43 protein-coding genes (1 of these 43 running past the window's edge) are annotated in these 45,313 nt (G+C 57.7%); 20 read left to right on the top strand and 23 right to left on the bottom strand.

Annotated features, from left to right (window positions below):
* The first annotated feature begins 221 nt into the window (after nucleotides 1-221).
* A complete protein-coding gene (locus VH599_04345) occupies nucleotides 222-1,601 on the top strand; it encodes a S41 family peptidase (protein HEY7347525.1) in 1,380 nt (459 codons plus the stop codon).
* Between the two features lie 40 nt (nucleotides 1,602-1,641).
* On the opposite strand, the gene VH599_04340 is transcribed toward VH599_04345, so the two are convergent.
* On the bottom strand, nucleotides 1,642-2,379 hold the full coding sequence (locus tag VH599_04340) for an alpha/beta hydrolase (GenBank protein HEY7347524.1): 738 nt from the start codon (nucleotides 2,377-2,379) through the stop codon (nucleotides 1,642-1,644).
* Between the two features lie 232 nt (nucleotides 2,380-2,611).
* On the opposite strand from VH599_04340, the gene VH599_04335 reads away from it, so the two are divergent.
* Together VH599_04335 and VH599_04330 are read left to right on the top strand one after the other, a co-directional pair.
* Nucleotides 2,612-4,249, top strand: a complete 1,638-nt coding sequence (locus VH599_04335; GenBank protein ID HEY7347523.1) for a tetratricopeptide repeat protein — start codon at nucleotides 2,612-2,614, stop codon at nucleotides 4,247-4,249.
* A 193-nt stretch (nucleotides 4,250-4,442) separates the two neighbouring features.
* A complete protein-coding gene (locus tag VH599_04330; GenBank protein ID HEY7347522.1) occupies nucleotides 4,443-5,354 on the top strand; it encodes a proline dehydrogenase family protein in 912 nt (303 codons plus the stop codon).
* A 46-nt stretch (nucleotides 5,355-5,400) separates the two neighbouring features.
* On the opposite strand, the gene VH599_04325 is transcribed toward VH599_04330, so the two are convergent.
* The 4 genes from VH599_04325 to VH599_04310 form a co-directional block, all read right to left on the bottom strand.
* On the bottom strand, nucleotides 5,401-5,796 hold the full coding sequence (locus tag VH599_04325) for a DUF2203 domain-containing protein (GenBank protein HEY7347521.1): 396 nt from the start codon (nucleotides 5,794-5,796) through the stop codon (nucleotides 5,401-5,403).
* Between the two features lie 12 nt (nucleotides 5,797-5,808).
* Nucleotides 5,809-6,648 carry a DegV family protein gene (locus tag VH599_04320; GenBank protein ID HEY7347520.1) on the bottom strand — a complete coding sequence of 280 codons (840 nt, stop codon included), beginning with the start codon at nucleotides 6,646-6,648 and terminating at the stop codon, nucleotides 5,809-5,811.
* Nucleotides 6,649-6,683: 35 nt separating this feature from the next.
* Complete coding sequence (locus tag VH599_04315; GenBank protein HEY7347519.1) at nucleotides 6,684-8,384, bottom strand: DAK2 domain-containing protein; 1,701 nt, start codon at nucleotides 8,382-8,384, stop codon at nucleotides 6,684-6,686.
* A gap of 157 nt (nucleotides 8,385-8,541) precedes the next feature.
* Nucleotides 8,542-8,931 (bottom strand): Asp23/Gls24 family envelope stress response protein, encoded by a 390-nt coding sequence (locus VH599_04310; protein ID HEY7347518.1) that lies wholly within the window; start codon nucleotides 8,929-8,931, stop codon nucleotides 8,542-8,544.
* Nucleotides 8,932-9,125: 194 nt separating this feature from the next.
* Here VH599_04310 and rpmB point away from each other — a divergent pair, with 194 nt between their 5' ends.
* A complete protein-coding gene (rpmB, locus tag VH599_04305; protein ID HEY7347517.1) occupies nucleotides 9,126-9,323 on the top strand; it encodes a 50S ribosomal protein L28 in 198 nt (65 codons plus the stop codon).
* 57 nt (nucleotides 9,324-9,380) lie between these two features.
* Here the strand turns inward: rpmB and rlmN are convergent, their stop codons facing one another.
* Both rlmN and fmt read right to left on the bottom strand, forming a co-directional pair.
* Nucleotides 9,381-10,487, bottom strand: a complete 1,107-nt coding sequence (rlmN, locus tag VH599_04300) for a 23S rRNA (adenine(2503)-C(2))-methyltransferase RlmN (protein HEY7347516.1) — start codon at nucleotides 10,485-10,487, stop codon at nucleotides 9,381-9,383.
* Nucleotides 10,480-11,466 carry a methionyl-tRNA formyltransferase gene (gene fmt, locus VH599_04295; GenBank protein HEY7347515.1) on the bottom strand — a complete coding sequence of 329 codons (987 nt, stop codon included), beginning with the start codon at nucleotides 11,464-11,466 and terminating at the stop codon, nucleotides 10,480-10,482. The genes rlmN and fmt overlap by 8 nt, the downstream gene beginning before the upstream one ends.
* Nucleotides 11,467-11,592: 126 nt before the next feature.
* On the opposite strand from fmt, the gene VH599_04290 reads away from it, so the two are divergent.
* Complete coding sequence (locus VH599_04290; GenBank protein HEY7347514.1) at nucleotides 11,593-11,997, top strand: cytidine deaminase; 405 nt, start codon at nucleotides 11,593-11,595, stop codon at nucleotides 11,995-11,997.
* On the opposite strand, the gene VH599_04285 is transcribed toward VH599_04290, so the two are convergent.
* The 5 genes from VH599_04285 to VH599_04265 all read right to left on the bottom strand — a co-directional run bounded on the left by VH599_04285 (nucleotide 11,994) and on the right by VH599_04265 (nucleotide 17,158).
* A complete protein-coding gene (locus VH599_04285; GenBank protein HEY7347513.1) occupies nucleotides 11,994-12,518 on the bottom strand; it encodes a gamma carbonic anhydrase family protein in 525 nt (174 codons plus the stop codon). The genes VH599_04290 and VH599_04285 overlap by 4 nt on opposite strands.
* Nucleotides 12,519-12,526: 8 nt before the next feature.
* Nucleotides 12,527-13,357: a C40 family peptidase gene (locus tag VH599_04280; protein HEY7347512.1), complete on the bottom strand. Its 831-nt coding sequence runs from the start codon at nucleotides 13,355-13,357 to the stop codon at nucleotides 12,527-12,529.
* Nucleotides 13,358-13,396: 39 nt separating this feature from the next.
* Nucleotides 13,397-14,653 (bottom strand): hypothetical protein, encoded by a 1,257-nt coding sequence (locus VH599_04275; protein ID HEY7347511.1) that lies wholly within the window; start codon nucleotides 14,651-14,653, stop codon nucleotides 13,397-13,399.
* Between the two features lie 452 nt (nucleotides 14,654-15,105).
* Nucleotides 15,106-16,536, bottom strand: coding sequence for an RNA polymerase factor sigma-54 (rpoN, locus tag VH599_04270; protein ID HEY7347510.1), 1,431 nt, complete (start codon nucleotides 16,534-16,536; stop codon nucleotides 15,106-15,108).
* A gap of 271 nt (nucleotides 16,537-16,807) precedes the next feature.
* Entirely contained in the window at nucleotides 16,808-17,158 is a 351-nt protein-coding gene (locus tag VH599_04265) for a hypothetical protein (protein HEY7347509.1), read from the bottom strand.
* Between the two features lie 270 nt (nucleotides 17,159-17,428).
* Here VH599_04265 and VH599_04260 point away from each other — a divergent pair, with 270 nt between their 5' ends.
* From VH599_04260 to VH599_04225, 8 genes are all read left to right on the top strand, one after another.
* Nucleotides 17,429-18,274 (top strand): bifunctional 5,10-methylenetetrahydrofolate dehydrogenase/5,10-methenyltetrahydrofolate cyclohydrolase, encoded by an 846-nt coding sequence (locus VH599_04260; GenBank protein ID HEY7347508.1) that lies wholly within the window; start codon nucleotides 17,429-17,431, stop codon nucleotides 18,272-18,274.
* A gap of 59 nt (nucleotides 18,275-18,333) precedes the next feature.
* Nucleotides 18,334-19,464, top strand: coding sequence for a cupin domain-containing protein (locus VH599_04255; GenBank protein ID HEY7347507.1), 1,131 nt, complete (start codon nucleotides 18,334-18,336; stop codon nucleotides 19,462-19,464).
* Nucleotides 19,465-19,587: 123 nt separating this feature from the next.
* The gene (locus tag VH599_04250) at nucleotides 19,588-20,511 is read left to right on the top strand and encodes a M48 family metallopeptidase (GenBank protein HEY7347506.1); all 924 of its coding nucleotides are present in this window, start codon (nucleotides 19,588-19,590) and stop codon (nucleotides 20,509-20,511) included.
* 45 nt (nucleotides 20,512-20,556) lie between these two features.
* Complete coding sequence (locus VH599_04245; protein HEY7347505.1) at nucleotides 20,557-22,323, top strand: hypothetical protein; 1,767 nt, start codon at nucleotides 20,557-20,559, stop codon at nucleotides 22,321-22,323.
* Nucleotides 22,320-24,443 carry a dynamin family protein gene (locus VH599_04240; protein HEY7347504.1) on the top strand — a complete coding sequence of 708 codons (2,124 nt, stop codon included), beginning with the start codon at nucleotides 22,320-22,322 and terminating at the stop codon, nucleotides 24,441-24,443. The genes VH599_04245 and VH599_04240 overlap by 4 nt, the downstream gene beginning before the upstream one ends.
* Before the next feature lie 15 nt (nucleotides 24,444-24,458).
* On the top strand, nucleotides 24,459-26,129 hold the full coding sequence (locus VH599_04235) for a dynamin family protein (GenBank protein ID HEY7347503.1): 1,671 nt from the start codon (nucleotides 24,459-24,461) through the stop codon (nucleotides 26,127-26,129).
* Nucleotides 26,130-26,280: 151 nt separating this feature from the next.
* Nucleotides 26,281-27,426 carry a serine/threonine-protein kinase gene (locus VH599_04230; GenBank protein HEY7347502.1) on the top strand — a complete coding sequence of 382 codons (1,146 nt, stop codon included), beginning with the start codon at nucleotides 26,281-26,283 and terminating at the stop codon, nucleotides 27,424-27,426.
* 14 nt (nucleotides 27,427-27,440) lie between these two features.
* The gene (locus tag VH599_04225; protein HEY7347501.1) at nucleotides 27,441-28,385 is read left to right on the top strand and encodes a hypothetical protein; all 945 of its coding nucleotides are present in this window, start codon (nucleotides 27,441-27,443) and stop codon (nucleotides 28,383-28,385) included.
* Nucleotides 28,386-28,402: 17 nt separating this feature from the next.
* Here VH599_04225 and dinB read toward each other — a convergent pair whose 3' ends face one another.
* On the bottom strand, nucleotides 28,403-29,593 hold the full coding sequence (gene dinB / locus VH599_04220; GenBank protein ID HEY7347500.1) for a DNA polymerase IV: 1,191 nt from the start codon (nucleotides 29,591-29,593) through the stop codon (nucleotides 28,403-28,405).
* Between the two features lie 227 nt (nucleotides 29,594-29,820).
* Between dinB and VH599_04215 the strand changes: the two genes are divergently transcribed.
* Complete coding sequence (locus tag VH599_04215) at nucleotides 29,821-30,213, top strand: thioesterase family protein (GenBank protein HEY7347499.1); 393 nt, start codon at nucleotides 29,821-29,823, stop codon at nucleotides 30,211-30,213.
* 51 nt (nucleotides 30,214-30,264) lie between these two features.
* Here VH599_04215 and VH599_04210 read toward each other — a convergent pair whose 3' ends face one another.
* From VH599_04210 to VH599_04200, 3 genes are read right to left on the bottom strand one after another with little or no spacing between them, the layout of a single operon-like run.
* Nucleotides 30,265-31,185 (bottom strand): dihydrodipicolinate synthase family protein, encoded by a 921-nt coding sequence (locus VH599_04210; GenBank protein HEY7347498.1) that lies wholly within the window; start codon nucleotides 31,183-31,185, stop codon nucleotides 30,265-30,267.
* Nucleotides 31,178-31,537, bottom strand: coding sequence for a cupin (locus tag VH599_04205; GenBank protein ID HEY7347497.1), 360 nt, complete (start codon nucleotides 31,535-31,537; stop codon nucleotides 31,178-31,180). Before VH599_04205 ends, VH599_04210 begins: the two co-directional genes overlap by 8 nt.
* The gene (locus tag VH599_04200) at nucleotides 31,534-32,919 is read right to left on the bottom strand and encodes a dipeptidase (protein ID HEY7347496.1); all 1,386 of its coding nucleotides are present in this window, start codon (nucleotides 32,917-32,919) and stop codon (nucleotides 31,534-31,536) included. Before VH599_04200 ends, VH599_04205 begins: the two co-directional genes overlap by 4 nt.
* A gap of 217 nt (nucleotides 32,920-33,136) precedes the next feature.
* Between VH599_04200 and VH599_04195 the strand changes: the two genes are divergently transcribed.
* Nucleotides 33,137-34,468 (top strand): hypothetical protein, encoded by a 1,332-nt coding sequence (locus VH599_04195; protein HEY7347495.1) that lies wholly within the window; start codon nucleotides 33,137-33,139, stop codon nucleotides 34,466-34,468.
* An 8-nt stretch (nucleotides 34,469-34,476) separates the two neighbouring features.
* On the opposite strand, the gene VH599_04190 is transcribed toward VH599_04195, so the two are convergent.
* The 5 genes from VH599_04190 to VH599_04170 all read right to left on the bottom strand — a co-directional run bounded on the left by VH599_04190 (nucleotide 34,477) and on the right by VH599_04170 (nucleotide 40,506).
* Complete coding sequence (locus VH599_04190; protein ID HEY7347494.1) at nucleotides 34,477-36,009, bottom strand: serine/threonine-protein kinase; 1,533 nt, start codon at nucleotides 36,007-36,009, stop codon at nucleotides 34,477-34,479.
* A 29-nt stretch (nucleotides 36,010-36,038) separates the two neighbouring features.
* Nucleotides 36,039-36,746: a dual specificity protein phosphatase gene (locus VH599_04185; protein HEY7347493.1), complete on the bottom strand. Its 708-nt coding sequence runs from the start codon at nucleotides 36,744-36,746 to the stop codon at nucleotides 36,039-36,041.
* Nucleotides 36,743-37,657, bottom strand: coding sequence for a DUF1385 domain-containing protein (locus tag VH599_04180; protein ID HEY7347492.1), 915 nt, complete (start codon nucleotides 37,655-37,657; stop codon nucleotides 36,743-36,745). Before VH599_04180 ends, VH599_04185 begins: the two co-directional genes overlap by 4 nt.
* A gap of 110 nt (nucleotides 37,658-37,767) precedes the next feature.
* A complete protein-coding gene (gene rpmE / locus VH599_04175; protein ID HEY7347491.1) occupies nucleotides 37,768-37,974 on the bottom strand; it encodes a 50S ribosomal protein L31 in 207 nt (68 codons plus the stop codon).
* Nucleotides 37,975-38,418: 444 nt separating this feature from the next.
* The gene (locus VH599_04170; protein ID HEY7347490.1) at nucleotides 38,419-40,506 is read right to left on the bottom strand and encodes a chloride channel protein; all 2,088 of its coding nucleotides are present in this window, start codon (nucleotides 40,504-40,506) and stop codon (nucleotides 38,419-38,421) included.
* Nucleotides 40,507-40,820: 314 nt separating this feature from the next.
* Between VH599_04170 and VH599_04165 the strand changes: the two genes are divergently transcribed.
* Nucleotides 40,821-41,354: a MarR family transcriptional regulator gene (locus tag VH599_04165; protein ID HEY7347489.1), complete on the top strand. Its 534-nt coding sequence runs from the start codon at nucleotides 40,821-40,823 to the stop codon at nucleotides 41,352-41,354.
* A gap of 35 nt (nucleotides 41,355-41,389) precedes the next feature.
* Here the strand turns inward: VH599_04165 and VH599_04160 are convergent, their stop codons facing one another.
* Nucleotides 41,390-41,662, bottom strand: coding sequence for a hypothetical protein (locus VH599_04160; protein ID HEY7347488.1), 273 nt, complete (start codon nucleotides 41,660-41,662; stop codon nucleotides 41,390-41,392).
* Between the two features lie 52 nt (nucleotides 41,663-41,714).
* Nucleotides 41,715-42,419 carry a uracil phosphoribosyltransferase gene (gene upp / locus VH599_04155; protein ID HEY7347487.1) on the bottom strand — a complete coding sequence of 235 codons (705 nt, stop codon included), beginning with the start codon at nucleotides 42,417-42,419 and terminating at the stop codon, nucleotides 41,715-41,717.
* A gap of 234 nt (nucleotides 42,420-42,653) precedes the next feature.
* Between upp and VH599_04150 the strand changes: the two genes are divergently transcribed.
* The 4 genes from VH599_04150 to VH599_04135 form a co-directional block, all read left to right on the top strand.
* Nucleotides 42,654-43,616: a hypothetical protein gene (locus VH599_04150; GenBank protein ID HEY7347486.1), complete on the top strand. Its 963-nt coding sequence runs from the start codon at nucleotides 42,654-42,656 to the stop codon at nucleotides 43,614-43,616.
* A 223-nt stretch (nucleotides 43,617-43,839) separates the two neighbouring features.
* Nucleotides 43,840-44,094, top strand: a complete 255-nt coding sequence (locus VH599_04145) for a DUF433 domain-containing protein (GenBank protein ID HEY7347485.1) — start codon at nucleotides 43,840-43,842, stop codon at nucleotides 44,092-44,094.
* A 354-nt stretch (nucleotides 44,095-44,448) separates the two neighbouring features.
* Entirely contained in the window at nucleotides 44,449-44,634 is a 186-nt protein-coding gene (locus VH599_04140) for a hypothetical protein (protein HEY7347484.1), read from the top strand.
* A 241-nt stretch (nucleotides 44,635-44,875) separates the two neighbouring features.
* A protein-coding gene (locus VH599_04135) for an alpha/beta fold hydrolase (GenBank protein ID HEY7347483.1) crosses the window boundary here: on the top strand, nucleotides 44,876-45,313 show its 5' portion. Its footprint extends 282 nt past the window's final position; the window shows 438 of its 720 coding nt (coding positions 1-438); it begins with the start codon at nucleotides 44,876-44,878; its stop codon lies off the right edge, out of view.

The following is a 45,313-nucleotide window of genomic DNA, read 5'->3' as shown; positions in this document are numbered from 1 at the left end:
AACGCCTGCGTTCTACCGCTCCTCTGGCTTTTTCTCTCTGCTCCCGTCTTCCAACGCCATCCGGCGCCGATCATGAAGATCGGCATCTTGACTTCTTCAGTTGCCAGAGCTTACGATACGGCAATGATCGGAGGATTGAGGGAGAGGTCTTGCTGCCGCCGAAGGGCAGTCAGGCAAGACGCCTTGTTCGCTCTGTTTCTTTGGCTTACTAGGAGGATCATTTGTTTAACGATTTTGACCTGGCCGAGGTTCAACAGGCGAGCGCCCAGGATGGGGAATCAGCGGCGCCACATCCTGACGTTCCTGGTCCGGCAAGGGCTACCAATAACCGCATCCAGACTCGGCGCGCCGGTTCCAACCAGATCATTGGCCTGGTGCTAAGCGCCATCGTCATCTTCACACTTGGTTTTGCCGGGGGCTGGCTGGGACATACATCCCTAACCAGAGACCTGCTGCCACCCGCGAGCGCGCAGCAGTACGCGCCCCTGATCTGGCAGGCATGGAGCGACATTGACGCTTATTATGTCGACAAGAACGCTATCGATCACCAGAAAATGACGTATGCGGCCATTGAGGCGCTTGTCGCATCCCTTGGCGATACCGGCCATAGCCGCTTCCTGACGCCCGAAGAGGTGCAGCAAGAGCATCAGCAATTAAGCGGAAACTTTGTTGGCATCGGCGTATTTCTTCAGGCCGACCCTACCGGCCAATACTTCCAGATCAGCGCGACCATCCCTGACTCGCCTGCCGAGAAGGCTAGCCTGAAGCCGGGCGATGTGATTATCGCCGTCAATGGCAAGAGCGTGAAGGGTAATTCTCTAGATCAGCTACACGACCTGATTACCGGCCCCGAAGGTACTTCGCTGACTTTGACCATTCAGCGCCCAGGCCAGAACCAACCATTTGATGTCAAGCTAACGCGCGCGCAGATTCAAGAGCCGATTGTCACCTCCTATTATTTCCCTGAAAGCCATATCGCGCACATTATGATTATGCAGTTTGCCGATAACACGGACGCGCTGCTGCGCCAGGCTTTGACCAACCTCAAAAAACAGGGTATGCAGAAGATCATCCTTGATCTACGTGATAATCCCGGCGGTTATCTTGAACAGGCCATCGAAGTTGCCAGCGAGTTCATTCCAGCAGGCAATGGACGTAATGTGGTGCTGATCAAAAATAGCAATGGCAGCATCGAGCCAGAGCCTGTGCGGAGCGGCGGCCTTGCCACAGACCTTCCGCTCGTCGTGCTGGTCAATAACAATACCGCCAGCGCAGCCGAGATCGTCACCGGAGCCATCAAAGACAACCATCGAGGCATCATCATGGGTGAACACACCTTCGGCACCGGCACAGTCCTCAGAGAGATTCCCCTGCCCGGTGGATCGGCGTTATTGTTGGGCATTCAGGAGTTTCTTACCCCCAGCGGCAAGTTTATCCGTGAGGGCGGCATCCTGCCCGACACGCAGGTAGCTATGCCCAACGCCAGCACTCCCGAAAATACGCCGTTGATCGAAAAAGAGTCGAACCAGACAGCAGCGCAGGCGTTGCAAAGCAACGATACCCAGTTCATCGCCGCGTATCACTATCTGCAACAGCACTAGCCGTCAAGTCTGGCGGTCTTGATAAAAGAGGGTTCAGCCGTCACGCGCCGAACCCTCTTTTTAGCCAGTCGCCAATGACTTGATTCAATGTCTCCGGTTGATCGCGCATGATGTCATGACCAGCCCCAGGAACCATCCGCAGCGTCGCCTGGGGCAGATGCGCCCGCAGATACTCAGCGTATTTTGGCGGGGTCATCGTATCTTCTTCTCCACAGACAATCAAAGCGGGGAGGCTGATACGCCCCAATTCAGCCATCACATCAAAAGCATTGCACGCCGCCAGATCACGATAGAAGACGCCCTCAGCCAGCGGCGGCAGTATACCTTCAGGTGAAGTTGTTCGTTCCGGCGCACCCTCGGACTGACGCGCCAGGCCGCGCACCTGCAAAAGAGCGCCCATCTGGTCACGCCGAGCCGCCTCCAGCAGAGCAGGCAAGACCCGCAGCCGCGCGCCTGTGCCAATAAGCATCATCCCGGCCAATTCGTCGCCCCAGTCCAACGCCAGTTGCAGCGCAATGGCGCCACCCAGGGAATGCCCGGCCACGATGGGACGCTCCAGCCCCGCAGCCTGCATCTGCCTGCGCACGTCCAGCGCGTAATCACGAACGCTCATCTCACGCGGCCCCACGTCTCGCACCCGTGTCCCATGACCAGGCAAATCTATCGCCAGCGCCCGCTCTACGCCTATATAGGCTACTTGCCGCTGCCAGCAGCTAGCAGTATTACCTGAGCCATGTATAAAGACGATCCTGGGCGCCTCATCGGGAACGTTGCTCATGCTTTCTCCTCTCCAGTAGCAAACACTCGAATAGTGGCCTCAAAAAGCCTCTTCAGCTTATCCACTCACTTGCGAGGCAAATTATAGCATGGGCGCCTGGTTTGTTGTTTGGTTGACAAGCGCCCACCCATCTCCTATACTCAGCCTGTGGATAACTGATGCGTCGCTGAACCAACATTGATCTATCTGGCTGTTTAGATTGAATAGTACACCGTCCAAAAGGGCTTCTGACATGAACATGGCTTCTGACGCCCCGCAGATACCTTCTGGCCCCCTCTGCCCAGCATGCGGCGCATTCCTTGCTTCGCAGCGCGTGCGCTGCGAGCATTGTGGCGCGCTTATCCAGCAGGTTTCAGATGTCACAATAGAAGCAGCCGATGTCCCCCAGGAACTCCTTTTGCAGGAAACGTCGCCGTCCGCCAGCCGAAGCATCGGTTCGAGCAGGTCGGCCAGCCCTCATGACGGAGCCAGCGAAGTGGTTCCCCCTATTATCGAGACAGGCGCTGTCGCAACAACAGTAGCTGACGCTGATATAGTGCTGCCCGACGAGAGCGATACAGCGCCAATCGCCCCGGAGTGGCCGCTCTCGATTATCGAGGGGCCGGAGTCGCCATCCCCAGGGAAACGCCGCCCAGGATTCCAGAGCATTCCAGGCCCGACGCTGCTCAAATGGGGTCCACGAGTGATCGCCTTCGGAGGATCGGTTGCGCTGATCGTATTGTCTGCGACCACGCCCAGTTGGGGCAGCATCACCACACGCGATGGGATCACGCTGCTGGTCGCTGGCGCCTGCGCCGGTTGGCTCATCTGGCTCTTCCATCGGCTCTACCATCGTTGGACACGGCGGCGCTGGTCTATTCTTGCCGCCAGCCTTGCGCTGGTTGGTCTGCTGGGGGTGGCCCTTGCACCCGGCATCCACAGCATTCAGGGACACGCGCTGGAGAGTCAGGGGAACTATCAACGCGCGATTGAGGAGTATTCGGCCAGCGGCGAACACAGCCCAAACGGAGAGGATATTGCGCGGAGCTATCTGGAATGGGGACTGGGAGACTTAGCCAGCCAGAACTACGCGATGGCCGTCCAGCATCTGGGCACAGCCAGCGAAACCTACAGCGCCACGACGGCTGCCAGATCGGCTAGAGAACCGTTCGGCGCCGCGCTCTTGCAATGGGGCCGACAACTGGTCGCAGAACAACACTATCAGCAGGCGCTCCAGCAGTTCGAGCATCTGCGCACCCGCTATGCCGACACCAGGGCGGCGCAGCAAGCGCAAGATGAGCAGGACGAACCAGCCGCCTATTACTCCTGGGGGCAGCAGCTTCAAGCGACCCGGCAGTTTCAAGACGCGCTCACCCAATTCCAGACCATCAGCAAGCGTTTCCCCAATAGCTCCTACACAACGCTGGCCTATAATGCGGCAGCCAGCGATTTGTATGCCTGGGGGCAGGCGCTAACTCAGCAGGCCAGCTACGCCCAGGCCATCACTACGTATCAGCAGATCATTGACCAGTATGGCAACACGCCAGCGGCTCAGCAAGCGCAGGAGACTCTCAACGCGCCGCAGGCGGTGAAAGGGCGGCTGATCTTTGCCAGCGGCCCCCCCGACGCACGGGTGATTATCCGTCTCTCCAGTAGCTGGACCACCGGCCCGGATGGCTATACGCAAGGCGGCTTCGTTTACGAAGTGCGCACCGACGCCAACGGCTTGTTTACTTTCCCCAGCGTGGCCCTGGGCAGGTATCTGATTGACTGGCAGCAAGGCTCCTCATTCACCACACTGCTCCATGAGGGTACCTATAACCCTGTCTACATCGCTGACGTTGAGCCGCTGCGAGGGATTGACCTGGGCGACGTACAGGTAGAAGGGTAAACAGCCGCCAACGCGAGACGTGTAGCGAGAAGTAAGAGATGGCGCGGCCCTTGGCACATGGTCTGCTACAGGATATAATGCGATAAGAGCCATCTCGCCTGAGATCAGACATATCCAGGCAGAAATAGGCCGCAGCAATGGCGCTGCAAAAACACACCACTCCGAACTGGCGTAGAGTCGAGGAGGACACGCTATGTTAAGAGGTACGCTGCTGTATCTCGCCAACCGGGGCAGTATCCGCCACTTTGTCACCGACAACCATCTGGCCCGGCGCAGCGCCCGGCGCTTCGTCGCCGGGGAAACCCTGGAAGAAGCTCTCCAGGCAACCCGGTCACTCAACCAGCGCGGCTTCAGCGTCTCGCTCGATCACCTGGGAGAAAACGTCAGCGACGCTGGCGAGGCTTGCAGCGCCGCCAATGACTATATCGCAATTCTGGACGCCATCAAACAAGCCAGTCTGGATGCCAATATCTCGATTAAACTCACCGCCCTGGGCCTGGATATTGAGGCCGCCCTGTGTGAAGAGAACGTGCGTCGTATCCTTGATCGCGCCAAAAGCTATCATATCTTCGTTCGCGTTGATATGGAGGGCGCAGCCTACACCGCGCGCACCCTGGAACTGGTCGCCAAGCTGCGCCAGGATTACGAAGAGGTAGGCGCCGTCATTCAGAGCTACCTTTACCGCAGCGCGAAGGACATCGAGAACCTGATTGCCAGCCAGACGCGCGTGCGGCTGGTGAAGGGCGCCTATAAGGAGCCGCCAGAGATTGCCTATCCCCACAAGGCGGATGTAGACCGCAACTACGAGCACCTACTGCGCCTGCTGCTGGCGCATGGCAATTATCCGGCTATCGCCACACACGACCCGCGCATGATTCAGGCAGCCAGAGCGTTTGCCGCCGCCAATGACATCGCCAAAACACGCTTCGAGTTCCAAATGCTCTATGGCATCCGGCGCGACCTTCAGAAGCAATTAGTCAACGACGGCTACAACCTGCGCATCTACGTTCCCTACGGGACTCAATGGTACCCCTATCTCACACGCAGAATGGCCGAGCGCCCGGCCAATTTATTCTTCGTAATCAGCAATGCGATGCGCGGCTAAGAAGACGGTCTGCTGCGCTCAGTAGCCATTAGCCGATCTGGCATCTTCAATCGAGCGGCTGGCGGCCCTGAAAGCCAGTTGTGGTTTCATGCCACCAGTGAATCCCTTCTTCGCCAAGCCGCCAGCAGAGCAAGATTTCACGGCCATCGCGCAGCGTTGGAAAATCAATCAGCCCCATCGCCGGGTCTTTCAACTGGCAGCCGAAAGCGTAAATGCGGCGAATCAGGCGATTCACCTCCTCCAGCAGCGTCGCATACTGGCGATTGAGCTGCTCTAGCCGCTCATGCAGGCCATGCCCATTGCCCCGCATACGCTGCCGGAGGGTTTCCAAATCCTGCCGCAGCGGCAGCAGCGCGCCATGTCGCTGCTGTAAATCGAGCAACAGCGGCGTAATCTGTGGTAACAGAGCCTCTGCCTCTTCACGGGTGAAATGCTTCGCCATTGGCCCAATCCTCTACCCCCTGGCGACAGCACAAACCGCCGATGTACCAGGGCCGGTGTGCGTGCCAACCACAGGGCCAAGCCGATAATACTCTATTGGACCGGAATAGACTGTTCGGATCGCCGTTGTCAACTGCTGCCCAATCGCTTCATCCGATTCAGCAATACCCACAGTCTCAATCGGCCCCAGCTTTTCCAACAACTGAGCGATACGCTCATGCGCTCTGGAACGAGTGCGTACATTCTCCAGCGGCAGCACTGCCCCATCCTTGACGGTCAGCATCGGCTTAACGTTCAGGAGTGTGCCAAGCAACTGCCGCGCCTTGCCAATACGCCCGCCGCGCTGCAAAAACTCCAGCGTATCCAGTACCGCGTAAATGTGCATGCGTGAGAGCATATCCTCGGCAATCGCTTTGCACTCAGCCAGGCTTTTGCCTTCACGCGCCGCCCGCGCCGCCGCCCTGACAGGGATACCAATGCCTCCGCTGACCGAACGGGAATCCACCACCTCAATAGGCACAGGCTGGGCTTTAAGCGCCTCCGCCCCAAGGATCGCTGAATTATACGTGGCGCTGAGGGTTGATGAGAGCTGTACCGAAAGGATACCATCGGCGCCATCGCGTATCAACTGCCGGTATGTCTCTTCAAACAGGCCGGAGGGAGGGGCCGCCGTCGTTGGGGTCACTTTCGAGGTTGCCAGCTTCGAGAAAAACTCGGCGCTCTCCAGATCAACCCCATCACGATAGACTTCCTCACCAAATTGCACCGTGAGCGGAACCACACAAATGCCCAGTTCTTGTGCCTGATCTTTGGAAAGATCAGCCGTACTATCAGTCACAACACGGACGGCCACAGGTTGTACCTCCCAAATCAAAAGTTGAGCGGTCGTTATTCCGCTGAGAGAATATAGGCGTAGTAGGGCTGGCCTCCGCTGAGGACTTCGATCTCTTGAGCAGGATACCAGGATTTGATCTGCCGGGCGGTTGCATCTGCCTGTTCTGAGGTAATCTCCTCGCCATAATAGAGCGTGAAGATTTCGTACTGCTCGGCCTTCATGCGCTGGAGGGTATCTCGGATAACGGCCAGCATCTCGGTATCGGCTACAACCAGATGCCCATTGAGCAGGCCAATAATATCCCCTTCCTGCACATGCAGCCCATTGATCTGCACTGTGCGCACCGCCGTAGTGATCTCGGCTGTCTGCACACGCTTGGCAGCGCCGTCCATCGTCGCGCAGATGGTATTGAAATCTGCCTCGTAGTTAAACGCCAGCAGCGCCGAGACCCCTTCAGGCATCGTATCGGTGGGTACGACATGCACTTCTTTCTCTGTCAGGTCGGGTACCTGGCGCGCACTCAAGATCACATTGCCATTGTTGGGGAGCAAAATAACTTTTGGCGAAGCTACTTGCTCAACCGCTGCCAACAGTTCTTGAGTGCTGGGATTCATCGTCTGCCCGCCTGGAACAATCGCCCCAACCCCCAGGCTCTCAAAAAGCTTCACCCAGCCCTCGCCAGCCGCCACCACTACGGTGGCAATCTCTCCCAACTCACGCCCGACGCCCTCTGCATCGGCAGCGCCCGTCGCCTGCCCATCTTCCCCTGCATGCTCAGCCTTGCTCTCTGCCTCATAGCGCAAACTTTGTTCTTGAAGATTCTCGATATTAATATCCATCAGGCTGCCCAGGCCCACACCATAATCCAGAATCTTGCCAGGGGTCAGTGTATGAGTATGAACCTTGAGTAGTTTTGCATCGCCTGCCACGACGGTAGAGACGCCCCCCATCCTGGTAATGGTATTGCGGATGTCCTCGACGTTCAGGTTCTGACCGCGCAGCAGAAAGACCACCTCATAGCCAAACTCTTCTTCAACCGAGACACGCCCTTTTTTCACTTCTGTTTGCTGCTTTGGCGCTTCGGCCACGATGGCTTGAATCGCCTCGCCGCGCGTAGAACGCCACATGCCCTCCAGCAGCATAGCCAGTCCTTGCCCGCCAGCATCAACTACTCCCGCCTGCTTCAGTGTAGGCAGAAGATCAGGCGTTTTTGCCACCGCTTGGCGGGCAGCAGTTACAATCTCTTGCATCTGAACGACAATATCTTCTCCCTGTCCCGCGCCATGCTGCGCCGCCTCGGCCACCTCACGAATCACAGTCAAGATCGTTCCCTCCACGGGCCGAATGACGGCGCGATAGGCAAGTTTTGACGCTTCTTGAAACGCGCCAGCCAGATCATGCGCGGTAAAGGTGTTCTTTTTATCCAGCCCCTGCGCCAGCCCGCGCAGGATTTGCGACAGGATGACGCCAGAATTGCCGCGCGCGCCCATCAAGGCGCCACGCGCCAGTTTTTCAGCAATCACCGCTGCCGAGCTATCGTTTGCTTCGGCAATCTCTTTGACCGCTGCGCGCATCGTTGCCGACATATTAGTCCCTGTGTCCCCATCAGGGACCGGGAAGACATTCAGCGCGTTAATGATCTCACGATGCTGCTCCAGCCAGGACGCTCCAGCGAGCAATGCCTGCTTCAAGTCCTGACCATCAAAAACGCTGATCCGACGGGGACGGGAAATCCTGCGACTCGTATTCTCCATACCCAACTTCTGAAGAGAGGAGGCGAGCGTAAGGCTCGACCAGGATAGCGCCTGACCTCTCTCTTAACGCTCCTTTGATGATACTGGCAAATGCTGCTCTGGTGATACCACACCCAGGATACTGTCCCGGCGCGCACACCTGATGCCATACGAAGGGTCAGCGGGCATCGGGCGCGCTGACCCTCAACCCCTGCACGTTCACATTCACCTGGACAACGGGTACCCCAAGCATCTTTTCTACGGCAAACTTCACGTTGCCCATGATGTTATGAGCAATTTCCGAGATGCGCAGGCCATACTCCAGAACCACATAGAGATCAATAATGATTTGCTCGTTACTAAACTGGACTTCAATACCTTGATGATAGCGTTCCGCAGGCAACAATTCCGCCGCCCCATTGCGCAGCCGTTTACCAGCGATCCCCACAACGCCATAGCATTCGCTGACCGCGCGGCCAGCAATGGTTCCAATGGCCTGGGGAGAAACCTCTATTTTGCCGCGACGCTGGCGCTGCTCTGCTGTCTGCTCAGTTTGTGACATTTGCATAAATAGACAACCCTACCTTACCAGAAGGTGTTACAGGTATGGTGCAAGTAGGACAGGAGCATTGGTGAGATGGGGGGCGCACCTGAGTAATTCGCCCTGCCGCCAGATGCTCTTGCCTCACGAGCAGAGAGATGGTATACTCTCGAAGTGCATCATACAGGATAACAGCAATCAAAGTAAAGGGGGTGGAGAGTATGGCTGCCGGACGCTGCGATGTCTGTCTGCGAAAGCCGCAGTACGGAAGCAATGTCAGTCACTCGAAACGTCATACCAACCGGCGATTTGTGGTGAATGTTCAGCACCGCCGCCTGCCAATCAATGGCGTCACGCAGTATGTCAATATCTGCACACGCTGCCTGCGTACCATGAACAAAGTACCCAAGGCCCGTTAGCGACGTTTGCAGCAGAACCGCTTTATTGAGCAGTAGATTGAGCAACAAGGAGAGGACTCAAGAGCGCGCCAGTTCTTGAGTCCTCACTTTTTCTCTGGTCTTCAACTGGCCGCAGGCAGCGGCAATATCATCGCCGCGCTCAGCGCGCACACTGTTGCTGATGCCCGCCCCGCGCAGTTCATCACGAAAAGCGCGAATAGCTTCGCCCGTCGGCGGGCGATAGGCGGCGCCGGTCGCGTTAACCGGGATCAGATTAACGTGCGCCAGTTGCTTAAAGGCTGCCAGGCGCTGCCCAAGTTCACGGGCATGCTCTGGAGCATCATTCACTCCCGCCAGCAAGACATACTCAAACGTAAGCTGGCGATTGGTGCGCTGCACATAGGTTCGGCAGGCAGCGAGCAGTTCATCCATGATATACTTGCGCGCCACCGGCATCGTCTGGCTGCGCATCTCATTGTTGGGGGCGTGCAGTGAAATTGCCAGATTCACCTGCAATGGCTCCTCGCTTAAACGCAGAATCCCTGGAACCAGGCCCACCGTTGAGACGGTCATGTGTCGCGCGCCCATCCCAAAACCTTCAGGGCTGTTGAGAATCTTGAGGGCCAGCAACGTCTGGTCATAGTTATGCAGCGGCTCGCCCATACCCATCAGCACCAGATTGGTCAGCCGATCAATCGCCTGCCCGCCAGGCGCACTCCAGGGCTGACGGCGTAGCTCGCGGGCCACATAAAGAACCTGCCCCACAATCTCACCTGCGCTTAAATGACGCTCAAAGCCCATCTGCCCGGTAGCGCAAAAAGTGCAGCCAAGCGCGCAACCAACTTGCGTCGAGATGCAAGCCGTCGCGCGCGCCCGCCCCTCATGCGTTGCCGGAAAGAGCATCAGCACTGATTCGATCAAGCGGCCATCGCTGAGCGCCAGCAGCAGCTTGCGCGTGCGCCCATCCTTCGATACCTGTTCACGGCGCAGCGATAGCTGCCCTGCCGTCGCCTCGGTTGCCAGCGTTTCGCGCAGGCTCTCTGGCAGGGTGAGCATCTTATGAATATCGGTCTCTAACCGGCGATAGAGCCAATCATAAACCTGGCGGGCGCGGAAGCGAGGCTGGCCGCGCTCGCTGAGCCACGACTCTAGCTCCGGCAGAGAAAGGGAAAGTAGATCAAGCATGGGTTCCTAACGTTTCACCAACGATGGCCGGCTGGCCGCGTAAAAATTCTTCGGCGCTCAAGGCGCGCTTCCCCTCTAATTGTAGCACGTCTAGCCGTAAGAACCCCTCGCCACAGCGCGCCGCCAGCGCCTTTGCGCCATCTCCAGTCAGCAGGCTAACCTTGCCTGCTGGCTCATGTTGCTCTGTGAGCATCCCCGCTTCAAGGGCCGCAGCGCGCAGAATCTTGAGGGTTCTGCCGCGCCAGGTGGTAGACGTTCCCGGCCAGGGCGTAAAAGCCCGCACCTGACGCGCCAACACCTCAGCGGGAAGCTGCCAGTTGATGACGCCATCCTCTTTTTTCAGCAGGTGTGTATGGCTGGCCCGGGTTTCATCCTGGGGCTGCGGCTTCAGCTTGCCAGCAAACCATGCTGGCAGTGTTTCCAGCAGCAGGTCTGCGCCCAGATGGCTCAGCTTCTCGCTCAGTGTCCCGGTGGTGTCATCGGGCGCGATAGGAATTGAGCGACGCGCGAGCATCTGCCCGGTATCCAGCCCTTCATCCATCAGCATAATCGTCACGCCTGTTACCTGATCGCCCGCCAGAATCGCCCCAGCTATCGGAGCAGCCCCGCGCTGGCGCGGCAGCAGCGAGGCATGTACATTGATGCAGCCAAAGCGCGGCAGGTCCAACACCTCGCGCCGCAGAATCTGCCCGAAGGCAGCAACAACAATCACATCAGGCGACAGCCGCCGCAGCTCCTCAAGATTCTCCGGGCGGCGCAGTGGCCCCGGCTGCCAGACCGGCAGGCCCAGCTCCAGCGCCTTCTCCTTCACCCGCGACAGCACAACGCCTTGCCCGCGCCCCGCAGGCTTATCCGGGCGCGTCACAACGGCAACAATCTCCCCCCCCTTTGGAGCCAGATAGCCAGGGGTACGCGCTCCGGCCAGAGCTTCCAGGGCCGGGACAGCAAACTGCGGCGTTCCCATAAAGATCAATCGCATGGCGCTTTTCATCCTTAGCTTGCCAGGCTCGCTCTGCCTTGTTCTCTTTTGCCGACGTGGGCTATACTTACAGACCTGCACTGTCGTATACATGGGCAGGAGCAGCGCAGCAGAGGAGCAGATACCATGAGCGAGCGTGAGACGCTTTTACAGCAGGCGCGCGAAGTTGCCAGGCATGCCCACAGCGTCTATTCACACTTTCGTGTTGGCGCGGCGCTAAAAGCTGGTGATCGCATCTTCACAGGCGTCAATATCGAGATTTCCAGCTATGGACTGACGCTCTGCGCCGAGCGCGCGGCGCTGGCGGCTGCTATCTCCGCTGGCGCTGGCCCCATCACCCATATTGCTGTTGCCTGCATAGACGCTCGCCCGGAGGCTGGCGCGCAGGAGCGCGTACCCTGCGGCGCTTGCCGCCAGTGGATCGCTGATTTAGCGCCGCGCGCCACGATCTCCATAGATGGCATAGACCGCGACTTCCGTATCGAAGATCTGCTTCCCTTCGCCTTCAGCCTGGAGCGCCGTGATAATTAGCCTTTTTGCTCCCGCGATGCCTGGTGACTGGCTGCATAGCGCCAATAACGCGCGGCGCGGGCGGGCAGGTCGGCCCGCTCGGCATCGCTGAGCGCCCGCGTCATCCTTGCGGGAATACCGACATACAGCGATCCGCTAGGCAACTGCTTATGCTCCCCAACCAGCGCGCACGCGCCGATAATCGTTTCTGAGCCGATCTCAGCATGCGACAGGATAACGGCGTTCATCGCCACCAGCACCTGATCCCCCAGTACCGCTCCATGCACCACCGCGCCATGCCCGATGCTGCATTCATCGCCGATAACACAGGGAGCATCTTCATCTACATGCAGCGTGCAGTTATCCTGAATATTGGTGCGGCGGCCAATCCTGATGGGCGCGGTATCTCCGCGCACCACCGCGTTATACCACACGCTGGACCCCTCGCCAATGGTCACATCCCCAATAATCATGGCGCCCTCAGCAATAAAGACATCGGGCGCGATACTCGGCCATTTTCCTTGATAAGGCAAAATGGGCATACCATCCTCTATACTTCTGCGCTGACGCCCGCGCCAATCACCCGGCGCACGCCACAATACAATTCCACCAGCCGGTGATTGTAGCGGTCCGCGTGGCGCGGGTTCATACTCTGGTAAAGCACCTTATTCCAGGTGACACCTTCGGCATGGAGCAGTTTGCCCTGGCCCAGCGAGATGGCTACATGAACAATCCGACCCTCTTTCGCAAAGAACAGCAGATCGCCGAAATCTGGCTCGCCTTCAGGCACAGTGGAAAGCGCAGCAAACTGCTGCGCGGAATCGCGTGGCAGCCTATAACCTGCCATGCGAAAGCAAAGCTGGACAAAGCCGCTGCAATCGAGGCCCTGGCAGGTCGTGCCACCCCAGAGATAGGGCGTTCCCAGGAAGCGCCGCGCCGTCTCGACCACAAAGGCCATCTCTCGCTGGGGAAATGCCTGCATACCTGAGCGCACCGCGACATCTGAAACGCTTACCCAGCCAACCACGCCGCCAGGCAAAGATACCGCCAGCCGCTCAGTGCCAGTGGGCGCGTGCGCCAGTGGCAAAACCGTCGAGCAGAAGAGCGAATCGCGCTGTATATCACCCTCTTCAGCCCGATAAAGCGGCGTTGTCAGGGCCGTCACGACGATTACCTCATCAACCGTTCCAGCAGATGGAGGGGAGGCCAGATGCTCAGCATGCACCCAGCCCGCATAATCCACCAGTTGCACCTGCTGCCAATCGTCATGGATAGGGCCAGGCTCGGCTTTTGCGCCCAGCAGCGCCTGAGTCACCAACTCCGAGGCGGCATCTGGATCACGCCGGACATCAGCCACCCCCACACAAATTGCTGCTTGCATGTTGTCCTTACCCGGCCCTTCAGCATATCTAGAACATGGCTATAAGTAAAACGCGACCACGCCAACCATCAGATAGAACGACAGCAGCAAGAGTCCCTCCAGCCAGGTTGATTCACCATCCAGGCTAATCAAGGGGTAGAGGAAGGTCGCCAGACCAAAAACGACCAACTCCAACGGCTTGAAGAGCAGATCAAGCGGCTGGTTCGGGTTCAGGGGGAAGCTCACCAGCACCAGGACTGGCGCGACCAGCAAAGCGACCTGAATGGAGGAACCCGCGGTAATTGCCATGCTTACATCAATGCGATCCTTCACAGCCATCGTGATCGCGCTGGAGTGTTCGGCGGCGTTACCCACAATGGGTACAATGATCAGGCCGATAAAGACCTGAGACCAGCCAAAGGCTTCCGTGACCGGCTCAATCGCGCCAACCAACAGTTCGCTCACCAAAGCGGTAGCAACCGTTGCCCCGGCAAGCAAAACCACTGGACGCCAGATCTCCTTAAAAGAAATCCGCTTCCGAGTGTGGTGGCCTTTCGACGCAGATTTTGCTGTAGCTGGATGCGCCGCTGCATGCGTCTTTGCACGAGCAGCCCTGGCTTCCTCAACCAACTCTTTCTGTTGTTCATCAGCGAGAACGGCGCTGGGGGGGACCAGCGGCGGCCCCTCCTCTTCTGGGGCCGGAATCTCGCCTTCGCGCACATCCTCTGGCTCCCGGCGGGGCTTATCGCGCACATGAAAGACCGTATAGGCCAGGTAGGCGCCATAGCTAATCAGCAAGATGGCCGAGAACGCAATGCTAATAGCGTCAATATTAACCTTCGGGTGAAGAAGACCCTCCCCACTCTCAGAGAGGCCAACGGTATTCGCCAGCGCGGGCAAAACCAGGCCGATAACCGCCAGAGCCAGCATCGAGGCATACTGCCCGGCATTGCGCGCATCAAAATACTGGCGGCCATTGCGCCAACCACCAATTAAGAGCGCGGTCCCCAGGACCAGCAAGGTATTGCCAATAATCGAGCCAGTAATGGAGGCTCGCACCACATCCAGCAACCCCGAACTCAACGCCGCAATGCCGATAATCAACTCTGGAGCATTGCCAAACGTGGCATTGAGCAGCCCACCTACCAGCGGGCCGACCTGCTCGGCGAGTTCCTCAGTCGCCAGCCCAATTAACCCGGCCAGGGGAATCAGGCCAATAGCGGAAGCCACAAAAACCAGTATCTCCGACCAGTTGAAAATCCAGGCCAGAAAAGCTATGGGAACAGCCAGGAGAAGCCAATACAACCAGCGTGCCATAATGGGGTAATTCCACCTTCCCTGCGGGATTAATAGCAGCAGCTATCCTTAAAGCCACAATTGTGGCAGATAGCCTCATGACCACCCTTGAGATCACTCATCGGATACCCGCATTGTAGGCAGGGCTGCTCACGCTGAGACCCTGCGCGCGGCGGTTGGGTGCTTTTATGGATAGATTCAGATAGCACAGCCTCCTGGTGGGCAATCTGTGGCGAGGGTTTCTGCTGCATCCTGGTATTTCCCGCATCAATTTCATTCTTTCATCACAACACACCCCTGGCGCTCAAAGCGACATAGCGCCGATGAACCCGGGTGCTACGCGCTTCACGCCCATGATAGCATGCCCAGGGAACAAGAGGCAAGAAGGAAGCTCGCCCTCAAAAAAGAGCGCGTGGGAGCAGCTAGCTGCTCCCACGCCGATTTGCTTCTGGGATACGGGAACCCATGACCCTTCATCGCAGCGAGGAAGGCAGGATTCCCAGTTGCTCACGATACTTTGCCACCGTCCGCCGCGCGACCTGGATGCCGCGCTCGCAGAGCATATCGGCCAGTTCCTGATCGGTCAGAGGGGTCAACTCATGGCTAATCAGGTCTTTAATGACATCCTTCACGCTTAAATTGGCTACAAAGAAGTTGCTAAAAGGGATGACCTCGCGGCTTGGCAGCATCACGAACTTGGCAGCCGTAGCCCGGCTGACCGTTGATTCGTGCATACCCAATTCCGACGCGACCCGCGCGCGGGTCAGGGGACGTAAATGGCGAATGCCCTGATCCAGGAATTCTTTCTGAAGGTCCACCAGGCAGCGGGTAATCTTGTACAGCGTCTGGCGACGCTGGTTGATGTTGGCAATAAAAAGCTTGGCGCGCGACACGTACTGCTGGATATGGCGGCGTTCGTCTTCAGTCAGCAGCGAGTGACGGCCACTCACCTCACTATAGAGCTGCGAATAGGAGGAACTGACGTGCAGATAGAAACGCTTCGACTCAACCACCTCCACGTCATAGAGGTAGCCCACATGAAGGGGCCGACGGCTGATAATCACATCCGGCATCACATGGCCGGTATGTTCGCCACTATCTCCCAGATTTGAGCCAAGGTAGCCACGCGCAGGAAAGGGGTTGAGGTTGCGCTTGATAAACTCACTGACCTGATGAACCGTCTCGCTCGTGATCCCTAATTGGGCAGCGATCTGGCCGTACTTATGCTCACTCAGTTGAGTGAGATAGCGGTCAATGACCTCATAGGCATAGGGCTGATACAGCCCTTGCCCTTCAATATACTTTAACTGAATGAGCAGGCATTCGCGCACATCACGGGCGCCCACTCCAATGGGTTCCATCGCTTGCAGGTGTGCAATGGCACACTCAACGCGCTCCAGGGACACACCAAACAGCCCCATCACTTCATCAGCAGTGCAACGTAACAGACCATCATCATCGAGATTGCCAACCAGATACTCGATCATCTGAGCATCTTTGGAGGGTAACTGAGCCTGAAGTGAAAGTGTCAAATGCTCAGCAAGGCTCATCTGTGCAGGGACATGCGTCGTGGGGTCAAATTCCTCGTCATCACCACCGCCCGATGTTGCCTGGAATTGCCACAGCGCAGACTCATCAACGAATTCGTCGCGGTCCGAAATTTGCTGCGAAGAAGATGAAAGCGACAGGCAATTTGGGCAGACCGTACCCTGAAGAGTACGGCCACAGCTCGGACAGATCGGGTTCTCTTCCATTTCGAGCGCCGGATTCTCAGCCATCTCCTTGTTAATTAAGGACTGAAGTTCAGCTGAGGACAACGCCAGAATATGGTTAGCAGCGACGAGCTGCGGGGACGCACGTTGGACCTGCACCGGCGTATATGTCTGGTTCAAGTCCATAGACATGGGTGAGGCTCCTCCCTTGTTGGGTAGCGGAAATGTACCAACCTTCTGGCTGGACGCAAAATCCGTGCCAATCTCAACCATCGCTTCGGGCATCAACCATGTTCTCATCTGGCCTTCATCCAACCGTCCCAGCAGCTTCTATTCTTGGAACGAGGTGAGCGAAAAGGGGTGAATGGATCGAGGAGACAAGCAGCGAGAGCACCGCTCTTTGAGGTGGTGCTCTCGTTGTTATAGCGTGGTCGTTATAGAAAAGCGAAGATCACCGGGCAAGCTACAGATCAACCAGATGGCGGCGATCAGCCCGGCGGGGCGCCTCGCCACCTTTCTTGCCGATTCGGGAATAGTAGTCAGGACCGTGTTTAACCTTGACCGCTTCCCCACCCTTTTTACCAATCTCCGAGAAAAATAGCGAGCCATGCCGATCTCGTACCGCTTCCCCACCCTTTTTACCAATCTCCGAGTAGTATCCAGACCCGCGCTCCGTGGCAATCGTCTGGCCGCCCTTCTTGCCGATCTGCGCATAAAAGATGGGGCCATACTTTTCTTTGACCGTTCGCCCCCCTTTACGACCCGCCTCAACGACAGTCGTAACTGTATGGCCGTCCCGCATCTCCTTCGCCATATACCTTATTTCCTTCCTGCGCCTTTCCTGTGCGCATCCTTCCAACGGGCACTGGCAAAGCGCCCGTTGCCTTCACAATAGAATACAACTAAGGGACTGTGAAACCTCGCCTCGCCTGGTAGCAATAAGCGTGCCATCAAATAACCTGTCACACGATAGATTGCTCTCTCTTTGCTTAATCACCTGGCCTTGCGTGAGGCGGCCCCATGCGGCTATATTACAGATGTAGGTTTGCGGGCAAGTTGAAGACACAGCAGAGCAGGGGAGCCAATGCCAGCAACGTTACTTGATGGCCGCGCGCTCAGCGCGCAAATCAAAATCGAATTACAAGCGCGCGCGCGCGCGTATCACGCCGCACGCGGCCACCTTGCCCGGCTAGCCCTGGTCATTGCAGGCGCGCATCCGGCTGCGCGGCTCTACAGCGACCAGGTTGCACGCTCCTGCGCCGAGATTGGTCTGGAATGTATCAGCCATACCTTCCCGTTTCGTGTGGGAGAAGAGGAACTGCGCCAGGCTGTTGGCAATCTGAGCGCCGACCCGCTCTTGCAGGGCATCGTAGTTTTACTGCCCCTGCCAGCGCATATCCAACAGCGTAGGGTGACTGAAGTCATCGCGCCAGAGAAAGATGTAGATGGGCTGGGGCCGCGCAACGCAGGGAATATGATGCTCGGTTTCCCCAGCTTTGTCCCCAGCACCGCCTCTGCTGTGCGCGAACTCTTGCGCGCTAGCAACATTCCCCTGGCCGGGCAGCATGCAGTGATCGTCGGGCGCAGCAACGTCGGCGGTAAACCCATTGCCTTGTTGATGCTGCACCAGCATGCAACCATCACCATCTGCCATTCTCAGACCCCCAACCTGGCTGAGATCACACGCACAGCAGATATTCTTGTCGCCAGTGCCGGGCGCCCAAAGCTGATTACCGCCGAGATGGTGAAACCGGGCGCAGTAGTGCTTGATGCTGGTATCAATGATGTAGATGGTCGCATCGTCGGCGACGTAGAGTTTGCAGGCGTGAGCACCATAGCTGCTTCTATCACCCCTGTTCCTGGCGGACTCGGCCCGCTCACCAACTTGATGCTTATCCGCCACACCTTGATGGGGCCAGAGGTCGAATAGCCGGGCTTCCTAAGAGCGATAGAGCGGGGAGCCAGCGCCGATAATAAGGAGGAGCCATCATGGGCCTTGACATCAGCCACGCGCAGACCGTCGAAGTTGGCTATGATGAGTTTTGTGGGGCGCTCGCGGCGCGCGACCTGAAGCCGCTCTGGAAGATCGCCAGGCAACTCATGCCCGAAGTACCCCTGCCTACCACGCTGGCCTGGCTCTGGAAGTGGGCAGACGTACTGCCGCTCGCCAGACGCGCTGGCGAACTGATCACCCTCGAACGAGGGGGTGATCGGCGCGTCCTCGCACTCGCCAATCCGGGGCTGAGGGGGCTGCCCTTCACCAGCACGACGCTCTGGGCAGCGTTTCAGTACCTGGGGCCGCATGAATCAGCGCCCGCCCACCGGCATACACCCAACGCCATTCGCTTTGTCCTCACCGGCTCAGGTGTCTATACCACCGTTAACGGCGACGCCTGCGACATGGAGCCGGGCGATCTGATTCTGACGCCGAATTGGAACTGGCATGACCACAACAATCAGAGTGACCAGCCGATGGTCTGGTTTGATGGTCTGGACCTGCCGCTGCTGACGACGCTGGAGTCCATCTTCTTCGAGAACCACCCGGACCAGTTGCAGCCAGTGGAAGCACACAACCGCTCCGAACAAGGTTTTGCAGGGGTCGGCCTGCGCGAGCTAGGCATCCGGTCTCCTGTTGCTCACTCCCCGCTCCTGCGCTACCGCTGGGCCGAGACGGAGCGAACGCTCGAATCGCTGCGCCAGGCGCGCGGCGGCCCAATGAGCAGCCTGGAGTTCGTCAACCCCCTCAACGGCAGCCCGGCAGTGAGTACCTTTGCCTGCGAGATGCACCGCCTCTATCCCGGCTCGCGCACGCCCTCCCGGCGCAAAACGGGCAGTTCCGTCTATGTCGTCTATCAGGGCACTGGTCGCTCCGTGATCAATGGGGTGCGCTTTGACTGGGGGCCGGGTGATAGCTTCGTGACTCCCTCCTGGGCCAGCGTAGACCACGAGGCGCTCGAACGAGCAGACCTGTTTGCCATCAGTGACCGGCCCGTCCTGGAGCCGCTGCATCTCTATCGGGAAGAGACGCTGGCGGAGCATCAGGAGGTCATCGGAACGTTTGTGCCCCTCAAAGGGCTGTCGAACGTTGCTGAAGCGCACCAACAGGAACAGGGACATTGAGCGGCGCGGTATCCGTTACTACTGCTCACCCCTTGCCACGTACCCATCAACTCTGCTATTTTGTATCACAGCGATGGGAGGCCGGAAGATCACCTATTAAATAGCCTGAAAGGCAGGCGACGAGTGACTATCATCTATCAGGGTCAGAACTTTCAGCGTTTTCAAGACTACCTTGAACGCCAGGCTAGCGATGGACTCCAGGGCGGTGATTCCGCCCCGCTGTACGCTCATCCGGTAGACGGCTGGATTATCCGCACCCTCAATGCCACGCCGGTCAAATCGGTGATGAATAAAGCACTCGATGTGCTGGTCAGCTACCAGTTCGGCTACGATCTTGCCAGAAGTATCTTCATAGATGATCGATCTTTTCCCGACATCTTTGAGGTGTTGTCACACTGCGCCAAAGTGCTGGGCATTCCCATTCCCCATACCGTCACCAGGCACGATGTCGCGCTCTTCAACGCCTATACCGCAGGCACCGATGAGTATGCCTTCATCAACATCTCTTCTACGCTCTGCAAGCACTTCACCAAAGAAGAAGCCTCGTTTGTCGTTGGGCACGAGTGCGGCCATATCGCCTCCAGACACATGGTCTATCACACCCTGGCCTCGGCGCTGACAAATGCCGCCCTGGGCCAGCTTGGCCCAATCGGCGAGGCGCTGCGCCTGACGGCTGGCATTCCCCTGATGGCCTGGGCGCGCCGCTCAGAAGTAACGGCGGATCGCGCGGGCCTGCTGTGCTGTGGCGATATTGCCGTCGCTGAGCGCTCACTTTTGCGGCTTGTCACCGGCCTGGCCGACGCTGATCGCGTAGATATGGAAGACTTCCTGCGCCGCTCCAAAGAGGTTCAGGAGTATCACACTCTCGCAAAGCTTCGGGAACTGGCCGCTGCCCACCCGCTTATCCCTAAACGTATTGAGGCTCTGCGCCTGTTTGCCGATTCTGAACCTTACTATACCCTCTCTGGTAAGCCCAGGCCAGAAGACAAGGTATTGCTCAGCCGTGAGGAGCTAAACCGGCGCGTGAGCCAGATCGTTCAGCCATAAGCGCCCTTCGGAAGCCAGAACGTTTACATGGAGGTCAGCAACACTATGCCAACGACGATTGCCTCCTTTCTAGGGCAGCTAAGAAACGCCGCCCAGACGCTTGAAGAACCGGAACTGCTAGATTTGATCGCTGCTGTCCAGGAGCATACCAGCCAATCCGCCTTACGCATCTTGATCGTTGGTCTTACCGGCTCCGGGCGCTGTTCGCTCACTAATGCCCTGATCGGTCAACCTACGCTGCTTCCAGCTTCGCCCATTCCCAAAGCGCCTATTCCCATCGAGATAGGCTATGGGGAGACGCTTTCCGTCGAGCTATATGGCAAAGATGGCGGCACAACGGCGCTCCCGCCAGAAAACCTGCGCGCCTTTCTGACCAGTCCTGATACACATGCCGACCAATATCGCTCCCTGGAAGTCAGGACACCTGCTGATCTGCTCAAAACCACCAGATTCCGGCTGGAAAGCATCGGCGCTGCGCGCGCCGCTGCCGAATGGAAAGAACTGCTAACAGGCACAGATTATGTTTTCCTGACGCTCAAAGCGGTGGCCTTGCTCTCGGAGGAGGAACGCGCCTTTGTACGGGAGATACTACACTCGACCTTCGGCCTGGAGCGCGTCACGCTGGTCATCAATCAGATCGACCTGATTGAAAAAGAAGAGCAGCCTGAACTGGTCGAGCGTGCCCGCACCTTCCTGGGACCATTCGAGAGCCAGCCTGCGATCATCAGCTTCTCAGCGGCGCACATCAATCGAGGAAAGGATACCGAAGCGAGCGGCATTGATAGCGGCTACGAGGCGATAATGCGCCTGGTCAGGAACGATCTGGCCGAGCATCACCAGGCGCTGCATATCACCAGTCTGCATCAGGGGGCCGCGCTATGCCTGGCGACCCTGGAAGAAGCCGCTACGCGGCAGCAGGCGCTGCTTATGACCAATGAGGCGGATCTGAAAGACCTGCTGAGCAAGATTGAGACGCAGCAGCAGTGGCTGCCATCGCGGGTCGAGCGGGTCCAGCAGCGCATCGAAACCTTTATCAATACCATGCTGAAAGCGCAGTTCTTGCGCGAGATCGAAGGCTTTAGCGCCGCTTTGCAGCAGCAGCTTCCTGGCGAAGTGGCATCCACTCAAGACATTGCTACGCTCAAACGCTACCTACCGGGCTATATTGAGGCGCTCTGGACCGAGTTTTTTACCTCCCAACTGGATGCCGTGAGAAGCCAACTGGCGACAGAGATGAAGCTAGTCAACCATCTGATCGAGGAAGATTTCCGCGAACTGCTGGAGGGCCAGCGCGCCACGCTTCAGGAGGGGACGGGCGAGTTTGATCCCACACCAGCGCGGATCAAAACGCTGCTCATGCCGCGCAGAGGCAAGCACGCGATGGGGCAGGTTGCTACAGGCGTTCAAGTCGCCGGTCTGATTCTGTTGATCCCTCCGCTGGGAAGCCTTCCACTGGGGCTAGCAGCTATCGGCATCGGTCAGGCGATTCGCATGATCTTTAAGAAACAGACCGATGCCGCCGACAGGCAGGCAATCATTGCTTCAGCGGTGAAAGCGATTCAGGAACTGGAGGGGCAGATAAAAAAGCAGGTGGCCGCCCGCTTCGATAGCATCACACAGGAAGTGAAGCAGGCAGCAGCTGATCGCTACGTGCAAGAGCTTGCCAGGATTCAGCAGGCGCTGGAAGAAAGCCTGGCCTGGCGCCAGAATCTCTCGACAAAGCAGGAGCAGTTGACGAGCCTCCTTGAGAAGACGATACCTGCCCTGCGGGGCATACTCAATCAGCTTCAGGACGCAGAGGGGACAGCATGAGCAGCGGTGGATTTAGCGCAACCCAGCAGAAAGTGCAGGCGCTGCTGGCTGTGTTACGCGACGCAGCGACGCTGATTGGCGAGCCAGGGCAGGCACCCGTTGCGCTGAAAACCGACGGCCAGGCGCTGCCAGGATTGGGACTGATCAGCGATGCTGCCAGCCTCAGAATCAGAGCCGACGACATTGAGCAAGGCATCTTCAAGGTACTGGTGCTGGGCGAGTTCAAGAACGGCAAGAGTACCCTGCTGAATGCAATGCTGGGACACAAGACCCTTCCTGCCAGAGCCGCGCCCACAACAGCCATCATTACCGAACTGGTCTATGGAGAGCGTGAAGATGTGGCGATCTATGAGGCAGGCAAAGCTACGCCGCGCCGCTTAAGCTGGGATGCCTTTGTCGGGGAATTTCAACTCAGCGAGCGCGACATTCAGACGCTCAAGCAGCAGCAGTATCTTGATCGCTTTCAAGACGTTGAGTATGCGCGGATTGAATGCCAGCACCCCTTCTGCGCCAATGGCGTGCGCCTGATCGATTCTCCTGGACTGGGCGAGCATATCAGCCGAACAAGGGTGTCAACGAACTTTCTCAAGCAGGCGCAGGCGGTCATCGTTGTCCTCAATGCCATCAGCATTCTGACTGAGGCCGAGCGGGCCTACATCGAGCAACTGGGCGTGGGACGGCTCAATCACGTCTTCTTCGTAGTCAACCGCATTAACCAGATTGATCAGGCAGAAGTCGAAAGCATCAAAGGTTGGGTACAACAATCCTTGAAGCCTCATTTCACCGATGAACAGGGGCAATTCGACGAAGCCTTCTATACCCGGCGCGTCTTTTTCGTGAACGCCAGGGGCGCGCTGGAGGCACGCATAGCCATTCCCAACAACACGGCGCTCCTCGAATCTTCGGGTCTGCCCGCGCTGGAAGCAGAACTGGAGCAATTCCTCACTACCGACGAGAAACTGACGGCGTCGCTGGAAGGCGCTGTTCAGACGTTGGCCTCTATCGTCGCAAACGCGCGCCGACGCATCGCCCAGCAGAAACACTCATTAGGCGAGCCGTTAGAAGACCTGGAGCAGCGCCGGGATGAGGCAGAACTGCGCTTAGCAGCCTTAGACCTCACTAAGAAGGATATTGAGCGCGCGATTCTCTTCTTTGGCGAAAGCATCAAACAAAAAATATATGCCAGTTTGCTTGATTTCATCGAACGGATGCGCGATACCTGGCCGGAAGATTCGATCAAACTGATGAACCTGACGGAAGCGATGCGCGCAAGCGATTTGCTCAAGTCTTTCCTCTCCCAGGAGGCCAAAGAGAGCGTGGTCGCTTCGATTAAAAGCGAGATCAGAAGCTATCTGCAAGTGAAGCTGACTCAATGGTCCGAAAGTATACCAGCCCTGGTCCAACCGGATGTCAAGAAACTGACCAACGAGATCGAGGCGCAGGCAGAAGAGTTTCAGCGCGAGCTTGAAGCCATTGGGAACATCTTTGCCCTCGGAAAAAATGAGCGTAACCACCAGCCCTACCCGCCAGGGACAGGGCAATCACGCCTGCTGTTGGGTATGGCCGATCTCTCCCAAATGACAGGGAGTATGCTGAAACAGCGTGATTGGGAAGGGTTCTTCGGACAAGCGCTTCAGCAGGCCGTAACAGTCAGCACCATCTTTAGCTTTTTCGGAGGTCTTGCCTCCTGGGGCTGGCTGCTTTTGCTCATAGACGAGTTTCTAGCGCAGGTAGCGCAAGGCCCGGTCTTCAGCGCCTGGGTACTCAAGCCCCTGGGCGAGAAGCTGCACGAGAATCTGGCAAAGGAAGCGCCGACGAAACAGGATGAAATCTACCGCCGCGTCGAACAGGTCTTCGCCGATCTGGCCGGGCAGACAACAAATGCGCTGCATGATCATATTGAAGAGGCGCGGCGCGCGCAACAGTCCATTATCCATACAAAAGAGCAGGAGGGCTTTTCTATGGAGCAGGAAAAGCTGCGCCTGGACCGGCTGCATACAGAATTACTTGAACTTCTGAATACCGCCAGCCAGGTTGTCCATATGAAACATCTTACGCCTGAAGAACTGGACCATTTGACCGGCGGCGCGCATCTCTTGCCAGCCGATCATCGGGCATAGAGGGGCAGAAGCAGGATGGAGTTTCTAGAATGCCTTGCCCCGCTGGAACCATTCTTCGCCGTCCCGATAGCGCACGCGCCAACGCCGCTGAAGGCAGCGCTTCAGCCGATTGTCAGCTTGCAGGAAGTCCTCTGGCGCCAGGAAGCACAGATCACTTTCTTTGGCGGCTTTAAGGCTGGCAAATCAACGCTGCTCAACGCGATCATGGGCTGGTCGCTGCTCCCCGCGCGCGCCAATCGCGCCACTGGCGTCATCACCAAAGTCTGCTATGCGCCGCAGGCGTCAGCCAGCGTCGTTCACCGCTCGCCAGATGGCAAAGCGCGTGAAGAGTCTATTTTGCTTGATGAGATTGGCCGATACGTGTTCCTCGATCTTTCGGGCGCTGGCGCCAAAGCGCCGACAGGCGGTGAGGAAGTCTTGATTCACCTGCCGCTCGCTCTCCTGAAGCATAGGTGTATACTGGCTGATACGCCAGGATTGATGGATACCCCGACGCTCACTGAACGCTGCTACCAGGAATTAGCGCGGTCCGATCTGGCCGTCATGGTGCTTTCAGCGGTCAAGTTGCTGTCTGACGAAGAAAGAACGGCGGCGCAGCGAGCGCAGGAACTACTTCAAGGCAATCTCGTCTTTATCGTCAATCGGCTCGATATGATTGATGCAGAAGACAAAGACGACCTGCTGGTCTGGGCGCGCGCGAGCCTGGAGGGGCATGGCAACACCTTGATAGGGTGTCCAGCCGTGTTCGCCACCGAGGCCAGGGGGGCGCTGGAGGCGCGGAAAACCGGCCAGCAGCAGGACGACGCTGTGGCCGGATTGCGCGCGTTCGAGCAATGGTTGGAAGCCCTTTTGAACAGTCCAACCCTTGAGAAAGTGATCGCGCGGTCCCGCTTAGGCATCCTCACCTACTATCTTGGCAGGGCGCACACTATTCTGCAAACAAGCCTGGCCGAGACTCAGCAAACGACCTCGGAACTGGAGAGGCAGGAAACCGCCGCGCTGGCTCAACGCCAGGCGCAGTTTAAGCGCGAGGCCGATGATGTTCTGCTGGGTCTCAGTGTGTTCAAAAGCAATCTAGGAAAGCTCGGCGAACGATTTATTCAGGACTGTGTGCAGCATGCGCAAGACCTCATTGACTCCGACGAGCGCTGGGCTTCCAAGGAGAAGCTGCGCCTCTGCTTTGAGGGAGCCATCATGACCTATGCCCGCACAGTAAATCAAAGAACCAGGCACGAGCTTGGGGAGTTAGCCGTTCCGGTTCTTATCTTCGAGCCAGGAGCAAAGGGAGCCATCGAGATGGGGACGATCAAAGATGCTTCGGCAAAGCTGGCCGTTGGGGCTGGCATGGTCCTGAATACCTGGCTGGAAAGCGGCTTCGTTGGCCCCATGTTCGTCAACTGGATTACCAGGGCGCTGCTCACCGAGGACGCCAGGCAGAAGCTGCTCGAAACGGTGGAGCAAGGCGCGCTTGAGGTGCTTCCGGCGCTGCGAAGAGAGGCGGAAACCTACCTTGAGCAAGTGGAAATATTGGTCCGGCGTTTTGGGCAGACTCATCAGCCAACTATGGAACCATCAGCCAGCCTTCAAGCCGCGCACCAGATTGAGGGCTATTATCGCGGGCTGGTCAAGTGGGCCAACGATTTTCAGCAGGCGCTCGATGAGGTTCAACAAACACTTGCCCTCTAACCGCTGTTCGCTGACTTCTCTTCGTTGGATACCGCCGACCGCCCCGACGTGATAATTCTCTTGACGCGCCAATCTAGCGGCCCTACAATACGAATGAGGGGCTGGAAACCACAGAAACAGCTCGATAGCTCCTCACGAGAGGAGGCAGCCGATGGCTGACCGGGTGGGCCAACAGTTTGGCGTATATCAGCTTACCAGCTTACTAGCAGAGAGCGCCACTGCTGAGATATATCGTGGCGAGCAACGCTACTCGCGCATCAATGTTGTTATCAAGCTTCTGCGGCGTCCACTGACAACAACGGAAGAGATCGATACTTTTCGCGCGGAGGCGCGCGCCCTTGCCGCGCTTATCCATCCTCATATCGCGCGTATACTGGGTTTCGATGTTCAGGACCAGAGCGCCTTCCTGGTGATGGACTACGCGCCCGGCGGCACACTGCGCCGGCGCTACCCTGGTGGTGAGCCAGTTGCACTGGAGACGATCTTACCTGCCATCAAACAAGCTGCCGATGCTTTGCAATATGCCCACGAGCAAGGAGTTATTCATCAGGCGCTGAGGCCGGAAAACCTGCTCTTGGGGCGGCACGACGAAACCTTGCTCAGTGGCTTTTATCTCGCGGCTGCGTACCAATCGGCAGATATGCAGACGCCTGAGGGGTCTGGAGCGATCAAGGGCACAGCGGCCTATTTGGCTCCAGAGCAGTTTCAGGGGAAACCATCCCCGGCCAGTGACCAGTATACGCTGGGAGTCATGGTTTACGAATGGCTCAGCGGCTCACTGCCCTTTGAGGGGTCTCCCGCCGACCAGGCTAAACAACACCTTACGGCGGCTCCTCCGCCCTTGCGCGGGAAGGCGCCAACTATCTCCCCAGCAGTTGAGCGGGTCGTGATGCGAACGCTGGCGAAAGATCCGGCGAAACGCTTTGCAAGCATACGGGCATTTGCTGCCGCGCTCGAAGAAGCTGCCCAGGCAGAGCCAGTGTCTCAGGCTGGCGCGGCTTCGGCTGCGGCAACTAGACCTGCCTCTCAGCATGCTGCGGCAGCAGCGCGACCAGCGGCTCCACAGCCCGCGCGCTCCCCCACACCTCACCCGGCGGCTCCATACCCGCCAGCAGGCCAGATGCCGACGCCACAAGCATGGCCGAGGCAGCCAGCGGCGCCTCAACGATCTGCGCAGCAGCCAAGCTGGCAGCCTTCGCCTGCTGCTAAACGCGCAGCGCGCTCGAATACTGTGGGCTGCATTATCGCTATCATTGTAGCGGCAGTGATAGGACTCGCCTATCTCCTGGCGCATTGAGGCAGAGCTACAGCATGCGCCTCTTCGATGTCTATCTTGCCGTTGATTGGAGCGCACGAAGCGCGCCCAGTCCGGCAGCGCCGACCCGCGATGCGTTGTGGGTTGGCGAACGGTTTGCGCCTAATCAGGCCGCTGAAACATCTTGCAGCGAAATCTACTGGCGCACAAGGCATGCCTGTATTGACTACCTCCGCACGCGGCTGCTTCAGCATATGGGGGCCGGGAGGAGGGTATTGCTTGGCTTCGATTTCCCCCTTGGATACCCCGCTGGATACAGCGCCGCTCTAGGACTCAGCGGCGATAGCCCACCCTGGCGGAAGCTCTGGGAAGAGCTACAACGATTGATGGTTGATGATGCCACCAACGCGAATAACCGCTTTCAGGTTGCTGCTGCCCTAAATGCCCGGTGCGACGGCCCAGTCCCCGGACCGCTCTGGGGCTGTCCCTCTGGAATGCGCCTGTCTGCGCTGGCTCCAACCAGCCCCAGCTATCCCTATCCGGTTCGCGCTGGGCTATCCCTGGATCGCCTTCGTCTGACCGAATACAAGACACGCGGGATACAGCCTACCTGGAAGCTCTATGGTGTCGGCAGCGTCGGCGGGCAGGCGCTGGTCGGTATTCCCGCCATCTCCCGCTTGCGCAGCGACCCGGCTCTGGAAAGTGTAAGCCACATCTGGCCGTTGGAAACTGGATTTACGCCTGCCCCCACCTCCGACCGGGGGCCAGCCATCATCTTCGCCGAAATCTGGCCTGGTCTTGTACCCGATCCTCTTGACCCACACATCGCCATCCGCGACCAGGCCCAGGTTCGAGCAGCCGTGAGATGGCTGGCTCACCTGGATACTACAAATCAGCTTGGCGTTCTCTTCGCAAAGCCCGCTTATCTATCGTCTGAAGCACTTGCCCGCTGTGTCACAGAGGAAGGATGGATACTGGGCAGCGGCCTGAGCGTCGGATAATTCTCACATGATTCCCGTCAATCGCCGCTGTGTTCTCTTCCTCCCCACCATACCACCTCCTCCCCAAAGCGCGCTCGCAGCAGGGCTACAGTCGCCTGGACTTGCCGCCGCTTTTCATCATCCGGGGTCGGCTCGCGTTCCCAAAGGCTGGGCTGGCAAAGCGATACGCCCAATCCGCTGACGCCTACCCCCAACAGGCGTACCGAACGCCCCGCCTGCCAGACCTGCGCAAAGAGCCGGGCAGCCGTTGCTGCGATCACTGCTTCCTGGTTGGTTGGCGCTGCTAGTGTCGCCTGGCGTGTAATCGTTGTAAAATCCGGCCAGCGCAGCTTCAACCTCACCGTACCTCCGCTCATCCCTTTGCGTTGCAACGACTGACTCACCGCTGCTGCCTGGGCGCGGATGGTCTGTCGCAGCGTCTCTTCCTCGGAGACATCCTGCGCGAAGGTCGTTTCTTTAGAAAGTGACCTGGCAACATGCGTGAGTTGGAGAGCGCGCTCATCGATCCCCCTCGCGTGGCGCGCCAATTCCTGACCATACTTACCGAAACGACGCGCTAACTCGGCCTCTGGATAGCTCGCCAGATCACCAATCGTCTGTATGCCCAGAGCCGCCAGACGCTCGGCGGTCTTGGGGCCAATGCCCCACAACGCCCGTGTCGGCAGGGGAGCAAGGAACATCGCTTCTGTCCCGGCAGGAACCACACACAGCGCATTGGGCGAAGCGCCAGTCTGCGCAGACGCCTTGCCCACGTCGGTAGCAATTTTGGCGACCAGTTTGTTGGTCGCCACACCCAGGGAGCAAGGCAGGCCCAGTTCTTTGCGAATAGTCGCCTGGAGGCGTGACGCCAGGAGTTCCCCTGGCAGCGATGCATCGCTCACATCCAGAAAAGCCTCATCTATAGAAAGCTGCTCCACCAGAGGCGTCAGTGCGCGCAAGCGATCCATGACCTGCGCAGAGGCCGCGCGATAGGCCGCAAAGCGCGCAGGCACAATCAATAGGTGCGGACAGCGATGGCGAGCCTGGGCCATCGAGAGCGCCGAATGGATCCCGAACCGGCGAGCGGCATACGAGCAAGAGGCAACCACACCGCGCTCTTCGGGCCGTCCACCGACAGCGAACGACTTGCCTACCAGCGAGGGATCACGCTGCTCTTCGACGGCACAGAAGAAAGCATCCAGGTCCAGATGAATGATAGTGCGTGGCATCGCCACATCTCCTGGGAACAATCATCTTCATTGAAGACATTATGAAGATATTAAAACAAATGTTCTATCACTGTGAGCATAGCACAGTTCATCCGAGATAACAAGCCAGATTCCCAGCCTGGCGGCGCCTGCCTTGAAACGGATGCGAAAAGCCTCCCTCCACAGGATCGCAGGCCGACCTGTGTTACAATACGGCCAGTTTTAGAATGACTGAGGAGGATCATGTTATGGAACTCAAGCCTGGCCTGCGAGGCTCCTCATCGCTGGTCGTTGCCGAAGAACACACCGCCGCGCATTTTGGCGCTGGCGGTGTACACGTATTTGCAACGCCGATGATGATTGGATTGATGGAAAATGCTGCCTTTAGCGCCGTCCAGCAGGTGCTCCCCGAAGGCCAGAGCAGCGTTGGCTCGCGGATAGACATACGCCACCTGGCGGCAACGCCAATCGGCATGAAAGTCACGACGACAGCAGAGCTACTGGAGGTTGATGGACGGCGTCTCGTCTTCCGCGTCGAGGCGCGCGACGAAAAGGAACTCATTGGCGAGGGCCAGCACGAGCGTTTCATCATCAACCTTGAACGCTTCCTCAGCCGCATTGAAGAAAAAGCCAGAGCATAGCGCGCTGATAAAGAGGGCAGCGGCCTGATCGGCCTTCTTACCTGTGCCTGCTCACTTTTGCCAGGCAGGATACGCCAGCGTCAGCAAACGCTTGACCTGCTCGCGTTCACTCTCGCCCAGGGCAAGCAATGGCGCGCGCGGCGCGCCTCCATAGCCTGCGCTCAGTTCCAGCGCCGCTTTCAGGCCAGGCACCCCATAGCCAGAGGTCACAGCGGTATTGATCGGCGTCAGGCGCGCCTGAAGTTCACGCGCTTCAGCGAGCTTCCCCTGGTGGAAAAGCTCGATCAGGTCATGGCACTGGCGCGGCAGAATATTGGCTAATGCCGCCACCGCGCCGCTTGCTCCAACCACCAGCGCAGGCAGCAGAAATCCCGCGCTGCCCGCCAGCGTTCGGAAGCCCGCGCGCGCCCGCGCCGCAATCTCAGTCAGTTTCGTCACGTTCCCGGCGCTATCTTTGACGCCGATCACTCGCGGATGCTCAGCGATAGCCAGAATCGTGGCCGCATCTAGATCAAGCCCGCCGGTGCTGCCAGGCATGTTATAGATCACCACGGGAATGGGGCTGGCATCCGCCACCATATGATAATGGCGCACCAACGCCTGCATCGTCATCTGCCCCCGGAAATAGGAGGGCGGCAAGACGAGCGCCGCCGCCGCCCCATCGCGCGCGGCAGCCTCGCAAAGCGCCAACGTGGCACGCGTTGATTGGGCGCTGGCCCCCGCCAGCACCGGCACAGCAGCGGGGGCAGTTTCCCGAATCGCCCGAATTACCTCGCCGCGCTCAGTGTCGTCAAGATGCGCCGCCTCACCATTGGAGCCAAGCGCCACTATCCCCGCTACCCAACAATTCCCCGGCTCGGTCAGCCGCTGGATATGGTTGTGCAGCGTGGCAAGGTCCAGTTCTCCCCTGGCATCGAAAAAGGTGGGTACCGGAGGGTAGATACCCTCCAGGTCAAGCGCGTTATCAGACATGAATCTTCGTCCGTTCTGGCCGGAAGGCCGGCATGCAAATGGACCAGTAGACACATGGCTCACTGGCGCTGGCGTTGCTGTAGGTCACTGTTGTGCCGCGCTCCACCAGGCAGCTTTCCTGAGCGCCTACCTGCTCAATACGACCATCAGCCTGTACTGCCAGCGCCCCCTGCGCCACCAGCACCAGTTCATCGAACTGGGCTGTCTGGGCTGGCTCCTTCCAGCCCGGCGGAGCCACCATCCGCGCTACGCTGTACGCATCGGTCTTGGTATGTACCGCGCCTGCATGTTCATCAATGAGTTTGCCGTCATCACGCGGGATAACCGTTCCCGTTGTCACTTTGCGAATCACTGGCCTACCTCATAGAGAAACTCAATTGCGCTCTGGATCGCCAATTCGTAGTGGGGGAGATAAAACTTCTCATTGGGCGCGTGCAGGTTATCGTCAGGCAGCCCAAAGCCCATAAAAACGGTGGGCGCATGCAAAACGCTCTCGAAGAGCGCGCCGATGGGAACCGAGCCGCCCTCGCGGAGATAGACGGGATCGCGGTCAAACACGGTGCGCAAGGCCGAAGATGCCGCGCGCATCCAGGGACTCTCCAGGGGCAGCAGGACGGCATCCCCACCATGAATATTGAGAACCGTCACCTCGATCCCGGGGGGGCAAAGCGCCTGAACGGCACGCTCAAAAAGCGGGACCATATCGTTTGGGCGCTGATCGGGTACCAGACGCATACTCACTTTGGCCTTCGCCACGGCGGGGATAACGGTTTTCGCGCCCGTGCCGGTAAAGCCGCCGACGATGCCATGCACCTCCAGCGTAGGGCGGGCGGTGCGGCGCTCTTCAGTGCCATATTCCGTTTCGCCAACCAGCGCAGAGATGCCCATTTCGCGGCGGTAATCTTCATCCACCTCAAAAGGATAGCTGGCCCAGTTCTTTTTTTCCTGTTCGGTGGCCGGGCGAACCCGATCATAAAAGCCGGGGATATGAATATGCCCATCGCGGTCTTTCAGCCCGGCCAGTATAAGCGCCAGCGCGTGCAGCGGATTGGGCGCAATCCCGCCATAAATGCCGGAATGCAGGTCGCGCTTCGCCCCGCGCGCTTCTATTTCAGTATAGAGGATGCCGCGCAAGCCATACGTGATGGCCGGAAGGCCCACCTGTGGCATACCCGTATCAAAAATCAGTGCTACATCAGCAGCCAGACGCTCAGGATGAGCCTTGACATAGGCTTCAATTGACTCGCCTCCCGCCTCTTCCTCGCCCTCAATCAGCACTTTCACATTGACCGGAAATTTGCCGTCAGCCTGGTAGAGTGATTCCAGCGCCTTGACCAGCGCAAACATCGGCCCTTTATCATCGGACGCGCCGCGCGCATACAGATTATCGCCTTTTAGAGTTGGCTCAAATGGCTGGCTCTGCCAGAGGTCCAGGGGATCGACAGGCTGCACATCATAGTGACCATACAACAGCACCGTTGGCTTACCGGAGGCTTGAAGCCATTCCCCATAGACGAGCGGATGACCCGCAGTGGCGATCACCTCCGCCTTCTCCAGACCAGCGCGGCGTAGATGATCGGCGACATATTCGGCGGCGCGACGAACATCATCTTTGTGTTCAGGTAGTGTGCTAATGCTGGGGATGCGCAGTAACTCCAGCAGTTCCGCCCGGAAGCGATCACGATTCGCTTCCCCATAGCGCCGCGCTCCCGCGGCCTGGGACGAGCTAGACATGATTGGCTCCTTACCAAACAGTTTCTCTACAGAGGACAACGAGCAGCTACTATTGGAACACAACTTGCGAATAGGCGCTCAGTGCTTTCTGACAATCAGCCGCATCAAGAACAAGCATGAACTAGACCAACCTACGCGCAGCAGTGACGCGATTATACTACAAAAACGACGAACACCTTCTATATCAGACACGGGTACAACTCGTGGGGAGTCTCTCATGGGCCTGGCTAGCATTCTCAGCGGGCAAGCGCCTTTCTTCTCGCTCCTGGCAGATATTACGAGCCTTCAACCTGCTGATATTGAGCAACTTGTCGCCATTGCCTGGCACTGGCTGGTGTTATCGGCGCTGGCGGCATGGATAGGCGCCCTCATCGCCGGATACAGGTTGCTCACAGCCTTCAGAGGACAGCAGCAGGCAGAAATTGCCGCCGTCCTTCATGTCGCAGCGCAACACCAACGCCGCCAGAGCTGGCTCTGGCTCAGCATCATCCTGGCAGGGATTGCAGCGATCTTCTGGCTGCGCATCCCGCATGTGCTGCCACATCAGCAACTCAATCAAGCGCCCGATTGGGCGGCGCTCTGGCATTTCCTGCTCTACAGCCCCGAAGGCTGGCTCTGGCTGGCGCGTGCCGGGCTGGCATTATCGGCTTTCGGGCTACTGGCAGCGATCTCTCTCTCGGGCCGTCGCCGCGCTCAGGTGGGACGCAGCGATGGCTTGCTCACCCGTAGAGAGCGCACGAGACGCCCATTCTATCGCGGGAGGAACGCCTCTCAGACGCCAGGAAACACATCCTGGATACCGGGCAGATGGCATGAAATAGCCTTCTCAGTTCCTGAAGCCACGGGCGGAAGTGTCATCCTGGAGCGCCAGCTTCTCACCGAGCGGCGAAACACAGGCGTAAGCCTGGCTGTGACCGCAGCCCTGTTGTGCGCGCTCTTACTCCTCTTTTCTTACGGCAAAAGCGTGCAACTCCCTATCACCGCGCTGGCGCTGAGCGGGATTACCTTACTCGCGCTATCTATCTGGTTGGGTGGTGTCCTTTATCTTGCTTCTGTCCTGGGGCCAGCTACGCATGTCATCGAGAACGCCGAGCGCACGCAAACGTTTGTTGAGATGATCCCAACAATCAGGCCACCCTTTACCTCGGCCCTCGTTGCGCTCGCCTTGTATAGCCTCTTCTCTGTAGAGGCCCGTCTGACCAGCTTCAATAACCTGCCACTCCTGCTCAGCACGCCTTACGGATGGGTTCTCATTGCCGGGCTTATCCTCCTGGGAACCATCCTTTTGCTTACGCTTTATCAAAAGCGTCGGGCGCTGCCTTTCCTGGCACAAGCGGCCTGGCTTGCCGCGTGCGGGACAGTGACGAGCGTCCTGGGAGGTATGGATGTCTCGCGCTCTTTGCAGATCACCCAACAGGAGCGTCAGGCGCTCGCCCATCGGGCAGAGAAGCGACTGGCGAAAATAGCCTATGCCCAGGTCATACTGGGCATGCTGGTTTTACTGTGGCTTGTGCTGGTTTCATTCTTTGGCGGGCCTTCAGCCATCTAAGCAAGTGATTATGGGTTACGCGGCCTGACAGGATGCTCTATCAGCAGATCGCGGCGCGCGTCCCATTGGCGCGCCTCCTCCTCGCGGCCCAAGGTGCGCAGCGTATCAGCTACCCGCTGGAAGCGGGCCGAAGTTGGTTGCAATTGGGCCGCGCGCTCAAAGGTGCGCAGAGCCTCTTCTATCTGGCCGAGCTTCTGAAGCACAATGCCGCGATTTTGCCAGGCAGCAGCATTATCCGGCTCCAGCGTCAGCACGCGATCACAACAGACCAGCGAGTCCTTATAACGCTCCAGCATAAACAACGCATAGCCGCGTGTATTCCAGACTCGCGCCCGGTGATGGTCAAGTTCCAGGCAGGAATCGAGCGCCGAAAGCGCCTCTCCAAAGCTTCCAAGAGCGTTGAGGGACCACCCCAGCCAGAACCAGGTGGGGGCATGGCTGGGATCAAGCGCAGCCAACTGCCGATAGAGCGAGACAGCTTCTTCATACTGCTTCGCGTTGCGGGCCTCTTTTGCCTGCTGCCGCAGCGCCGCCAGATCAGCCGCAGCGGGTGTAGGGCGCACAGTGGGCAGCGTGAACCGCACCGCTGGCAGCGTGGGGAAGGTTTCTCCACGCGGTCTCGTCAAGGTAGAAACGGGGCCGCCTGGCGCGCGCAGCGCCATATCGAGCGCCCGCACAAAAGCGCGCATGGTGGGGAAGCGATCTTCCGGTCTCTTTGCCAGCGCACGCATCACCACCGCATCCACGACTACAGAAATGCCTGGATGTGCCTTGCTGGGCGGCAGCGGCGGCTCAGTCGCGTGTTGAATGGCGATAGCTAAGCCATCCGAACCATCAAATGGCAGATGCCCCGTAAGCAGCGCGTAGAGAATGACCGCCGCGCTATACTGATCGCTGGCAGGCGCCGCATGGCCTTTGCCTTGCTCCGGCGCCATAAACTGCACCGTCCCTGGCGCAACATCCGGGCGCGTGAGATCAGGGGCAACACCACTTAAGCGAGCAATACCAAAGTCCGAGAGCATTAACTGATCGCCCTCGGAGAAGAGGATATTGGCAGGCTTCACATCACGATGAATAATGGGGGCTGGTCGGGTATGGGCGTAATCCAAGGCTGACCCAAGCTGGCGAAGATAGGTGAGTGCTTCTCCAGACGGCAGCGGGCGGCCCTTCATCCGATCTTTCAACGTCCCACCACGCAGCAGCGGCATCAGCAGAAAGGCCACGCCTTGATCTTCGTCGGTGTGATAGACCGGAACAATATTCGCATGCTCTAACCGCACCGCCACCTTGGCTTCGCGCAAGAACCGCTGCCGTAGCTCATCAGCGTTATCATGGCGCGGCAGCAGTGCTTTTAAGGCCAGTTCGCGCTCAAGCTGAAGATCGGAAGCGCGATAGACTGCGCCCATCCCGCCAATTCCCAGCAGCGCATCAATACGGTAGCGATTTGCCAGCACAATGCCTGCCAGAAGGCAGCCACAGCGCACGCAGACACGGACGCCCGGCTCATTTTCATACTGGCACCGCTCATTCACGCAACGCATACTCTGGCTGCTCTCCTGCCTCGTCAGGCTCACCTTATGCACTCTGCTTGCAACGCCTCCGCAAACTCATGTAATCGCTTGATCTGGCGATGGTTAGGAGACGCCTGCCAGCGCTTCGCTTGCACCAGCCGCAGGGAAGCCTCGACTGAGCAGCCATCACGCACCAGCACTGCACAGGTAAGCAAGACACTGCGTCCAACCCCATGTTCGCAATGAATCAAGACACGCTGCCCATCCCGTATCTGTTGCAGGGCATACCCTGAACCTTCCATCAACTGCTCCACGCTCAACGGATGCGTATCCGCTGCGGGTATATGGAGCAACTGGATGCCATCACGATTCAAGGCGGCCTCGTCATCGCGGTATTCTGCGCGGGTATCAATCACGCGCGTAATTCCGGCACGCGCCAACCGCGCGATGTCTTCCTCACGAACGCGCCCACCCACCGCAAGCGAACTTGTCACCCAGCTCATATCCAGCCGGTCAGGCAGCGCCACTCCTACCTGTTCTGCCAGGCGAGCGCGGCTGCTATCTTCAGGAAACAGATGCGCCGCGATGCGTGTCCAGAAACGATAGAACAAGCGCAGCGGAGCCATCAACAGCCAGCGGCCAAAAGAGCGCCGCAGGAAACGCTGCTGCGCTTGCACGCTGCGATGCTCCGCTTCCCCTGCCTCTGCCGTCACTGGTTGGGGTATCGCCAGCGGATCAACCTCATCAGAGGGGGGCAGGCTCGTCATGCAACAGCTCTCCCTGGCTCCAGAACGCCATCCTTTGCTAACACCCGCTCCAAAGCGGAGATGGCGCATTCAATTTGTGAGTCATCCGGCTCGCGTGTTGTTAATCCCTGGAGCGCCAGGCTGGGGGCCACAAGCCAGCGAACGAAGCGCAGGCGATAATAGGTTGCGCCCAGGCGCATTAACTCATAGGCAATAGCCGCAACGACTGGTATCAGCACAATACGTGAGAGAATGCGCAGCACAAGAGGAGGATTGCCCACCAGGGCAAAAACCAGAATCGAGACGACCATCACGACCAGCAGAAACCCGGTGCCGCAGCGGGTATGGACTTTCGACGCCGCGCGTACATGCGCGACATCGAGGGGTTCGCCGTGTTCATAAGCGTTGATCGCCTTATGTTCAGCGCCATGATAGCCAAAAACGCGCTGCACACTGGGCAGACGCCCGATCAGCCAGAGATACACCAGCAAGATCACCAGGCGAATAACCCCCTCCAACACCAGGGCCAGCGCGCCATTGCCCACCTGGCGCTGCGCCAGGCCCACCAACGCCAGTGGACCAAGAAAGAAAATCCCAATGGCAAAAGCCAGCGAGATCGTCAACGTAATTGCCAGCGTCCCCTTACCCAGAGCCGATGATGTTTCTCCATCAGCGCCCGTGACCTGTCCTGTCGCCACATTCGCGGAAAAAGCCATCATCCGCGTGCCAAGCACCAGCATATCCCACAACAGCAGCACGCCACGTAACAGCGGCAGCCGGAAAACGCGATTCTGATAGAGGCGCGGCGCCAGGAGTTCCTCATGGACCAGAATACCCCCGCTGGGCTGCCGAACGGCTACCGCGACAGCCTTTCGACCACGCATCATCACGCCCTCTACAACTGCCTGACCACCATAATTGAATGTCGCCACGATTCATTCCTTGCACAACAAGCTACTGCCGCTGTCTTCTGTGCATCAGCCTGGATAAAGGGAACAAAGCAGAGGATGAGCCATTCCGCCCATCCTCTGCTCTTTCAAGCTTACTCCTCTTTCAGGTTAAAGCGCCTGCGGAAACGCTCGACGCGGCCAGCACTATCAAGAATGCGCTGCTGACCAGTAAAGAAAGGGTGACATTTCGAGCAGACATCCACACGAAGGTTCTGTCTAATGCTCCCTGTCTTAAACGTATTTCCACAAGCGCACGTCACCGTCGCTTCAACAAAGTCGGGGTGAATTCCAGCTTTCATGAGTCCTTCTCTGATCCTTTCGGGCGCAACTATTTATTGCATAGAAACGGGTGTCCGTCCTGCCAGCGCGATGACGGATACCCCAATGATCTTCTACCTTCATTGGCATTGTACACGTCGCCAACCCAGCCGTCAAGCGAAGACTAATCAGAGTCCTTTCTGAAAGCAGCGTTTTTTTGTTTTGCTCACACTTCCTAACAGGTATTCTGGCAAAATGGATACCCCTTCATTGTATCACACGAAACCAGGAAGACTCAGCAGCCGGAACAGTAATGCGCAGATGAACCATTCCCGGCGCTGGCAGTTCATAATACCAACGCCGACTGAATACAACCTGTAGCGCCGCCTTCCAGGCGGCTGACCGTTGGCCGCCTGGAAGGCGGCGCTACAGGTGCTAGCCGCTCGCAGGCAAGAGGAGTGTCAAAGATTAGCACCCCATCCTATTCAGGAGGACGTAGAAGAGTTCTTGTCCCTATTAGGCAGTACCGCAGCCCCTGGCAGTGGCTCAGAGAGGACGACAGGAGGTAGGACCAGAGGATCGTCGCCAGGTTCCTGTTCCTGAGCTGCGCCCGCGTGAAGCGCGCTCCTCCCATTCTCCATCCCTATCGGCTCGGTGGCAGTGATTTCTGTCCCTACCACCACTTTTGCTGCTTCTTCCTGCCTTGTTCCACGCCGGAATCGGCAGGCTAACAAGAATGTCAATGTCAGCGCACGCTCGCGCCGCTCATCCTCATTCATCATCCGCAGCCGGGCTTTTAACAAATCGCTGCGCGTCAGTATCCCTACTAATTGCGTAGGATGTTCAGGGGAAACCACTGGCAACCGCCCAACATTCGCAGCAATCATCCGATTAGCGACAAGCCGCAGCGGCTCATCAGGAAATGCCACGACCAACCTGCGACCGATCAGGCTATCAAGGGCGCCCCCATCTTCCTTATCTGCGCCTCCCAGGTGAGCCAGATCAGAGCGGGTAACGATGCTCACCAGCTTGCCATCAGAATCCACCACTGGATACCCCTGATGGCTGAACCCACTGCTCTGCGAGAAGAACTGGCTATGCGCTTCTTGAAGGGTTATTGAGGCGGGGATTGTCACCACCTGCCGGGTCATTACTTTGCCAACAGTGAGCATCTCCAGCGGGTCTACCGCATATTCGCGGGCCACATGGTATCCCCGTCGAGCAACCTTCTCGGTCAGGATGGAACGCCGCAAGGCCAGAACAGTAAAGCCATGTGAGGCCACACACGCGATCAACAGGGGCAGCAGCAGGTTCACATCATGGGTAAGCTCCAGCGCAAAGATGACGCCTGTGAACGGCGAACGCATCGTACCACCCAGAATAGCAGCCATACTCACCAGCGCCCAAACTCCAGGATCCCCAATAGGGACAACCGTCGCCTCCAGGCCGCCGAGTGCTGCGCCAACCATGAGCAAAGGCGCCAGCACACCACCTGAGGTGCCCGACCCCAGCGCAATCGCCCAGATGGCCGCTTTCACCAACAAGACCGCTAAGAGCAGCTTGAGCGTAAAATGGCCGCTGATAAGCGTTCGGATCGTATCATAGCCGACGCCGAGCGTATGAGGGAAGAAGAGTCCGCCAACACCAACGACGAGGCCGCCCAACACCGGCCACCACATCCAATGGATGGGCAGGCGACGAAAAGCGTCCTCGGCGGCATAGACGGCAACCGTCAGTAAACAAGCTCCAATGCCCGCAATAATCCCTACAATCGGGCAGAGCAACAGCCCTGAAAGCGACATCACTGGATGAGGGGCAGTAGGAAAGAGGGGGCCAGGACCGATCAAGATACTACGCAGGATCGCCGCTGAGGCGCTGGCAACAGCTACAGGGATCATGCTGCGCGGCTTCCACTCGAACAGCAGGAGTTCCACTGCGAGTAATACAGCCGCCACAGGTGAGGCAAACGTTGCCGACATACCCCCCGCTGCCCCTGCTACCAGCAAAATCTTGCGCTCAGATGCGGTCAGGCGCAGAAACTGACCAATGATGGAGCCAAAAGCGCCTCCGGTCATAATGATCGGACCCTCAGCGCCGAACGGGCCACCAGAACCAATCGAGATAGCCGAGGAAAGCGGCTTCAGGATCGCCACGCGCGGTTGAATATGGCTTTGGCCGATCAGAATGGCTTCCATTGCCTCAGGAATGCCATGTCCACGAATGCGTTCTGAGCCATAGCGGGCCATCAGCCCAATAATAAGCCCACCAACCGCAGGTATCAGAATCTCCCACCCTCCCAGGGTATTATTGGCAGGAGAAAGAAAGGTGAAAGAAAAGCGTTGATAGAAAAAGAAATTCGTAAAGAAGCCAATCAACCCCAGCAGCACAATGGCGATCAGCGCGCAAAGTAATCCTACGATCAATGCCAGGGCAGAAAGCCACACCAATCGAATATCGGCAGTAAAATCTCCTAGCTCGCTTACTCCTCGTGCTATGGCCTTCGCCGCTTTATCTTCTTTAGCTGCTATCTTTGAGAGGCGCTGCTTAACACCCACCAAGAGGAACCTGACCATCCAACCTCCTTAAAATTTTTCCCTGGCTCTATTGCCAAGAAATACCGTCCATTTTATTATATCGTTTTACGACATTTCTGCCAAGAGAAGCTTGCTTTGTATCTTGCTTCATAATCTCCACATCACGAGGGATTAGCTGGTTTACATGTGCCACCAATGATATAATTCAGAACATCAATCTCTCACCGAGAGAGGGGCAGCACCCCACCAGGAAGGCTCCCTAGATGACAACCTTCAGATTGAGCGGTAATCCCGGTAGTTCGTAGAAGCTGCTTGAGATTCCTTGTGCACATGGTTGTAGAGAGGAAGTGTTTATGGATGATAGCACGTCTCCATCGCGCCCGAAAACAAAACAGGCCCTCCAGAGCAACTTGCCAGGGCCAGCTACACGAGGCGAACGGGGATCAGAATCCTCGATCTCTCTTGAGCCAGGGAAAATAAGCAAAGCCGAGTTTGAGTCGCTCGCCAATTTTCGCTACGCTATTCGACGTTTCCTTCGCTTCAGCGAACAGGAAGCGCGAAAGGTCGGCATTACCCCCCAGCAGCATCAACTTTTGCTGGCAATTAAAGGGTATCCTGATCGGGAGAGCGCAACCGTCTCGGATCTGGCTGAGCGTTTGCAAATGCGCCAGCACAGTACGGTTGGTTTGATTGATCGGACTGAAGCGCAGGGGTTGGTGCGACGGGAAGCGGGCACAGCGGATCGTCGGCAGGTCTATATTTTTCTGACTCCTGCGGGGGAGGCGCTCTTAGACAGGCTAGCAATCATTCACCGCCGAGAATTACACACGATGAGCGATGCGCTGCAACTCCCCATGTGGAAAGATTCTTCGCCGCCGACCACCTGATGCCTCCAGATACCGAAGAGCAGCGGCAGCAGCCCTCATTTTTCCCTACGCCGCCGCTGTTTAGGGGGTCTATATTCCCGAAAAATAGTACGCCCAATCTGCCACCCAACGATTGCCAGGCCAACAGTCAGCAGAACAGTGAGCGTAATGCCAATCACGCGATCAAAGATCAGCAGCGTGGTTCCTAGAAATCCCCCCACCAGGACACCCGCCAGGGCGCCAATCAAGCACCCTAAAGGGCCACCGTTGGTCGGCCAGGAAGGTTCTTCCGGCGGTTGTCTTCCCTCTTGCTCTTGGTCGCTACTCACGTGAAGGTTCTTCTCTCCTAGTCCTCAATACCAACCGGCAGTAAATCAGTTCTTAGACCGTCCCAAACTGCCGGTCTCCAGCATCGCCCAATCCAGGGACAATATAGCCGCGATCATCGAGTACCTCATCTACCGCTCCCACATAAATTGGGACATCAGGATGCGTCTCATAGAGCTTCTTCAGCCCATAAGGCGCAGCGATGATACACACATAGCGCAGATGCGGCACACCAATCCGCTTGAGCGTGTTGATGGCATCAATAGCTGAACCGCCAGTTGCCAGCATAGGATCAACTGAGAAACAGACCTGAAGATTTTCCGCGCGCCCCATCTGGTTATAGTACTCGATTGGCTCCAACGTGCGCTCATCGCGCCGCAGGCCAAGATGCCAGACCTGCACTTCAGGAAAAACCTCGCGGAACCCTTCAGCCAATCCCAGACCGGCGCGTAAGATTGGCACAACGCCAACTCCACCGGCCAACCGCTGCCCCATCATCGGCTTTAATGGCGTCTCAATCGGCGCGGCAACTAATTTTAAATCAACGGTTGCCTCATAGGCCAGCAGCGCGCCAAGCTCTTTGACCAGCCGATAGAACTCCGCTGGCGGAGTTTGCTGGTCACGCAGACGAGTGAGCTTATGCGCAACAACGGGATGAGTGGAGATAGACACTCCAGGCAGATGCAGCACTTCTTCACGGCTGGGCTGTGGTATCCCGCGCATTGGCAAATCCATCTCGCCAGCTTGATGCTCTGACATACTATCCCCTCCTCAGTACAGCGATGCGCTGCCAAATATCCTGGCCTACTTACTTGCCCGCTTTATCTCCGGTATCCGGCAAGAGTGTCGCATACGGGGGCAATCAGGTCAAGGGCAAGAAATCAGCGGCGGGCAGTGGAAGAGAGCGCCCCTCTTAATCATTGGTAGGATTGACGCGCCAGCATAGCAAAGCTATACTAAGATGGTGTGACACCCAAAGAAGGAGCGCTGGGAATGAGCAAGATTAAAATACGCTGTAGTCAGTGCGGCAAAAGCTTTAAATCAACCAACCCAAAACAACTCATTTGCCCGGAGTGTGAAGAGAAGGCGCGCCGCGCGCGCGCGGCAAAAGCCAAAGGCATGCAGCCTGCGACCAGCGCGCCGACGCCTGCCCCCAGGCAAATACCGCCCGCCAGACCAGCCAGGACCACCGCCTCCCCTTCACAGCCTAAACACCACTGGCTGGACCAGCAGCCAGATGTCAAAATTGCCGCGCTAGGACCGCCAGAGCCGTCACGGCCACCGCGACTGGATATACCAGAACAACGCCCTCCAGTGCCGCCCCAGAGTCTCCGCGCATCTGATGTTGGCGACAAAAAGCCCATGAATCCATTTACTCCAGGCCAGGCCAGACAGCCTGCACACGCCCGTCAAGCAGGATCGGGTACAGTAGCTCTCGCGCAGGATCAGAAGGCCCGGAGGCCAGACCAGCATAAAAGAGCCGGAGGAGAGCGGCCCAAAGTTAGCAAGCATCCAGTAGCCACCCCAAAACCCAGGCGTGAACCGCGCCAGCCAACACCTCCTTTCACCCCGACAGCAGAACAGGTCGCTGCTATCGAGCAACGCTATCTGGAGCTAGCGCAGGCTGGTGAGTTCGATGGGATTCGCACGCAAATCTCCAAAGAGCTGAGTATTCCCAAATCAGCCGTCAAGAAGGCCGTACAATCGCTGCGTGAACGGCAGGAAATCCCTAGCTGGTGGGATCTTCAGGCCTATCATGGCACACCCGAAGATCTGGAGCGAATACGTTCTATGTACGTTCCCCTCCTGCCTACGCCGACAGTCGGGGTCCATAAACAGATCGCTGCCCACCTTGAGCTATCAGCCGGCACAGTTTATCAAGCTATCAAGGTGATTCGTACAGAAATGAACCTTCCTCAGTATAATCCACCTGAAGATCATGGCTCTTCTTCATAACCCCAGGAGCGGAGGGCTTCGGCTTCAAGATGCGTTTCACCCCTCTACAGTAGGAGGGGTGACGCACTGGGAGAGGTCTGGCATACAGCCAGCAGGGTTCAACAACGCTTGACAGTGGCTTGATAACATGATAGGCTTGAAAAAACCGCTTCGTTTTTTGTATTCGCAAGCGCATGCCTGGCAGCATGGTTTCGTCACGCAGGAAGAAAGGGGCAGCCAAAGAATGGCCGCTGAGCGAACTGAGCATCCCCATATCATTCGCGACCCTGACACTCTGAGCGGTGAGCCAATCATTGACGGAACGCGCACCAGTGTTCGGCATGTCGTTCTGCTCTATCGCGCAGGGCAGGAACCAGAGGAAATTGCGCGTACCTACCACCTCCTGCTCGGTGAGGTCTACGACGCTATTAGCTATTACTACGACCACGAGAATGAAATATCGCGCTACATCATTTATGAAGGGGTACCCAAAGACTAAAATCCGTGTATCCTCCCTGAAGTTCGTATTCTTCACCTTGTACGCCACCACCCTCCCCTATGCACTTCTGTCATTGTAGAACATGAACCCCTTCCAACCGGCTCCATTCCGCGAGCAGCGCAGCCTTCTTCCGCCTTGCTCACTGAGGAAAAAGCGCCTTCCACTGCCTCATTTCGTCGAGAGCGGAAGGAGAGGTATTCTAGAAACTTCTCAGAAGTTCAAAACGTCGTAATTGATAGAAAACCCCTCAGAGCAGCGACAGGTTACTCTATTATCGTCTGCTTTGGGGGAACTATGAAAGTAGAAAAGAAGCGTAGTTTCTCTCGGCGGAGAAGGGCCGACAGGAGGTTATATATGATGCAATACCGAGACCTGTTGATTGATGCGCTGATGGATCAAAGTTTTACCCTGGATGAAGCTGAGCAACTCATCTCGCTCCGAGAACGCGTGGAGCGACAACAACTTCAGGAAGAAGCCCTCCGCAACTTCGCTCGCTGGTTAGTGAAACAGGGCCGCTTAAGCGAGTTTGACGAAGGTTGAATGATTCCTTTCTTTCGGAGGTCGGTACGCCCTTCTCTTCCTTGAGAGATAGCGCCGACCTCCCTTCGTCTGGAAAAGGCCGCTCCAGCATATGAATAGCCCATTTTTCCTCCTACTTTTTCTATCAAAACCTGGAATAGCGTAGAATCTTGAATGATCGGTTGACGTAAGGTAGTAACAGGGCTATACTATTTTCTGATTCCTGAGCGTCTCTGGTTGCCCTATCACACCTGCTCCGCAGATGCGACGCTCGCTGCGGATTACCATAATCGTGAGGTCGTGGCCTATGCCGCTCGGAGAAGAGCGCTCAGTCAGGTTTCCCAGTCGTGACCGGCAGCCTTACCTGCTGGAAGGAATGCTTCATTTCCCCCAGGTCTCTGGGTTCCCCCCCCCATTGCCTGCCGCCGTCCTCTGCCACCCGCAACCGGCGAGCAGTGACATGGCAGACCCATTAACTCTTCATCTGGCGCGAGAGTTAGCGCGCAATGGCGTCCTGGCGCTCCGCTTCAACTTTCGTGGGGTCGGCAAGAGCCAGGGTGAGCAAACCGATGGCCGCTTTGAGCCATTGGACATCGCAGGAGCCGTTGCCTACCTGCTGCAACAACCTGAAGTAAATCCAGAAAAACTGTGTCTTGTCGGACACGCATTTGGCGCTTTCACAGCCTTGACCTATGCCCCC

It is taken from the genome of Ktedonobacterales bacterium (genome assembly GCA_036557285.1).
Classification (GTDB): domain Bacteria; phylum Chloroflexota; class Ktedonobacteria; order Ktedonobacterales; family DATBGS01; genus DATBHW01.
This window is presented reverse-complemented; position numbering and strand designations above follow the sequence as displayed.

Excerpts from the sequence above, each read along its gene's own strand:
- VH599_04340 (HEY7347524.1), bottom strand. The coding sequence starts at position 2,379 with ATGAGCAACGTTCCCGATGAGGCGCCCAGGATCGTCTTTATACATGGC.
- VH599_04335 (HEY7347523.1), top strand. The coding sequence starts at position 2,612 with ATGAACATGGCTTCTGACGCCCCGCAGATACCTTCTGGCCCCCTCTGC.
- VH599_04330 (HEY7347522.1), top strand. The coding sequence starts at position 4,443 with ATGTTAAGAGGTACGCTGCTGTATCTCGCCAACCGGGGCAGTATCCGC.
- VH599_04325 (HEY7347521.1), bottom strand. The coding sequence starts at position 5,796 with ATGGCGAAGCATTTCACCCGTGAAGAGGCAGAGGCTCTGTTACCACAG.
- VH599_04315 (HEY7347519.1), bottom strand. The coding sequence starts at position 8,384 with ATGGAGAATACGAGTCGCAGGATTTCCCGTCCCCGTCGGATCAGCGTT.
- VH599_04310 (HEY7347518.1), bottom strand. The coding sequence starts at position 8,931 with ATGCAAATGTCACAAACTGAGCAGACAGCAGAGCAGCGCCAGCGTCGC.
- rpmB (HEY7347517.1), top strand. The coding sequence starts at position 9,126 with ATGGCTGCCGGACGCTGCGATGTCTGTCTGCGAAAGCCGCAGTACGGA.
- rlmN (HEY7347516.1), bottom strand. The coding sequence starts at position 10,487 with ATGCTTGATCTACTTTCCCTTTCTCTGCCGGAGCTAGAGTCGTGGCTC.
- fmt (HEY7347515.1), bottom strand. The coding sequence starts at position 11,466 with ATGCGATTGATCTTTATGGGAACGCCGCAGTTTGCTGTCCCGGCCCTG.
- VH599_04290 (HEY7347514.1), top strand. The coding sequence starts at position 11,593 with ATGAGCGAGCGTGAGACGCTTTTACAGCAGGCGCGCGAAGTTGCCAGG.
- VH599_04285 (HEY7347513.1), bottom strand. The coding sequence starts at position 12,518 with ATGCCCATTTTGCCTTATCAAGGAAAATGGCCGAGTATCGCGCCCGAT.
- VH599_04280 (HEY7347512.1), bottom strand. The coding sequence starts at position 13,357 with ATGCAAGCAGCAATTTGTGTGGGGGTGGCTGATGTCCGGCGTGATCCA.
- VH599_04275 (HEY7347511.1), bottom strand. The coding sequence starts at position 14,653 with ATGGCACGCTGGTTGTATTGGCTTCTCCTGGCTGTTCCCATAGCTTTT.
- rpoN (HEY7347510.1), bottom strand. The coding sequence starts at position 16,536 with ATGTCTATGGACTTGAACCAGACATATACGCCGGTGCAGGTCCAACGT.
- VH599_04265 (HEY7347509.1), bottom strand. The coding sequence starts at position 17,158 with ATGGCGAAGGAGATGCGGGACGGCCATACAGTTACGACTGTCGTTGAG.
- VH599_04260 (HEY7347508.1), top strand. The coding sequence starts at position 17,429 with ATGCCAGCAACGTTACTTGATGGCCGCGCGCTCAGCGCGCAAATCAAA.
- VH599_04255 (HEY7347507.1), top strand. The coding sequence starts at position 18,334 with ATGGGCCTTGACATCAGCCACGCGCAGACCGTCGAAGTTGGCTATGAT.
- VH599_04245 (HEY7347505.1), top strand. The coding sequence starts at position 20,557 with ATGCCAACGACGATTGCCTCCTTTCTAGGGCAGCTAAGAAACGCCGCC.
- VH599_04240 (HEY7347504.1), top strand. The coding sequence starts at position 22,320 with ATGAGCAGCGGTGGATTTAGCGCAACCCAGCAGAAAGTGCAGGCGCTG.
- VH599_04235 (HEY7347503.1), top strand. The coding sequence starts at position 24,459 with ATGGAGTTTCTAGAATGCCTTGCCCCGCTGGAACCATTCTTCGCCGTC.
- VH599_04230 (HEY7347502.1), top strand. The coding sequence starts at position 26,281 with ATGGCTGACCGGGTGGGCCAACAGTTTGGCGTATATCAGCTTACCAGC.
- VH599_04225 (HEY7347501.1), top strand. The coding sequence starts at position 27,441 with ATGCGCCTCTTCGATGTCTATCTTGCCGTTGATTGGAGCGCACGAAGC.
- dinB (HEY7347500.1), bottom strand. The coding sequence starts at position 29,593 with ATGCCACGCACTATCATTCATCTGGACCTGGATGCTTTCTTCTGTGCC.
- VH599_04215 (HEY7347499.1), top strand. The coding sequence starts at position 29,821 with ATGGAACTCAAGCCTGGCCTGCGAGGCTCCTCATCGCTGGTCGTTGCC.
- VH599_04210 (HEY7347498.1), bottom strand. The coding sequence starts at position 31,185 with ATGTCTGATAACGCGCTTGACCTGGAGGGTATCTACCCTCCGGTACCC.
- VH599_04200 (HEY7347496.1), bottom strand. The coding sequence starts at position 32,919 with ATGTCTAGCTCGTCCCAGGCCGCGGGAGCGCGGCGCTATGGGGAAGCG.
- VH599_04195 (HEY7347495.1), top strand. The coding sequence starts at position 33,137 with ATGGGCCTGGCTAGCATTCTCAGCGGGCAAGCGCCTTTCTTCTCGCTC.
- VH599_04190 (HEY7347494.1), bottom strand. The coding sequence starts at position 36,009 with ATGCGTTGCGTGAATGAGCGGTGCCAGTATGAAAATGAGCCGGGCGTC.
- VH599_04185 (HEY7347493.1), bottom strand. The coding sequence starts at position 36,746 with ATGACGAGCCTGCCCCCCTCTGATGAGGTTGATCCGCTGGCGATACCC.
- rpmE (HEY7347491.1), bottom strand. The coding sequence starts at position 37,974 with ATGAAAGCTGGAATTCACCCCGACTTTGTTGAAGCGACGGTGACGTGC.
- VH599_04170 (HEY7347490.1), bottom strand. The coding sequence starts at position 40,506 with ATGGTCAGGTTCCTCTTGGTGGGTGTTAAGCAGCGCCTCTCAAAGATA.
- VH599_04165 (HEY7347489.1), top strand. The coding sequence starts at position 40,821 with ATGGATGATAGCACGTCTCCATCGCGCCCGAAAACAAAACAGGCCCTC.
- upp (HEY7347487.1), bottom strand. The coding sequence starts at position 42,419 with ATGTCAGAGCATCAAGCTGGCGAGATGGATTTGCCAATGCGCGGGATA.
- VH599_04150 (HEY7347486.1), top strand. The coding sequence starts at position 42,654 with ATGAGCAAGATTAAAATACGCTGTAGTCAGTGCGGCAAAAGCTTTAAA.
- VH599_04145 (HEY7347485.1), top strand. The coding sequence starts at position 43,840 with ATGGCCGCTGAGCGAACTGAGCATCCCCATATCATTCGCGACCCTGAC.
- VH599_04140 (HEY7347484.1), top strand. The coding sequence starts at position 44,449 with ATGATGCAATACCGAGACCTGTTGATTGATGCGCTGATGGATCAAAGT.